This window comes from uncultured Mobiluncus sp. (assembly GCF_947087965.1).
In the GTDB taxonomy this organism is placed as follows: Bacteria; Actinomycetota; Actinomycetes; order Actinomycetales; family Actinomycetaceae; genus Mobiluncus.
This window is the reverse complement of the sequence record NZ_CAMUES010000001.1, coordinates 346,030-403,700: the sequence shown is the minus strand read 5'-3', so window position 1 is coordinate 403,700 and position 57,671 is coordinate 346,030. Positions and strand designations below refer to the sequence as shown.

The 57,671-nt window shown below is 58.3% G+C and carries 47 protein-coding genes (1 of these 47 running past the window's edge); 19 read left to right on the top strand and 28 right to left on the bottom strand.

Going from position 1 to position 57,671, the window contains the following annotated elements:
• Nucleotides 1-744, top strand: the end of a protein-coding gene (locus Q0V70_RS01760) for a DUF3488 domain-containing protein (protein WP_297587621.1). 1,170 nt of this gene lie to the left of the window's left edge; only the last 744 of its 1,914 coding nucleotides appear in the window; the start codon falls outside the window, past its left edge; the stop codon is at nucleotides 742-744.
• A gap of 12 nt (nucleotides 745-756) precedes the next feature.
• Complete coding sequence (locus Q0V70_RS01755; protein ID WP_297587620.1) at nucleotides 757-1,014, top strand: MFS transporter; 258 nt, start codon at nucleotides 757-759, stop codon at nucleotides 1,012-1,014.
• A gap of 10 nt (nucleotides 1,015-1,024) precedes the next feature.
• On the opposite strand, the gene Q0V70_RS01750 is transcribed toward Q0V70_RS01755, so the two are convergent.
• The 5 genes from Q0V70_RS01750 to Q0V70_RS01730 all read right to left on the bottom strand — a co-directional run bounded on the left by Q0V70_RS01750 (nucleotide 1,025) and on the right by Q0V70_RS01730 (nucleotide 8,038).
• Complete coding sequence (locus Q0V70_RS01750; RefSeq protein WP_297587619.1) at nucleotides 1,025-2,374, bottom strand: ATP-grasp domain-containing protein; 1,350 nt, start codon at nucleotides 2,372-2,374, stop codon at nucleotides 1,025-1,027.
• Between the two features lie 76 nt (nucleotides 2,375-2,450).
• A complete protein-coding gene (locus Q0V70_RS01745; RefSeq protein WP_297587617.1) occupies nucleotides 2,451-4,832 on the bottom strand; it encodes a polyribonucleotide nucleotidyltransferase in 2,382 nt (793 codons plus the stop codon).
• Nucleotides 4,833-5,041: 209 nt separating this feature from the next.
• A complete protein-coding gene (gene rpsO / locus Q0V70_RS01740) occupies nucleotides 5,042-5,311 on the bottom strand; it encodes a 30S ribosomal protein S15 (protein ID WP_297587615.1) in 270 nt (89 codons plus the stop codon).
• A 228-nt stretch (nucleotides 5,312-5,539) separates the two neighbouring features.
• Nucleotides 5,540-6,538, bottom strand: a complete 999-nt coding sequence (locus Q0V70_RS01735; RefSeq protein WP_297587614.1) for a zinc-binding dehydrogenase — start codon at nucleotides 6,536-6,538, stop codon at nucleotides 5,540-5,542.
• Nucleotides 6,539-6,625: 87 nt separating this feature from the next.
• Complete coding sequence (locus Q0V70_RS01730) at nucleotides 6,626-8,038, bottom strand: cell wall-binding repeat-containing protein (protein ID WP_297587612.1); 1,413 nt, start codon at nucleotides 8,036-8,038, stop codon at nucleotides 6,626-6,628.
• A 153-nt stretch (nucleotides 8,039-8,191) separates the two neighbouring features.
• Between Q0V70_RS01730 and Q0V70_RS01725 the strand changes: the two genes are divergently transcribed.
• Together Q0V70_RS01725 and Q0V70_RS01720 are read left to right on the top strand one after the other, a co-directional pair.
• Nucleotides 8,192-9,187, top strand: coding sequence for a bifunctional riboflavin kinase/FAD synthetase (locus Q0V70_RS01725; RefSeq protein ID WP_297587610.1), 996 nt, complete (start codon nucleotides 8,192-8,194; stop codon nucleotides 9,185-9,187).
• A gap of 40 nt (nucleotides 9,188-9,227) precedes the next feature.
• Nucleotides 9,228-10,499 carry a CapA family protein gene (locus tag Q0V70_RS01720; RefSeq protein ID WP_297346622.1) on the top strand — a complete coding sequence of 424 codons (1,272 nt, stop codon included), beginning with the start codon at nucleotides 9,228-9,230 and terminating at the stop codon, nucleotides 10,497-10,499.
• Between the two features lie 58 nt (nucleotides 10,500-10,557).
• Here the strand turns inward: Q0V70_RS01720 and Q0V70_RS01715 are convergent, their stop codons facing one another.
• The 8 genes from Q0V70_RS01715 to Q0V70_RS01680 all read right to left on the bottom strand — a co-directional run bounded on the left by Q0V70_RS01715 (nucleotide 10,558) and on the right by Q0V70_RS01680 (nucleotide 22,005).
• Entirely contained in the window at nucleotides 10,558-11,988 is a 1,431-nt protein-coding gene (locus Q0V70_RS01715; RefSeq protein ID WP_297346623.1) for a sodium:alanine symporter family protein, read from the bottom strand.
• A 135-nt stretch (nucleotides 11,989-12,123) separates the two neighbouring features.
• Entirely contained in the window at nucleotides 12,124-14,058 is a 1,935-nt protein-coding gene (locus tag Q0V70_RS01710; RefSeq protein WP_297587608.1) for a cell wall-binding repeat-containing protein, read from the bottom strand.
• A 31-nt stretch (nucleotides 14,059-14,089) separates the two neighbouring features.
• Nucleotides 14,090-15,172, bottom strand: coding sequence for a tRNA pseudouridine(55) synthase TruB (gene truB, locus Q0V70_RS01705; protein ID WP_297587606.1), 1,083 nt, complete (start codon nucleotides 15,170-15,172; stop codon nucleotides 14,090-14,092).
• A gap of 107 nt (nucleotides 15,173-15,279) precedes the next feature.
• Nucleotides 15,280-15,717, bottom strand: coding sequence for a 30S ribosome-binding factor RbfA (rbfA, locus tag Q0V70_RS01700; RefSeq protein ID WP_297587604.1), 438 nt, complete (start codon nucleotides 15,715-15,717; stop codon nucleotides 15,280-15,282).
• 96 nt (nucleotides 15,718-15,813) lie between these two features.
• A complete protein-coding gene (infB, locus tag Q0V70_RS01695; protein WP_297587802.1) occupies nucleotides 15,814-18,585 on the bottom strand; it encodes a translation initiation factor IF-2 in 2,772 nt (923 codons plus the stop codon).
• 359 nt (nucleotides 18,586-18,944) lie between these two features.
• Complete coding sequence (locus Q0V70_RS01690) at nucleotides 18,945-20,180, bottom strand: cell wall-binding repeat-containing protein (RefSeq protein ID WP_297346907.1); 1,236 nt, start codon at nucleotides 20,178-20,180, stop codon at nucleotides 18,945-18,947.
• Nucleotides 20,181-20,467: 287 nt separating this feature from the next.
• A complete protein-coding gene (nusA, locus tag Q0V70_RS01685; protein ID WP_297587602.1) occupies nucleotides 20,468-21,454 on the bottom strand; it encodes a transcription termination factor NusA in 987 nt (328 codons plus the stop codon).
• Between the two features lie 23 nt (nucleotides 21,455-21,477).
• Nucleotides 21,478-22,005: a ribosome maturation factor RimP gene (locus tag Q0V70_RS01680; RefSeq protein WP_297346909.1), complete on the bottom strand. Its 528-nt coding sequence runs from the start codon at nucleotides 22,003-22,005 to the stop codon at nucleotides 21,478-21,480.
• A gap of 73 nt (nucleotides 22,006-22,078) precedes the next feature.
• Here Q0V70_RS01680 and Q0V70_RS01675 point away from each other — a divergent pair, with 73 nt between their 5' ends.
• From Q0V70_RS01675 to Q0V70_RS01660, 4 genes are all read left to right on the top strand, one after another.
• The gene (locus Q0V70_RS01675) at nucleotides 22,079-23,104 is read left to right on the top strand and encodes a hypothetical protein (protein WP_295027434.1); all 1,026 of its coding nucleotides are present in this window, start codon (nucleotides 22,079-22,081) and stop codon (nucleotides 23,102-23,104) included.
• 186 nt (nucleotides 23,105-23,290) lie between these two features.
• A complete protein-coding gene (locus tag Q0V70_RS01670; RefSeq protein WP_297346876.1) occupies nucleotides 23,291-23,764 on the top strand; it encodes a MarR family winged helix-turn-helix transcriptional regulator in 474 nt (157 codons plus the stop codon).
• A 116-nt stretch (nucleotides 23,765-23,880) separates the two neighbouring features.
• Complete coding sequence (locus tag Q0V70_RS01665; RefSeq protein WP_297587600.1) at nucleotides 23,881-24,717, top strand: ABC transporter ATP-binding protein; 837 nt, start codon at nucleotides 23,881-23,883, stop codon at nucleotides 24,715-24,717.
• Between the two features lie 3 nt (nucleotides 24,718-24,720).
• Complete coding sequence (locus Q0V70_RS01660; RefSeq protein WP_297587598.1) at nucleotides 24,721-27,435, top strand: FtsX family ABC transporter permease; 2,715 nt, start codon at nucleotides 24,721-24,723, stop codon at nucleotides 27,433-27,435.
• A 12-nt stretch (nucleotides 27,436-27,447) separates the two neighbouring features.
• Here the strand turns inward: Q0V70_RS01660 and Q0V70_RS01655 are convergent, their stop codons facing one another.
• The 7 genes from Q0V70_RS01655 to Q0V70_RS01625 all read right to left on the bottom strand — a co-directional run bounded on the left by Q0V70_RS01655 (nucleotide 27,448) and on the right by Q0V70_RS01625 (nucleotide 31,938).
• Entirely contained in the window at nucleotides 27,448-27,963 is a 516-nt protein-coding gene (locus tag Q0V70_RS01655) for a pilus assembly protein TadG-related protein (protein WP_297587596.1), read from the bottom strand.
• A complete protein-coding gene (locus Q0V70_RS01650; RefSeq protein WP_297587594.1) occupies nucleotides 27,953-28,417 on the bottom strand; it encodes a pilus assembly protein TadE in 465 nt (154 codons plus the stop codon). Before Q0V70_RS01650 ends, Q0V70_RS01655 begins: the two co-directional genes overlap by 11 nt.
• Entirely contained in the window at nucleotides 28,414-28,770 is a 357-nt protein-coding gene (locus Q0V70_RS01645; protein WP_282921927.1) for a TadE/TadG family type IV pilus assembly protein, read from the bottom strand. Before Q0V70_RS01645 ends, Q0V70_RS01650 begins: the two co-directional genes overlap by 4 nt.
• A gap of 82 nt (nucleotides 28,771-28,852) precedes the next feature.
• Nucleotides 28,853-29,038 carry a hypothetical protein gene (locus Q0V70_RS01640; RefSeq protein ID WP_297346924.1) on the bottom strand — a complete coding sequence of 62 codons (186 nt, stop codon included), beginning with the start codon at nucleotides 29,036-29,038 and terminating at the stop codon, nucleotides 28,853-28,855.
• A 31-nt stretch (nucleotides 29,039-29,069) separates the two neighbouring features.
• A complete protein-coding gene (locus Q0V70_RS01635) occupies nucleotides 29,070-29,981 on the bottom strand; it encodes a type II secretion system F family protein (RefSeq protein ID WP_297346925.1) in 912 nt (303 codons plus the stop codon).
• A 3-nt stretch (nucleotides 29,982-29,984) separates the two neighbouring features.
• Nucleotides 29,985-30,872 (bottom strand): type II secretion system F family protein, encoded by an 888-nt coding sequence (locus Q0V70_RS01630; RefSeq protein ID WP_297346926.1) that lies wholly within the window; start codon nucleotides 30,870-30,872, stop codon nucleotides 29,985-29,987.
• A complete protein-coding gene (locus Q0V70_RS01625; protein ID WP_366126440.1) occupies nucleotides 30,865-31,938 on the bottom strand; it encodes an ATPase, T2SS/T4P/T4SS family in 1,074 nt (357 codons plus the stop codon). The genes Q0V70_RS01630 and Q0V70_RS01625 overlap by 8 nt, the downstream gene beginning before the upstream one ends.
• A 252-nt stretch (nucleotides 31,939-32,190) precedes the next feature.
• Here Q0V70_RS01625 and Q0V70_RS01620 point away from each other — a divergent pair, with 252 nt between their 5' ends.
• Nucleotides 32,191-33,261, top strand: coding sequence for a macrolide 2'-phosphotransferase (locus tag Q0V70_RS01620; protein ID WP_297587588.1), 1,071 nt, complete (start codon nucleotides 32,191-32,193; stop codon nucleotides 33,259-33,261).
• A 236-nt stretch (nucleotides 33,262-33,497) separates the two neighbouring features.
• On the opposite strand, the gene Q0V70_RS01615 is transcribed toward Q0V70_RS01620, so the two are convergent.
• On the bottom strand, nucleotides 33,498-37,073 hold the full coding sequence (locus Q0V70_RS01615; RefSeq protein ID WP_297587586.1) for an ATP-dependent DNA helicase: 3,576 nt from the start codon (nucleotides 37,071-37,073) through the stop codon (nucleotides 33,498-33,500).
• On the bottom strand, nucleotides 37,070-40,480 hold the full coding sequence (locus Q0V70_RS01610) for a PD-(D/E)XK nuclease family protein (protein ID WP_297587584.1): 3,411 nt from the start codon (nucleotides 40,478-40,480) through the stop codon (nucleotides 37,070-37,072). The genes Q0V70_RS01615 and Q0V70_RS01610 overlap by 4 nt, the downstream gene beginning before the upstream one ends.
• A gap of 129 nt (nucleotides 40,481-40,609) precedes the next feature.
• Here Q0V70_RS01610 and Q0V70_RS01605 point away from each other — a divergent pair, with 129 nt between their 5' ends.
• The gene (locus Q0V70_RS01605) at nucleotides 40,610-40,831 is read left to right on the top strand and encodes a DUF3107 domain-containing protein (protein ID WP_297587582.1); all 222 of its coding nucleotides are present in this window, start codon (nucleotides 40,610-40,612) and stop codon (nucleotides 40,829-40,831) included.
• A gap of 6 nt (nucleotides 40,832-40,837) precedes the next feature.
• Here the strand turns inward: Q0V70_RS01605 and Q0V70_RS01600 are convergent, their stop codons facing one another.
• On the bottom strand, nucleotides 40,838-41,461 hold the full coding sequence (locus Q0V70_RS01600) for a ferritin-like fold-containing protein (protein ID WP_297587580.1): 624 nt from the start codon (nucleotides 41,459-41,461) through the stop codon (nucleotides 40,838-40,840).
• A gap of 79 nt (nucleotides 41,462-41,540) precedes the next feature.
• Here Q0V70_RS01600 and Q0V70_RS01595 point away from each other — a divergent pair, with 79 nt between their 5' ends.
• From Q0V70_RS01595 to Q0V70_RS01575, 5 genes are all read left to right on the top strand, one after another.
• On the top strand, nucleotides 41,541-43,724 hold the full coding sequence (locus Q0V70_RS01595) for a cell wall-binding repeat-containing protein (RefSeq protein ID WP_297587578.1): 2,184 nt from the start codon (nucleotides 41,541-41,543) through the stop codon (nucleotides 43,722-43,724).
• 138 nt (nucleotides 43,725-43,862) lie between these two features.
• On the top strand, nucleotides 43,863-45,440 hold the full coding sequence (locus tag Q0V70_RS01590) for a DEAD/DEAH box helicase (RefSeq protein ID WP_297587799.1): 1,578 nt from the start codon (nucleotides 43,863-43,865) through the stop codon (nucleotides 45,438-45,440).
• The gene (locus Q0V70_RS01585) at nucleotides 45,440-45,946 is read left to right on the top strand and encodes a transglycosylase (protein ID WP_297587576.1); all 507 of its coding nucleotides are present in this window, start codon (nucleotides 45,440-45,442) and stop codon (nucleotides 45,944-45,946) included. The genes Q0V70_RS01590 and Q0V70_RS01585 overlap by 1 nt, the downstream gene beginning before the upstream one ends.
• Before the next feature lie 114 nt (nucleotides 45,947-46,060).
• Entirely contained in the window at nucleotides 46,061-47,575 is a 1,515-nt protein-coding gene (locus tag Q0V70_RS01580) for an aminopeptidase P family protein (protein WP_297587574.1), read from the top strand.
• A gap of 110 nt (nucleotides 47,576-47,685) precedes the next feature.
• Complete coding sequence (locus Q0V70_RS01575) at nucleotides 47,686-48,564, top strand: PHP domain-containing protein (protein ID WP_297587572.1); 879 nt, start codon at nucleotides 47,686-47,688, stop codon at nucleotides 48,562-48,564.
• Here Q0V70_RS01575 and Q0V70_RS01570 read toward each other — a convergent pair.
• On the bottom strand, nucleotides 48,561-50,687 hold the full coding sequence (locus Q0V70_RS01570; protein WP_297587570.1) for an acyltransferase family protein: 2,127 nt from the start codon (nucleotides 50,685-50,687) through the stop codon (nucleotides 48,561-48,563). The two genes, Q0V70_RS01575 and Q0V70_RS01570, sit on opposite strands and share 4 nt — an antisense overlap.
• Before the next feature lie 90 nt (nucleotides 50,688-50,777).
• Here Q0V70_RS01570 and Q0V70_RS01565 point away from each other — a divergent pair, with 90 nt between their 5' ends.
• Nucleotides 50,778-51,914, top strand: coding sequence for an Mrp/NBP35 family ATP-binding protein (locus tag Q0V70_RS01565; RefSeq protein WP_297587568.1), 1,137 nt, complete (start codon nucleotides 50,778-50,780; stop codon nucleotides 51,912-51,914).
• Between the two features lie 76 nt (nucleotides 51,915-51,990).
• On the opposite strand, the gene Q0V70_RS01560 is transcribed toward Q0V70_RS01565, so the two are convergent.
• From Q0V70_RS01560 to Q0V70_RS01545, 4 genes are all read right to left on the bottom strand, one after another.
• Nucleotides 51,991-52,650 (bottom strand): O-methyltransferase, encoded by a 660-nt coding sequence (locus tag Q0V70_RS01560; RefSeq protein WP_297587566.1) that lies wholly within the window; start codon nucleotides 52,648-52,650, stop codon nucleotides 51,991-51,993.
• The gene (locus Q0V70_RS01555) at nucleotides 52,650-52,817 is read right to left on the bottom strand and encodes a DUF3117 domain-containing protein (RefSeq protein WP_004008170.1); all 168 of its coding nucleotides are present in this window, start codon (nucleotides 52,815-52,817) and stop codon (nucleotides 52,650-52,652) included. The genes Q0V70_RS01560 and Q0V70_RS01555 overlap by 1 nt, the downstream gene beginning before the upstream one ends.
• A gap of 117 nt (nucleotides 52,818-52,934) precedes the next feature.
• A complete protein-coding gene (locus Q0V70_RS01550) occupies nucleotides 52,935-53,654 on the bottom strand; it encodes a TIGR00730 family Rossman fold protein (RefSeq protein WP_297587564.1) in 720 nt (239 codons plus the stop codon).
• An 81-nt stretch (nucleotides 53,655-53,735) separates the two neighbouring features.
• Nucleotides 53,736-54,812, bottom strand: a complete 1,077-nt coding sequence (locus Q0V70_RS01545) for a mannose-1-phosphate guanylyltransferase (protein ID WP_297587562.1) — start codon at nucleotides 54,810-54,812, stop codon at nucleotides 53,736-53,738.
• Nucleotides 54,813-54,874: 62 nt separating this feature from the next.
• Between Q0V70_RS01545 and Q0V70_RS01540 the strand changes: the two genes are divergently transcribed.
• The 3 genes from Q0V70_RS01540 to Q0V70_RS01530 are packed head-to-tail and all read left to right on the top strand — an operon-like array spanning nucleotide 54,875 to nucleotide 57,520.
• A complete protein-coding gene (locus Q0V70_RS01540; RefSeq protein WP_297587559.1) occupies nucleotides 54,875-55,456 on the top strand; it encodes a 2'-5' RNA ligase family protein in 582 nt (193 codons plus the stop codon).
• Between the two features lie 15 nt (nucleotides 55,457-55,471).
• Nucleotides 55,472-56,632, top strand: a complete 1,161-nt coding sequence (locus Q0V70_RS01535) for a YihY/virulence factor BrkB family protein (RefSeq protein ID WP_297587556.1) — start codon at nucleotides 55,472-55,474, stop codon at nucleotides 56,630-56,632.
• Nucleotides 56,633-56,635: 3 nt separating this feature from the next.
• Nucleotides 56,636-57,520 (top strand): exodeoxyribonuclease III, encoded by an 885-nt coding sequence (locus tag Q0V70_RS01530; RefSeq protein ID WP_297587554.1) that lies wholly within the window; start codon nucleotides 56,636-56,638, stop codon nucleotides 57,518-57,520.
• Nucleotides 57,521-57,671: the final 151 nt, after the last annotated feature.

The window sequence follows — 57,671 nt, the reverse complement described above, 5'->3', positions numbered from 1 at the left end:
CCGCAATATTTCACTATGGACGGCAATCAGCGCGTGGAGTTCGTGGATCGGACCAAGGAATATGAGGCCGCAAACATCAGTCTGGGCAGTTCGGATGTGACGAAACTAAAAATTCGCCACGATGTTCCGCTATCTGACGGCTCGCGAAACATCGAGACGAAACCCCAAACCATCGAGATCAACCTGGCACACGGAACCGTGTCGCTCTATGAACGTCCCCCTGTGGATTTATGGAACGGGGCGGTGCTACCTGACGGGCATTTCTTGGTCAACTATGTGTTGAATGGCCGGGATTTGATGACTGCCGATTTGGAAGAATACAACAGCACCGAGGTCGGCTCTGAAAACGAAAGTAGCACCGCACTCCGAGAGTTTCGCCGCCGTGCCGTGTCCGGGAACGGAACTATCGAGATTAATAAGCCCGACGGAATTGAGGGTGAGCCTATAGCACTGGGCGGACAAGACGTATCTGAACTGAACATAGACAACACATTAACCCTCGCTGACATTCATGCAGGCAAGGCCGGTCCGTGGAAGGACATCAACCAAGACGGGTTTAACGACCTGTTCCAGCCCGGTGGCAGCAAGTGGAAACCCGGCGATAACCTGTTTGACCCCGTAAACGGAACCCCGCGTTCCTCCGGAATGCCCAACGGGACACCGAGCATACCAGCCACGCCGATTCCTCCGGATACACCCACGGCACCTTCCCCGTACCAAGCCCCCAGCATTGAGAACAATTAACAGGTGACAACTATGGAAAACACAACAGAAACCATCTCCCTCTCCCCCAACTTGGAGCCAGAGAAAACACCGGAACCACCCTTGGAACCCCGCCGTGAACATCGCAGCCTGGCCGCCATCGCTTTCAGCGTGGTATTTATCCTGATTGGGTTGATTGTTTTCGGGTCCGCCCTGGGCGTCGTGGTGTCGCTGTGGGCGCTGATTTTGCTGATATTCGGGACCTCTGGAGTCGCCTTGCTCATCAGCGCCCTCGCGGAATACCGCCGCTAGAGAGCGGAGGTTAGCGTTGCGCGCGCAGCCCGGCGGTATCGAAAGAGTCGCGCCCGTCTGCCTGCAGCGCTTCCAGCGGATAGTTATGCTTGAACTTCGACCAATGCCGCTGGGTGGAAATCCACACATAGAGACGACGCCGCAGGTATCGCAGGGAAAACTGCCTTTCTGCCGGGGCCAGCAACGGATTAAAGACCTGGCCCGCCCGGTGCAGCGACTGGACTTGGCGGCGCACCTGACCCGTCGTGTATTTCAAAATCAGCCGTATCGGCAGCACGGTATAGAGAATCGTGTCAAAGTGTGTCGCCGGCTCCGTGGGCTGGCGGTAGATGAGGTCATTAATCAAAGCTGGTAGCGGATTGTTTCCGGCAGCAGTGTTGTAATACAGGTTCCGGCCGATACGGGGGTTGACCTCAAAGAAATAGGCCTCGCCGGTAGCACTGTCTACCTTGACATCAAAGTTTGCGAACCCGTGCCAGCCGATGCCGGTCAGGAAATCACTGGCTTGACGATACAAATCCGGGTAGCTTTCCGTAATCATCGCGGCAGGATTGCCCAGGGCGGTCGGGACATGGTCTTCCAGCAGCACATGAGCCGACCCCAGGAAACTAACCCGTTTGTCCGCGTCCACGTACACCGTAATGGACAGGTTGTGTGTGTCATTTCCGGATACCCGCGGCTGGGCCACGAATCGGCGCGCGTCCGGGTTCCCGGCAGTATGCGTTTCCAGTTCCTCTAGAATCGCTTGCGCCCGGCGCGGATTGTCAGCTGTATAAACCTTAGATTTGCCCGGCCAAGACAGCCGTTCGTAGCCGTAGGACTGGCACGGCTTGATAATCAGCGGGTATTTGTCCCCCAAGGTTTCGGTGATGGCATCCATCAGCGCGGTCGTTCCAGCATCAAGATTGAGCTCCAGAGTAGTGGGAACTCGCAGCCCGTGCTTTTCCGCAGCCTGCGCGAAATGCGCCTTGTCATTGGTCAGTTCGATGACATCCACGCTGGGGAAGGCAAAACGATAAAACGGAGACAAACGGGAGGCATTTTTCTGGATGTTTACCACGTGGGTATCTTGGTTCGCAACCAATACCAGCGGGGTGTCCGGGTAACGCGCCACCAGTTCGGGACCCATCTGAACGAGTTTTTCAATAAATGCGGCATGGTTCCGGTCCGCAGCGCTCTCGTCAACAGGAATGACCTTTAACAATCGGGAGTGACGAATCGGCCCCAGCACCATAGAAGTGACAACTAGGGGCTTTACGTGCCATTTCTCATAGAAAGAGCGTACGTAACCATACGTTCCAATGTCGCCGGAGAGGACAATTGGCAAAAACGGCGCGCCAGACGTGCCAGCTGGGTTCATTGATAATCTCCTTTAGCAGGTGACCCGGCGAGGGAATATCCCCCGCCGAGCCACCAGAGCTTTCAACAGCGGGACTCTAGGAGAAGTCGCGATCGTCCTCGCTGCGGGCACGATGCGTCCGACGCCGAGCCCGCTCCCGCGGACGGCGCGGTTCGCTGCTATCACGCGGATCGCGGCGTTCACGGTCGCGCGGGTCGGGCGTCTCAGAAGTTTCGCTTTGTTCAGATCCCGAATCCGCGGCAGTTTCGCCGTCCTCATCGTCCACCACCGCGTGCAGGGAGAGCTTGCCGCGCTGGTCGATTTCGGCTACCTCGACCTGAACCTGCTGGCCGACCTGGAGCACGTCCTCGACGTTTTCCACACGTTTGCCGCCGACCAGGCGACGAATCTGGGAGATATGGAGCAAACCGTCCTTGCCGGGGGTCAGGGAAATGAACGCCCCGAAGGTGGTGGTTTTCACCACGGTACCCACGAAACGTTCGCCGACCTCGGGCATCTGGGGGTTCGCAATCGAGTTCACGGCGTCACGAGCGGCTTCCGCGGCCGGACCGTTATCCGCCCCGATGTAGACGGTACCGTCGTCCTCAATGGTCAGTTCAGCGCCGGTATCCTCTTGAATCTGGTTAATCATCTTTCCTTTCGGGCCGATGACCTCACCAATCTTGTCCACCGGAATATTCACGGTGAGGATACGCGGAGCGGTCGGAGCCAGTTCATCAGGTCCGTCGATAGCGGCGTGCATCACGTCCAGAATCTTTAGGCGAGCGTCGCGGGCTTGACCCAGGGCACCCTTCAAAACGTCGGCGGGAATGCCGTCAAGTTTCGTGTCCAGCTGCAGGGCGGTAATGAAGTCCTTGGTGCCGGCGACCTTGAAGTCCATGTCACCGAAAGCGTCTTCCGCGCCCAAGATGTCAGTCAGGGTCGCAAACTGGGTGCCGTTTTCGCCCGGTTCGCTCATCAGACCCATCGCGATGCCGGCAATCGGGGCGCGCAGCGGCACGCCAGCGTTCAGCAGGGACAGCGTAGAGGCGCAAACTGAACCCATCGAGGACGAACCGTTCGATCCCATAATCTCGCTGACCTGGCGAATCGCGTAGGGGAACTCCTCGCGGGCCGGAATGACCGGCTCCAGGGCCATCTCCGCCAGGTGTCCGTGACCAATCTCGCGGCGCTTGGGGGAACCGACCCGACCGGTCTCACCGGTGCAGTAGGGCGGGAAGTTGTACTGGTGCATATAGCGTTTGTGCGTCAGCGGTGACAGATTGTCCAACTGCTGTTCCATGCGCAGCATATTCAGCGTGGTCACACCCAGAACCTGGGTCTCACCGCGCTGGAACAGAGCCGAGCCGTGAACCCGGGGTAGCACCTCGACCTCAGCGGATAGAGAGCGGATGTCCTTCAGCCCGCGTCCGTCGATACGTTTGCCTTCGTGCAGCACCCGGGCACGCACCAGCTTCTTTTCCAAAGCCTTAAAGGCGGCCTTCAGTTCCTTTTCCTGTTCCTCGAACTCGCCGCCTTCCACTGCGAGCTTCTCGATGGCGGTATCGCGGATTTCGGTCTCGCGGTCCTCCCGAGTCAGCTTGTCAGCAATCTGGATAGCCGCGGTCAAATCGGTTTCCACCTCGGCTTTCATCGCCTCAAAGTGGTTGTCCTCGTAGTCGGGGAACAGCGGATATTCTTGGGTTTCCTTGGCAGCCTTGGCGGCCACTTCGGATTGGGCACGGCACAGTTCCTTAATAAAAGGCTTGGCCGCGTCCAGCGCACTGGCCACAACATCCTCAGTTGGAGCCTGTTTGCCCTCTTGAATCAGATCCCAGGCGTACTCGCCACCGCCGGCTTCCACCATCATGATGGCCACGTCTTCTTCGGGAGTTCCCTCGTTGACGACACGACCGGCAATGACCATGTTGAACGTGGATTGTTCCATCTCGGGGTAGGTCGGGAACGCCACCCACTGCCCGTCAATCAGGGCCAGGCGGGTGCCGCCGATGGGTCCAGAGAAAGGCAGACCAGCCAGTTGGGTCGCCATCGAGGAGGCGTTAATCGCCACCACGTCATAAGCGTGGTCGGGGTGGATTGACAGGACGGTGTCGACAACCTGTACCTCGTTGCGCAGCCCTTTTACGAAGGCCGGACGCAGCGGGCGGTCAATTAGGCGAGCCGCCAGGATAGCCTCGGTACCGGGGCGGCCTTCCCGCCGGAAGAACGATCCGGGAATGCGTCCCGCAGCGTATTGCTTTTCCTCAACGTCTACGGTCAAGGGGAAAAAGTCGAATTGATCTTTCGGTTGCTTACCAACCGTGGTGGCTGCGAACACAACGGTTTCCCCATCCAGGGTGACCATTGCCGAACCGGCAGCCTGTTGAGCCAAAAGGCCCGTTTCAAAGCGCAGGACGCGCTTGCCAAATTTACCATTGTCGATGACGGCTTCCGCCGCCGTGATTTCGGGTCCCTCCAAGGGAGCCCCCTCTCTTTGTTCAGCGCGGCGGTCATCGATCGAGGCCCACTGGGCCGGTTCTCCGCAAACCTCACCGGACGAACCAGGACACTTGCGGCAGTCCAGGAGGCCACTACCGAGGACCGATTAGCGCTGGATTTCCTACATATACCAGCCGGAAAATACCGGCATGAAAAGAAAGCTGACCGGATATCCGGCCAGCTCAGTTGCTATTTACGCAAACCGAGGCGCTCTTTGAGGCTGCGGTAGCGTTCAATGTCGACGTCCTGCAAGTAGCCCAGCAGACGCTTGCGCTGGCCGACCAGCAGCATCAAACCACGACGGGAATGATGGTCATGTTCGTGAGTCTTAAAGTGCTCGGTCAGGTCCTTGATCCGCTTGGACAATAGGGCGATTTGCACTTCGGGGGAACCAGTGTCCCCGGGATGAGTCGCGTATTCGTTGATGATTGCTTGCTTTTCTTCCTTGGTCAGTGCCACAGGTTCTCCTTAGGTTAACTCGTTGCGCGCAGCGCCCAGGCTTTTCCTGGAGCATCGGTAGCGCGGCCGACATGACGGCTGTACAAGTTTAGCAAAAAGCAACAACTCCCGCGAATTCCACAGATTTTAGACGGACGCCGCTGTCAGCGCTTTACAGATTCATAAGATATGTCCGCATCACTCGGAGTCTAACCCCGGGGCGGCATCGGTTTATGGACAAGCGCGTTTTCACGCGTCGGTGCTCAGCACTATTTTTCCCAAGGGTCGGGCGGTGCTTTTTGCCAGGTACTTATGGGCGCGTTTTGCCTTGGAAAACGCCAGCGTATAGGCGATAACTGGACGAATCCGCTGCTCCTGGACTAGGGGCCACACGTGTTCCCCTACGGCACTCACCAACCGGGCTTTGGCCTCAACATCAAGACCGCGAATGGCGGAACCTTGAATCCGCGCCGATTTGGTTAAGACCTGGCCCAAATCCAGCTGGGCATGACGCCCCTTCTGCAAGCCGATAATGTTGAGGATTCCATGTTTGGCAAGTAGCTCCAGGTTCCTTTCCAATCCCCCGGCTCCGGATACGTCCAGAATCAGGTCAAAGCCGTGGCCATCGGTGAGTTCCTGTTTCATCCCCAGCAATTCGTCGGGATTGTGATAGTCCGCGGCAGCGTCCGCACCCAAAAGCGTCAATTTGTGGCACCTGTCGAGTTCCCCAGCGGTAGTTCCCACCGTGGCCCCCAAAGCCTTGGCCAACTGCACCGCCACGGTACCCACCGCCCCCGAACCGCCTTGAATCAACACGAAACGTCCTGCCCAGGAGTCGCTCGGGAATCCCAAGTCCACCAGGTTGTGCCAGGCCGTTACCGCTGCTTCCAGGAGGGCAGCCCCCGCGATGTAGCCATTGAGACGCCCCGCTATAGGCAACGGCAAAGCTAAATCCACGTTGGCGGCACAGAACTGCGCTTGTGCGCCGCCCTCCACCAGAGCCACCGCGGCGCGACCCAGCCAAGCTGAGTCAACGCCTGGCCCCACCTCCACGACCGTCCCGGCAGCCTCCAGCCCGAGCGTCTGCGGTGCCCCGGCAGGGGGCGGATAATGGCCCGCCACCTGCAGCAAGTCCGCCCGGTTCACTCCCGCGGCCGACACTTCAATGAGAATCTGGCCGGCACCGACCTGGGGACGATCTGCCTCGACCAGAACCGGCACGCCGTCAACGCCCTGAATTGCCCACATGAAAACCCCCTTGCCTCAGAGTCTAAGTCTAAGGCAAGGGGGTGGTGATGAAGTTATCCGCTGAGAGAATGCGAAAGAGTCCCGAGTCTAGAGGTTGTAGCCGATATAGGCTGCCGTAGCGTGGGGACTAGTGGTGGGCAAGCTCACATCGGTAGGCCAATACAGGCTATGACCTGCAAATGTCACCGTGGTCTCACCTCCATCGTGGAGACGCCACGGATTCAAATCAGCTCCCGAAGTACTGTCCAGAATGCCAACGATTTTGGCTTCGCGAGCGTCAGTGGGTGTGCCGACTTCCAGCTCAGAGGCATGGGGGATATCAAATACCGCCGGTTCATCCAGAATCATGACCACATACTCCGTTCCTGAAAAGATCTTCTCCAATTCCGGCACATCTTTGCCCTGTTCCAGCCTGATTAGTTCTTTGGCGGAGAGAACCCGAATGACACCGGTTAAGACACTGGCTTCAGAATTGTTGACAATCTGGGGATCCCCCGGACCGTCCGCACCTAAACCAACACCGGCTGCCATAACCACAGTGCTCTGCGGCAACACACCTTCTCCTCCAATAAACACAATCTTGTTAGCGCCCATAGACACGATTTGCTGGAAAGTACCTGCACCACCGGGAGGTGTCAGCAGGATAAAACCGTCCTTCGCCGCACCCGCCACCATCGCGTCCTTCAGTGCGATTCCGGAAGCTACGTAGGCGACCGTTCGGGCGAGATCAGTTGCGGCAAACTTGGCGATTTCAAAAGCGGTCGCATAACGGTTTGCTCCCGCAAAACGTTGGGTTGCCGCACCGTTCGCAACTGTTTGGAGTACCGCGTCAGGAACCGCGCCCGGCCCACCCAAAGCCACCAGTTCCGCGCCAGCCGGCTGGTCCGCCGGCATCCGCATCGCAACGAACTGCTGTGCGGCACTGATGCTGGCTTCGTTCGTGTAGGTGATGATGGGACCGTCACGCAGCACCGAACCGGCGACCGCATCAGGGGAACCGGAACCGGCGTTTTTGGTCAGATACATGCGGTTGGTGGGGCCGTTTACCTGTATCCAGCGGTCAGCGATAGCCCGGGCGGTCGCATTGCGGTCAGAGCCAGCCAGGCGTTCTACATTTTCTGCGCCGCAGGTTTGCCGGGCTTGCTGGGCAATGCTTTCAGGAACTGCGCCCGGTCCACCCAAGATTACGATGTGGCCGGGTTTGACCCCGCCGAGGTTCAGCTGTTTCCCATCGGTGAGTACCACCGGTCCGTCCCCGATAGTCGCCGCCGGTAGGGCATCCACCGGGTTACGGTTCGCGGCCACATAGACCACCGGCCAGTTCGTCCCCCAAGTGTGCTTGGCTACCGCCAGGGAGGTTTCCACCCCGCTGGGCCCCGCCAGACGTTCATAGTTCAACCCTTCTGCCTGGGACTCGCTGACGGCAACCAGGGTCATCATCGCTAAAGTCAAGGCTCCCACGGTGCCGGAAATGGATCCGCGCTTTACCCATGTCTGCATGTCTGTACCTTTCCGTTGAAACAGTCGTGACCCACTCAGCCTATTGAGGCACTTTTGGTAACTGAACACCCAAAAGGGTTAAAGCCCCGCCCCTTACCCGGTTGGCGCGCAGCGCCGAGGTCGGAGCGGATAGCGTCATGCTAAGGTTGAGGAGTGCAAATACTTCGTGACAAACCGTCAAGTTTCGGCCCGAGTATCGTGACCATAGGTACTTTTGACGGCGTTCACACCGGACATAAACGAATCATCGAGAAAGTCGTGGCGCTGGCTCACGAGCGCGAGGCGACCTCTGTTGTGTTGACGTTCGACCCGTTGCCTCGCCAGGTTCACCACCCCGACCCCAAGAATAAGTTGATTTGTTCCCTGCCGGACCGACTGACCCGCATCGAACAGCTGGGGGTGGAGACGACCTGGGTCCAACAGTATGACCTCGATTTTGCCGCCCAGTCCCCCACCGAGTTCGTCCGCGACTACCTGGTCAACCCCCTGCATCCCCTGGTGGTCGTCATTGGGGAAGATATGCATTTCGGATCCAATAACAGCGGAGACGCTCAGACTCTGCGGGAATTGGGGAGAGAATACGGGTTTGCAGTCGAGACAATCCCCAACATTGTCGACCCGATTTTTGGACGCCGCTGGTCCTCGTCTTGGGTGCGCGAACTGCTGGCTCAAGGCCGGGTTGACCAGGCCGCTTATGTGTTGGGGCGAGCCCATTCGGTGCGCGGCACAGTCATTCACGGCAAGCGGCGCGGGCGCAAACTGGGATTTCCCACCGCTAACCTGGACGCACAGTTCGTGGAGGCGATTCCCGCCGATGGTGTTTACGCGGGTTGGCTGCGGATGCCTTACCCACCCCACTCGGAGAGTCCGACTTCCCTAGAGGTGGTGCCCGCCGCTATTTCGGTGGGAACTTCCCCGCATTTTGGCGACGTGGGGCGTACCGTGGAAGCCCACGTTTTAGGGCGCGCAGACTTGGATTTGTACGGGGAAGAAGTCGTGGTCGAATTCGTGCATCGGATTCGCGACAACCTGGCTTTTCATTCATTGGACGCACTGTTGGAGCGTATGGATTGCGACCTGCTGGAGACGGCCGTGGTCTTGGGGGTTCCCAAAGCTCAACGCATCACTCCCGGAGCAGTCACAGCCTGAGTGTGGCGGAATCATCAGGTTGATTTGGTATAAATGTTTCATGGAGCACAGAGACGTCACCCGCAGAATCAGCCAGATTGTCGCCGCATCCCTGCTGGTGATGGGCGGAACCTGGGGGCTGTCGGGTTGTGAGGGTGCCTCCGGAAAATCCGCTGCCACGGAAATTCCCACCAAACCATCCCTTTTGAACGTCAAACCACAACCGACCACAACGCAGCCGCCGGACATCACCTTTACCGTTGCGGCCACGGGCGATGCTCTGACCCACGATGCCCTCATGCCCGATGTGTCTCGTGATGCCGCGGGAAACACGCACTTTACGAATCTGATGGCTGGCATCAAACCGTTTCTCGAGGGGGCTGACCTGGCGATTTGCCATCAAGAGATTGCTTTTGCCCAGGACGGCGCCCCTTACCAGGGGTTTCCCAATTTTGCTATGCCTACAGGCTGGGCTCAGGATATGAAAGATTTGGGCTACGACGGCTGTTCCACCGCTTCCAACCACACCACTGACCAGGGCATCGAGGGCGTCTACCAGACGCTCAATGTGCTGGAAAAAGCCGGCATGGGAGCCACCGGTTCCCGGCGCAGCGCGGAGGAAAAACCTTATCAGATGTACAGTTTGACCAAAGACGGTCGCACCATCAAGATTGCTCACCTGTCCCTGGCTTGGGGAAAGCTGGGCGGAATGCCCTACATCAATGAAAAACCGTGGCTGGTCAACGTTGACAATATGAGTGAAATCCTCACCTGGGCGGCCCAGGCTCGCCAGGAGGGCGCCAATGTAGTCATTTTGTCCGGCCATAACGGGCTGGAATATGAGTTGCAGCCCTCCGGCTGGGCGCGCCAATGGGCACAGGAAGCCGCCGCAAGTGGGCTGATTGACCTCTATATCGGTCATCATCCGCACGTTCCCCAGGGCATTGAGAAGCTGCCCGGCGGCGTGGACGGCAAAGGTATGTGGACGTATTGGAGCGTGGGGAATGTCATCTCGGATATGCGCCCCCTGACCACGATGCACACGGATTCGGAACAAATCGCCTGGGCCACGATTAGGGTTCCAGCTCAGGGCAATGCCGAAGTTATCTCTACCCAGTGGGTAGCAATCGGGCTGGAACCAGATTCGCATATGGTGGTACCGCTAGCTGCGGCGGCGCAGGGGCAAATTCCCCCCGGCAGCGCCATGAGTGCGAGCAAGGCCGCACAGTACCGGGGGTTTTTGCAATCCCTGGTGGGTCCCGAAACTCCTGAACTTACCGAGCCGCCCGCAGGGCCCTCCCCTGCCAAAGTTGAAGCACTACCTAAGCAATAGGTGTCTCGATTGCTTCTGCATAGCTTTTCGGCTTTGGCACGAGGCCGGTGCGGAAGGGTTACTGGGATTCTTGCAGTTTCGGGTCGCGCTTCAGGTATGCCCTGGTTTCACGGGCAATCAGACCGGAAGCCAGGATGAGCCCAATCAAGTTAGGCAGAGCCATCAAGCCGTTCGTGACATCAGCCAGTGTCCACGCGACTTTCAGTTCCGTGATACAGCCCACGAAAACAACTATGGCGAATAGCAAGCGGTAGACGGTGACGGCTTTTAGGCCGAACAAACGTTGCACACAGCGTTCCCCGTAGTATGCCCAGCCCAGCACGGTAGAAAACGCAAAGAACACCAGGGAAACTGCCACCACAAAGTGACCCTGACCGCCGGGGAAACCGATGTTGAAAGCCTGCGCGGTGAGAGGCGAACCATCCAGCGTTTGACCGTCGGCATCGGTCACTGTCCACGCTCCCGTAACAACGATGACCAGGGCCGTCATGGACACCACGATGATGGTGTCGATGAAGGTTTGGGTCATGGAGACGAGTCCTTGCCGGACCGGTTCGCGAGTACGCGCGGCAGCCGCCGCAATTGCCGCGGACCCCATCCCGGACTCGTTAGAGAAAATCCCGCGTGCTACCCCGTACTGGAGCACCATCATGAACGTGGAGCCTACGAAACCACCCGTCGCGGCAGTCCCGGTAAAGGCATCGTGAAAAATCAGGGCTAGAGCGGCGGGAATTTTGGTGACGTACAGACCCAGCACAATCAGCGAGGCTCCCACGTAGAGAATGATCATTATGGGGACAAAAGCCGAGGTCACCCGGCCGATGGATTTCACTCCTCCCAGCAGCACGATGCCGGTCAGAGCCGCCATGAACAGGCCGGTCATCCACGGGTTTACCCCGAAAGAGGCCTCTAACTGGGTCGCGACCGAGTTTGCTTGGGTCAGGTTGCCGATACCGAACGAGGCAATAATCGCAAAGATCGCAAAGGCGATAGCCAAAGTCCGCCCCAGCCACTTCACTTTCGTGACGTGTTCCAGGTAGTACTGCGGGCCGCCGCTCATCTCGCCTTTTGCGTCTTTGGTGCGGAAACGCACCGCCAGGAAAGCCTCGGAATACTTAGAAGCCATACCAACTAAACCGGTAACCCACATCCAGAACACTGCTCCGGGTCCGCCAATGTGGATAGCGGTCGCGACACCGGCAATGTTTCCGACCCCGACGGTAGCGGCCAGGGCGGTGGTCAGTGCTTGGTAGTGAGAAATATCGCCCTCGATAGTGTCATCGAGCGGTTGTTTCCCCTCGACGCTTTCCCCGGCGCCCTCATCACGTTTCAGCAGGGCCAGGTGCAGCGCGGGACCGAGTTTACGAAACTGGATTCCCGTCAGGCGAATGGTCAGCCACAGCCCGGTTCCTAGCAGCAGGGGGATTAGGAAAAACGGCCCCCAGACGAAAGCATCAACCGCGTTGAGAACCTCAAAAAACTTGTCCATAGTGTATTGCCTCAGTATTTTCGGATACAAACTTGTGGCAAGTTTAGCGAGTGAGCCCGGTTATCCATAATTCGGCACTACTGTCCACTATTTGAGACGAGCGATAAGGTCTGTGAGCGCGGCGTTTCCGGTCGATTAACGCGCCGTCAGTAGGGCGCCAATTTGGTTCGCCACACCTCGTGACACCGCCCCGGTCCCACCGGCGATGGTGTAAGCAGCTTGCGGATGGGCTTGCACGAAACTCTGCAGGTTCGCGTCCAGAGAGGCCGGGCGACTGAGCACAATGGCCTGGTTATTGGCGTGTGCGTAGCCTGAGCCAGCCAAACCGTCAGCAAACACGTTGCCGGAAGCCACCAGGTATCCCGGGGCATTGGGGAAGAAGTTTTGGGCCAACTGGGTAGAAGTCTGGAAACGATCTATACCCACGATGGTCTTTACCTCGCTCACGGCACTGCTCCAGTCCATGTCCGCATTGGCGGCGTTGGTGGTAACGGCTGTAGCCGCCCTGCCGCCTATCCCCCACACGCGCAGCTTGCCCCCTTGCTTTGCCGCCGTGTTCGCCAGGGTGGAAATCGCTTGGAGAGTGGTGGGTGGGATGCTGTTCGAGCGGGTAAAGAGGATGACACCGTGGGCATTGGCCACGGCGGGACCGGCAGCAATAGCATCGGGAATGTTAGGGTCACTGGTGGCATCTACCAGGAACACGTCAAGGAGTTTCGTGTTGGCGCTGACCGAAGCGTTTTCCTGGGCCGCGAGGGCCGCGACCCGACCCGCCGTGTCGAAACGATCTTGACCCACCAGGTCGGTGATGGAGATTCCGGCTTGCTGCAGTTCAGCGCGTTGAGCAGGCGAGAGTTTCACTCCCCCGCCGACCACGTAGAGGGTCTTGCGCGGGGAAGCCTTAATGGCAGAAATCACAGCCGGTTCCACCGGATTGGACACCGTGAGCAAAACCGTGGCTCCTCGCGCCCCCACCAAAGCCGCGGAGCTCAAAGCGTCAGGGGCGAGCCGCCCGGTGGTCAGCACAATCGCGTCCCCATTGGTCCCACTCGCTGAGTGCAACGCTAGAGCTGTCGAGACCCGATCGGCTCCGGCAATCCGACTCAGTCGAGATTCATAGGGATATTCCGTCGTATTCCCCGAAGCTGCCCCCAAGGTCACCCCGGTGATGTCTTTCAGCCACGAAGCTAGGGGAATCACGGAACCAAAGTAAGCTCCCTGATCATTGCCCCCAATCAAAGTCCCTATAACCTGATTGGATACCAGCAGAGGTCCACCGGAATCACCGTGCTCGGTCATCACTCCCGGCCACGAGGTCTTGTAACTGAGCTGACCAGGAGCGACAGTCCCGCCGCAGTTAGCCGTAAACTCACCCTGCGTTGGCCCTTGCACCACCGTGTAGCAGGTCGCCGCGATTCTTTGCGGAGTGGACAACAGCGTATTCGATGCCCCACCCCAGCCGTATTCCAAAGCCACGGTTCCCGCCGGGGCTTGACCGGCCGCCAAAACTGCCGGGGTTATCCCGGACATCGGAGTTTGCAGGTGCAGCAGAGAAGCGTCATATTGCGGATGAACTTTGTAATCATCCACCTGAGCGGATAGCTCCCTGGTCAAGCCGAACTTAACAGAAACGTAGCGGGGCTTGTTCGCCATGCAGTGACCCGCGGTCAACACCCAGGAAGGATGGACTAATATCCCGGTACAGATTGAGCCGGTCCCGTTCCAATTGGTAATGGCGATATAGCCAATCCAGCTCACGTCCTGAGCACCTACGGGAGCGCCCCCGCCAATCATCAACTCACCTACCTCCCGGTCGGTGTGGGGGGTGAAATCCTCGGGCAATGTTTCAGTGAGGGCGGAAAGTCTCTGTGGAAGGGCCGGGACCACATTCCGCGTGGCCTCAGCGTGAGGAACACTGGCTGCTGCTGTCGTTGAGACAGTTGGGGTCTGGCCGGGGAACTCGGGAGAGTTCAGACTAATGCCGCCGGGTCCGGAAAGCAGACCCAACACGCCCAGCATGCCCAGCACTGCAAGGGGCCACCAAGATTTCAGATACGTTTTTCGAGTCATGATTCTCCTGTGTTCCTAAACCCGACCTACATTAAGTGTATGTCCCAGACGTTCCAGATTTTGCAGGTCTCAACACCCAAATCGGTTTCAGCCGCTCATTTTCCAGCTGGGCCAGCGCGATGACACGTTTTTCACCCGCGTCTGAGTCGGTCGTCGCTTCGGTGACGGCCAGCAGCGAACCTGCGGACGCAGTTGGGTTCGAATTTGCCGCCTGCAGAAGGGCGGTGGCCTCGCGGGTCGAACCGGCCAGTTGTAGGGCTTGTCCGAAAGACAGCGCCCGCACCTGGGTTTCGTCACCGGGCAATTCGGGAAAGATTCCCAAAATCGCCGCGTCAAGCCCTAACGGACGCAGCATCCCGAGACTCTCGACTTCGGCCCCCAGCTCGGACAGGCTTCGCGCCTGTTCCAGCCCGTATGACCCGACCGAAATGCGTCGTAACGCCGTCAAATGCGCCCCCACCCCCAGGTCTGCTCCGAGGTCTCGAGCCAGGGCGCGCACGTAGGTTCCCGCCGAACACTCCACCAAAAGTTCCGCATCGGTAACTCTCACCGGAGGGTTCGAGTTGTCTCCCGCTACCGTTTCGATGACGGGAGCGCCTCTCAGCTCGAGCCGGTGAATGGTCACCGGACGAGGCTGGATTTCCACGTTTTTCCCGGCACGTGCCAGGTCGTAGGCACGTTTGCCGCCAATCTTAATGGCGGAAAACTTGGCGGGGATTTGGTTAACCGGACCCCGCCACGGCACCAGAGCCGCCGCGATGTCCTCCGGGGTCAACACAGCGCCTAAACAGGCCGTGACCTGGCCCAGGGCATCGTCAGTATCCGTAGAGATACCAAACCGCACCCGGGCGGTATAGACCTTGTCATGAGCTGTCAAGTATTGCAAGAGGCGCGTGGCTTTGCCGATAGCGCAAATGAGGATTCCCGTGGCCAGCGGATCTAGAGTGCCGGCATAACCGACTTTCTTTTGTCCTGCCAACCGGCGAATCCGTGAGGCCACCGCGTTGGAACTCAACCCCCGCGGCTTATCCACAATGACCAGTCCGGGCGGACAGGTTTCACCCCGAGGCAAATCCTCGGGACAGTCGGGCAAGAAGTCCGGCGCGTCAAACATTGCAACCCGCCCGGGGAACCTTGTGAACCAACCACCCCGCCCCGTCGATAACCCCCGGAACGCCCCCGATGAGGGTCCACTCGCAATCAGGCGTCAGACCGGCGGCGTTAGGATTCCTGGCCATCTTCGGACTCACGGGGAGTTTTGTAGGGATTGGCTTCCCCGGCATACTGGGTGCCTTTGCGGGCGGCCAGCTCGGCATCGGCCGCGCGGGCCTCTGCCAGCGCCGATTCCAAAGCCGCAGCTTGCTGGGGCACCGGATCGGCCACGAATTCCAAGGTCGGAGTCAGTCGTGTGCCCAAATTTTTGCCCACGTGGGAGCGAATCAGTCCTTTGGCGGACTCCAAAGCCGCGCCGGAAGCGGTTCGCTCCGTGTCGCTACCATAGGCCGTGTAATAAACTTTGGCATGCTGCAAATCCCCCGTGACCTCGACCGAAGTAATGGTGACGAAACCTAATCTGGGGTCTTTAATCTTGCCAGCCAGCATGCTGGCCACCGTGGTCAAAATGTTCGCGGCGACTTTTTCCCGCCGGGTGTCATCCATAGTTTCTCCCTTCTTCGTGTGTTGTCCCGGCGCCCCGGCCACGCCTGGCGGTAAACCGCCGCAGGCCGGCCAGGGACCCCGGGTTGGTTAGGGATATTAATCGCGCGGAATCTCGCGCATTTCCCAAGTTTCGATGCGGTCGCCCACCTGGATGTCCTTGAACTCCAGACCGATACCGCATTCGAAACCTTCGCGAACCTCGGTGACATCGTCCTTTTCGCGGCGCAAGGAATGAATCTCCAGTTCTCCGTTGACGACCACACCATCGCGAACCAAACGAGCCTTAGAGCCGCGCTTGATGGTGCCCGACTTAATCAAGCAGCCCGCGATGTTGCCGAACTTGGAGGACTTAAAGACCTGGCGAATCTCGGCGGAACCGAGTTCGTGTTCCTCATAAATCGGCTTTAGCATACCCTTCAAGGAGTTCTCAACGTCCTCAATGACCTGGTAGATGACGGAATAGAACTTCATCTCCACGCCTTCACTATCGGCCAGTTCCGCCACACGTTCGGCAGGACGGACGTTGAAACCGATAATGATGGCGTTGTCCACGGTCGCCAAGTTGACATCGTTTTGGGTAATCGCGCCGACACCGCGGTGGATGATGCGCAGACCAACTTCCTCGCCCACGTCAATCTTGAGCAGGGAGTCCTCCAGAGCTTCGACCGAGCCGGACACGTCGCCCTTGATAATCAGGTTCATCATGTCGACCTTGCCGGCCTTCAGGGCTTCATCGAAGGATTCCAGGGTGACGCGCTTGCGGCGCTTGGCCAGCAACGCAGCGCGTTCCGCAGCCGCACGTTTGTCTGCAATCTGGCGGGCCGTCCGGTCGTCTTCGGCGACCAGGAAGTTATCGCCGGCTCGCGGCACCGAGGTCAGACCCAGCACCTGCACCGGAGTGGAGGGGGTGGCCTCCTCCACGTTTTGGCCACGCTCGTTGAACATGGCGCGTACCCTGCCGTAGGCAGTTCCCGCCACGATAGCGTCGCCGACACGCAGAGTACCGCGCTGTACCAGCACGGTAGCGACCGTGCCGCGTCCCTTGTCCAGGTTCGCTTCAATGGCAACGCCGCGGGCGGGAGCGTGTGGATTGGCCTGCAGATCCAGCACCGCGTCAGCTGTCAGCAACACTGCATCCAACAAATCCTCAATACCCATCCGCTGTTTAGCCGAAATCGGCACAAACATGGTGTCGCCGCCGTATTCTTCGGGTAGCACGCCGTATTCGGACATCTGGGCTTTGACCTTGTCCGGATTCGCGGTAGGTTTATCAATCTTGTTGACTGCCACCACAATCGGCACGTTTGCGGCCTTGGCATGGTTGATGGCCTCCACGGTCTGGGGCATCACCCCATCATCAGCGGCGACCACGATAATCGCAATGTCGGTGACCTGGGCGCCACGGGCACGCATAGCGGTGAAGGCTTCGTGACCCGGCGTATCGATGAAGGTAAGTTTGCGGCCTTTATCAGCCTTTTTCAGCGTGACCATATAGGCGCCGATGTGCTGGGTAATTCCGCCATACTCGGTATCAATGACGTCAGTATTACGGATAGCGTCCAGCAACTTGGTTTTACCATGATCGACGTGGCCCATCACCGTCACGACCGGAGGTCGGGGTTCCATAGCCTCGATGTCATCGAGTTCTTCGGCTTCCAAATCAATATCGAAGGATTCCAGCAGCTCGCGGTCCTCGTCCTCCGGTGAAACCACCGTAATTTCGTAACCGAGTTCTGCCCCCAGCAGCTTGAAAGTGTCCTCGTCTAGGGACTGATTAGCTGTGGCCATCTCACCCATGTGGAACAGCACGGTCACCAACGCGGCAGGATTGACGTTAATCTTTTCTGCGAAATCGGCGACAGATGCTCCGGAACGAATCCGAATCTCTTGGCCATTGCCTTTCGGAACGGTGACCCCGCCAATCACGGGCGCATTTTGCTCCTCGATTTCCTGACGCTTAGCCCGGCGGCTCTTGCCTTTCCGGGATTTGCCGTGACCGAAAGCACCCTGGGTAAAGCCGCGCCCGCCGCGACCGCGAGGCGGCGAAGGCGGACCGCCGAATGCGGGAGCGCCGCCAAAGCCGCCGGCTGCCAACGCATCAGGGCTCGTGCGAGAACCACGACTGCCCCGTCCACCGCGTCCTGCGGAACCGGAGTCACCGCGGGGCGAGCCCAAGCGGTCTCCTGGCTTGGGACGCGAACCGCCGCCCTGCCCCGGACGGGGAATCCCCTGGCTCATGCCTTGGGCGGAAGCGAACGGGTTGTTGCCCAGTCGTCCCCGGCGCGGACCCGGCTTCGCTTTGATTCCACTGGTGCCGCCGGGACGCGGCATTCCCTGAGCGGAAGCGAACGGATTGTTGCCCGGACGCGCACCCGGCTTAGGAATTGAGGCTCCGGGTTTGGGAATATCGGGGTGAGCACTGGGTTTCGCCTGCGGCTTGGCAGGGCTGGGACTCGGTGCTGATTTCTCTGATTTTGGCTGAGGAGCAGCAGGAGTGGAATCCGCCGGTGCGGGAGTCTCTGCGTCCGAAGTGTCCGGTGCGGGCGCAGTCTCCGGGGTCGGCGACTCCGCGGCGCTGTCTGGCGGTGTAGATTCCGCTGCAACAGTCTCCGCGGCCGACTTTTGACTTTTCGCGGTTGTCTTGGCAGCCGGCTTCTTCGCTTTCGCAGCCGCTTTTTCGGCTTTCTTGGCGGCTTCCGGGCTAAACTTGCCCAGCTTTTCCTCTTCAAAGCGTTCCATCATCCGCTTCACAACCGGGCTTTCCACCACGGAGGATGCAGACTTTACGAACTCGCCGGCATCTTTCAGATACGCCAGCATTTCTTTGGATTCAATACCGAGCTCTTTCGCAAGCTCGTGCACGCGCATTCGTGCCACTTTTCTCCTGTCCTTCGCCACCCCACCCGGCGAAGGGTGAGAATGGATTAATCGTTGGTACTCATCGGGTACTCATCGGGTGCCCAACATCTTCCAACCCGCTCCTAGGTCATTGCGAACACAGTGCCGCGGGATTAATGAGATCCACCAGCCGCAAAGTATCCTCAGCTAATAAGTTCATGTGCTAGAACGCGGCTGTTGGAGCCGCGAGAAGCACCGCCTTTGATTATACCCGACTTTTCTCTATGCATTTGAATCGGGGTCTCCGGCCGGGCAAACCATCAGCCAAAACATTGGGGTGGAACCGTCCGTGACGGCTCCACCCCTAAGTTATTGGCAGGTCCCCAAAATCAATACCAGCCACGGGCACAGAAATTCGCCCAGGCGGCCGCCGGACTGCCGTAGCGGCCCTTGATGTAGCTCAATCCCCAGCGGATTTGAGTGGCCGGGTTCGTCGCCCAGTCTGCACCGGCAGAAGCCATTTTGCGGCCGGGATTAGCCTGTGGAATCCCGTAGGGACCACCGGGGCGTCCGGCATTCGTACGCCATCCAGATTCGCGGGCCCACAGCTTGAACAGGGGTTGCATCTGATCCGGTCCCCAACCGAACTGACCCAGCATGTCGTAAGCGATGCCCTGCGCAGTGCCGGCTCCCCACGGATTAGCCGCCCGCGCCGCGGCTTCCTGGGCTGCCTTCTCAGCTGCGGCCTTTGCAGCTGTCTCGGCCGCCTGCTGCTCACAGGTTTTCGCCGCGAAATTGTCGGCAATAGCGCTGGTGCCACCGATAGCGGTGAGATGTTTTCCACCCAGGTCTCCCAGCACCGCTTGGGGCGCACAGGAAGTCTGGACCAACACTACCGAAGCATTATTTTTCTTTGCCAAAGGAGCCAAGGTCAGGGCATCGACCGGGTTCTTGCCATTGACCAACAGATAGTTTTGTGAGCCGATAGCTTGCGCGGCGGCCAGAGCGGTGGTGTAACGGTCAGCTCCGGCAATCCGAGAAACCTTTTTCCCGGTCAGTTCTTCAATCTGAGCTTTAGTTTCCTCACTCACGACCGCGGTGCCACCAATGATTGTGATGCTTTGAGGATTCAACTCAGCAATAGCTTGAGAGCCGTATTTGCCTAGCTGATCCGGCTCCGCCAACAAGAGGTTCGCTTCCAGATTGGCGGCGTAGGACGTGGCGGCCAGAATGTCTACCTCCGAGTTGCCGTTGGCGATAACCACGGGAGCATCCGCTTCGCCTTCCAAAGCGACTTTCGCGGCCGACTCGTAACGGTTAGTTCCTCCCAAGGAGGGAGCATCCGGGCTCATGACGGCGGATTTGTCATCGTTGGCTGCCTGCAGCGAACCAATGAGGCCATCAGGCGACTTATCGCTGACCAACACTGAACTCATATCAGTTGCTTCAGACACCGCTTTTGATGTCTCATAACGGTCGACACCAGCCAAACGAACGTTGGCACTGACAGTTTGATTTGTAATGACTGCGGAACCCCCATCTTCCGCATTGGCAATCGGGGCAACCCCCGCTACTCCGATTCCAGCAATTGCAAATGAACTTGCCATCAGTTTAGAAATATTCATGATTGACCTATTCGACCGGCTCATTTGACCCAGCCAAATGCCCTCCTCATTTATTGAACGTTTCGCGACCCCACGCCGCGACGATTGATTATAACGTTTTGGTAACAACCATGTCCATTTTGGCGGTTTTAAAGGCTCTCAACTGCTTATATGCCTTCACAAGGGCGGTCCCCAACGTTGCCGCGCCTCCCCCGGAAACACCGGCGCGACCCTTGGGCACAGAAAATTCAGCCCTCCGGGAAGAACCTCGGAGGACTGAATGCGAAACCCCTCGCGGGGTTGAAAATTTAGGCCGGTGCGCCACCATTTTCGGTGTCGGAATGGATGTCAATCCCCCAACCTGTCAGGCGCGAAGCCAGGCGGGCATTTTGGCCTTCTTTGCCGATAGCCAGGGACTGTTGAAAGTCCGGGACTACCACTCGCGCCAGCCGCTTGGCCTCATCGATGACCCGTACCGAAATGACTTTGGCCGGGCTCAAAGCATTGGCCACATAAACCGTAGGATCTTCGGCCCAATCCACGATGTCGATTTTTTCTCCGTTGAGCTCGTTCATAACCGCCCGGACGCGCGAACCGTTCGGGCCGATGCACGCCCCCTTGGCGTTGAGACCTTTTTCGGTCGCCCGCACGGCAATCTTGGTGCGGTGTCCCGGCTCGCGAGCCACGGATTCGATGACGACTTCTTCCTTGTCGATTTCGGGCACTTCGCGTTTAAACAGGCCCTGCACCAAGCCGGGATGGGTTCGAGACAGTTCGATGTGCGGCCCTTTCAAGCCCCGCGACGCCGCCAAAACGTATACGCTCAGCCGCACTCCGTTCTGGTATTTTTCGCCGGGAACCTGTTCGGCCGGCGGAATAATGCCATCCACATCTCCCAGATTCACGGTAACCAGCTTCGGGTCGCGCCCGGAGGTCACCACACCGGAAACGACTTGACCGACGCGATCCTTGAAATCGCCCAGAACAGCTTTGTCTTCTTCTTCCTGGAAACGTTGAATAATCACGGATTTCACCGTGGCCGCGGCGGTACGTCCAAAATCTTCAGGAGTAATCTCGGACTCGCCCAGCTCGTTGCCATCCTCGTCCAGCTCCTTCACCAAAACTCGCACCTCACCGGTCTTGCGATCAACCTCAACCCGTGAATGATCTTTCTCAGCACCCGGCTGATTGCGGTATGCCTTCAAAAGCGCTTGCTCGACCGTGTCGATAAGCGAGTTCATATCCATGCCCTTTTCGGCTTCCACCAGGCGCAATGCAGACATGTCAATTTGCATGATTCCTCCGTATTGATTTGTCGCTATTTATTTTTTCGCCCGTTGCGTTGGGACCCCCGAGGCTTCCCAAACAAAATAACGGTACGTACCGATTCTATGTCCTCAAAGGGATAAACCGTAACGTCTCCATCGTCATTTACACTCAGCCCGGTTTGCGTAACATCGGTCAAAATACCGGTGCGGACCTGCCCGCCGATACGCACTTCTACATCCTTACCGAGAGCCCGGCGCGCCAGCCGCAGATTCGTCAGCGCGTGTTCGGCGCCAAGCGTGGAAATCTCAAGGGTATAGGCACCTGGCACCGGATCGTTTGCGTCCAAAGCGGCACCGATGGCGCGGCTCGCTTCCTCCAGCTGCGCACTACCCAAATCGGCTTGCCCATCGGGTAAATCCAAACCAATCGCCACGACCCGCTGATGCTTAGGGCCGGTGAGGGCAATTTTTTCCAAATACAATCCAGCTGCGTCTATGACCGGGCTGATGACCTGAATAATCGCGGCGACACTAGGGTCTGCCGAGGTATGCGGCTGAGCTTCTGTCTTTATCTGCAATAGTCTCCCCTTTTTTCATTCCCTCAGAGTTGCCTGAGCGGGTGGATGGGGCGGGGTATGAAACAATGGGTCTATGTTTTTATCCCCGTCCCGTTTCCTGAAACTAAGTCTATGGCTTGTGGCGGGGTTTGCGCTGACTGGATGTGGACTGCGCCTGGACACTCCCCCCGATGCCTTGCCGGAACTGGATGCCGGCCAAGCCGGGATTTCCGCCGCCTCTCGCGCGGAAGCGGCTATCAACGCCGGTAGTGAAAAGATGGCCGAAGATGCCTCGCTAACCCCCGGGGTCCGCGAAGCGATTGGGACGGTCCGCGACCTATCCGCGACCCGTTTAGCGGCCTTGGGCGGGGTCTGGCAACCGTGGCCGCAGGGGACCCCGGAGGGCGCCGACCCCGGACCGCAGCCTTCCCCGGCTCCGGGCAACGTGGAGGACCTGATACAGCTCCTGGTAGATGCGGCCGCAACGTCCTGCCAGGCGGGGGCACGCGCCCCCCACGCTAACGACGCACAGCTCCTCACGGCCTTGTGCGCCGCCCAGCAGCTGGACGCCTCGCACGTGGCGGGAATCGCAGGACGCAAACTTCCCGAACCAACGATGCCGGTAGACTCACCGGCAGGGACGAACCCCGAAGGTTCCACTGAACCAATAGCCGACCGGAAAAACCTGCAAAACCTTATAAAAGAGCAGACCGCTCTGGATTTTGCCCGTTTCCGTATGGAAGTGGCGGCGGCTCACCTCAGCGGGAATGACCGGCAGTGGGCTTTGCAAAGGGCGGATTCCCTGGCTTGGGACGTGCAGTCGCTGGTAGACGGAGGCGTGGAGGACGTGCGTGCCGGCCAGTACGCTTTGGATTTTCCCCAGATCAAAACAACCCCGGACGCGATTCGCCTCATCAATCAGGCTGATGCCGACGCTTTCGCGGCTCACCTTAAGATTATCGAGCTCATTTCACCAACCGGTGCGGCCTCGAAAAAATCACCAGACCAGGCCCTGTCAGCGTTGCGTCAACCCTGGATTAGCGCCGCCAAAGGCGACGTGACTTCGCAAAATCGTTTCGGCGTTCCCCCTTCCCAAATTTTTGTGCAACTATGGCCATAACCTGTGCAAACGTCAGTTCCAGTCAGAATGCCCACCCGGAAGGGCACGACACATTCACAACTGGCTATCCTAAAGAAAGATTAAATTATTAGTAATATAATTAATCAAAAGATTGGAAAACTGCACGGTTTATAGCACAATAACAAAACAACCATTAGGATTACCGAGTTCCGAGAGGCCTTCACGTTGGTTCGCACCGATTCTCCAGACACACCGGACGCTACGCCCGAAGAAATCTGGGAAGATTTTTTTAAGTTTTCCCAAATGCTCAATCTAGAGATTGACTATGCTCTCAAGGAACAATGCGGCTTCGACCTGCCTCAATATTCCATCTTAACGGCTTTGGCTAACGCTCCGGAAAAGAAACTGCAGCTCGGTGAACTTGCCAGGCAAACGGTATTTTCGCCCTCTCGATTGAACTATCGACTCGGTGAGATGGAGAAAAAGGGCTGGCTGAATCGGCTGTGCCAAGGTTCGGATAAGCGCACCCGCAATGCATGCCTGTCAACCAAAGGGTTGAACGCTTACGAAGCCGCGGCGCAAGTTCAGATGAAAGTGGTACGTGAACTGTTTGCTGGCCGGGTTTCGCAATCAGATTTAAACGCGATGCGCCGCGTGCTGTCCAGTATGCGCAGCCACCTGGAAAAAACGGAACTCTAGAGACCTCAACCGACTCAGGGACGCATCGGGGTTTTTTCAGGGTAAACCCCCATAGCCTATTAGTTTTGGCCTAGCTACGCTGGATTTCAGTTAAGAACTCTAGCGAAAGGTTGATTATGTCCTCCCCGAATAGCCCCGCCGACACCCCGTTTACCCCGGTGACGCCCCCCACCCCACCGGCCTCTGCCGCCTCCGGCATGTCCCCCTCCCCCCTTGTGACCAATGCAGAGACGGACCTACCGACTGTCCCGGTCGCCGTGCTACGAGATGTCACCAAGGTTTACGGCGAAAAAGGCACGCGAGTCGAGGCGTTGCGCGGGATCAACGTAGATATTAACGCCCGCGAATTCACGGTCATCATGGGCCCCTCCGGTTCCGGAAAATCCACGCTGCTGCACGTCCTAGCCGGTTTGGACGCGGTCACTTCCGGTTCCATCACGGTCAACCGCGTGGACATCACCAAGCTAAAAGACAAGCCCCTGACCCTGTGGCGCCGCGACAACTTAGGGTTCGTGTTCCAGTCGTTTAACCTGGTTCCGACCTTGAGCGCGGGGGCCAATATCGAACTGCCGCTGCGCCTGGCGAATAAGCCGATAGACCGGCACTGGTTCGACCAAATCGTCACCGGATTGGACCTCACCACCCGACTGAACCACAAGCCTTACGAGCTGTCCGGCGGCCAGGTACAGCGCGTCGCAGTCGCGCGAGCCCTGCTGTCCCGCCCCGCCATGCTGGTCGCTGACGAGCCGACCGGAAACCTGGACACGGCGTCTTCTGCTGAAGTCCTGAACCTACTGCGCGCGGCGGTCGATAACTTCGGGCAAACTGTGGTGATGGTCACCCACGACCAGCACGCCGCCACGACCGGGGACCGGGTCTTGATTGTCCGTGACGGAATGATTGTGCACGATTTGCATCACCCCGAACCCGCAGACATCGCAAAGGTGGCGTGAGAGATGAAAGGAATTCTGCGCGCAGATTTGCGCAAGAACGTGAAAAGCTACACCGCCACCGCCTTGGCGATAGCCCTGGCCGTAGCGTTCCTGTTGACCTGCCTAGGGTTGACCGAGGGGCTCAAGATGACTTTGGCTCGCAACCTTACGGAGGAAGCTGCCGGCGCTGACCTGATTGTTTCGACTCCCAACGGAGTTCCCTACGACGGTGAGGATCCCGAACCGGACTACCTGCAAAAGGTCGCGGACCAAGCCCATAAGGCCCACCCGGAGTGGAAAATCCTGACCCGGTCCGCCATGAACGTGGAACTGTCCGCGAATCGCAAAACCGTGTCTGCCTCGGTATTGGGGCTGGGCAATCCCGTGTTCGACCCCAGCTCGGTCGTGGAGGGAAAGCGGCCCAGCTCTGAAACTGAAATCGGTATCGAACAGTCCAATGCCAAGACTCTCGGGGTTAAAGTCGGGGATACCCTCAACGCAGGAATCTACGATTCTGCCACCGATGACACCAAGACGGTGCCGCTCAAGGTCAGCGGTATCTATAAAGCCCGTCCCGGCGCGTTCCCCACCAGCTACGTTACCGATTCCCTGGTGAAGGCTTGGGCTGGGGACGATTATTTGGCTGATATTGTGCTGATTTCGGGAGTCGATGCCACACACCTGGATGCAGCCAAATCCGAACTGAAAGAGTTGATCTCCCACATTCCTGACGCAGATTACTATGAGGTGTTCACCGCGGATCAATACTTGGATCGTGCCGTGGATACCATGATGGGCGGGGAAGATGTCCTGCTCGTGTTGGCCTTGGTGTTCCCGCTCATAGCTGGTGTTACCGCCATTATTGTCGTGTCAGTAACCTACAACGTGCTGTTTGCCCGCCGGCGGCGCCAACTGGCTCTGCTGCGAGCGGTCGGTGCCACCTCCGGTCAGCTCCGTTCCCTGGTGGCCCGTGAGACGTTACTGGTAGGCGCCGTTTCTGCGATGATTGGGGTATTGGCAGGTGTGATTTTTTCGGCCATAGCGTGCCGAATTGCCAACCTCGCCGACACTTGGGGTCAGGCATTCACCGTTTTGAACTGGCAAAGCCTGCTGGCGGGATTCCTCTGCGGTACCGTGATTTCTTTCCTGGCCGGGTTTGCCCCGTCCCGCCGGGTCGCCCAGGTCACCCCGATTGAGGCTCTGGCGACGGAAGACAAGCTCAGCCGGCGGCGCAAGCACCGGACGGTTCGCGCCATTTTTGGTTCCATTCTGTTCTTTGGCGGCACCGCCACCATGGTCTACGCCACCCTGAAGAACCATCAGTTGATGACGAGCGTCTCGGAGCAGGGAGACATGGATACCTACACCTCCAACTTCTTCCTGACCGCGATGTTTGCCGGAATGATTTCTTTCCTGGGGCTGGTCGTGCTGACTTCCATCGTTTTGCCCTACGTGACTTCCGCTTTGGGTGTTTTCAGTTCCCCCGCGGCGGTGACGTGGCGTTTAGCGGCGGAAAATACGGGTCGTAACCCGCGGCGTACCGGAGCTACCGGCGCGGCCTTGACCTTAGGTATTACCTTGATGGTACTGCTGCTGGTCGGGGCGGCCTCGGTAGACGCTACCGGCAAAAAAATCATCGACGAACATACTCCGGTAGACCTGCAACTCGTTTCGGAGGGCGAACCGCTGAGCCAATCCACCATCGCCAACGTGAAAGCCACTTCCGGTTTGGAACACACCATCGCCGTAAATGGGCTGCTGGGCAGCGCTGTTCCCTGGGACGAGTACGAAAAAACCCAGCAATTATTGTCTCAGCCGGAAAAGCTGACCCAAGACGAAAACGGCGGCTGTATCGTTGCCGCAACGAACGAGCCTTGTGACCCCGACGCGGATACTCAGGAAATGCTGTTGGAATCTAAGGATTTCTCGACCATATCCCACAGCCGCATTCCCGTGATTGCACCCGGCCACGTAGGAATTCCAATGTTGAGCGATGAGGAAGTAGGCAAGCCTTATGCCGTCCGCAGCGGCGATAAAGTGCTGAAACTCACGGCTGAGAAAACTCCCCTGGATTTCGTGTCCGTGAACCCCCAGGATTTGGCTGGCCTGGCCAGTTCCACCCAGGTGGTTCGTCCGGCACAAACCGACGCCGACCAGGAGCTTGAGCGTAATGCCACGGTGCTGGCGCCTCGAGTTCTGCTGATGCGGATTTCTCCGGATTGCAGCTTTTCTGACATTGAGCAGCTCGCTTCGGATATTCCGGCCGCCTCCGAGCAGGACGCCTACATCAACGGTTCCGCGCCCGACCGAGCCATGTTTACCCAGATAACACAAGGGTTGATGTGGGGCGCTTTCGCGATGCTCGGGGTATCAGTCCTGGTAGCGCTAGTTGGAGTGGCGAACACTTTGGCTCTCTCGGTGATGGAACGCCGGCGAGAAAATGGGATGCTGCGCGCCTTGGGCATGACGAAGGGACGTTTGCAAGAAATGCTCGCTATCGAAGCGCTGTTGACGGCCCTCGGGGCGCTGGTCGTAGGCGTATTAGCCGGTTTGGGTTACGCAATAGCCGGCATCAACGCCCTGCCGGTGACGGAACTGGCCTCCGCACAAGTTATTGTGGTACCTCCGCTAGCTATCGCGGCCGCGGCGCTGACCATCGTGGTGGCGCTGTTGGCTTCGATTGGTCCGGCGCGGGCAGCAGCACGGGTCACGCCGGTCGAGGCGCTGGCTCACGACTGAGTGGGCGGGCGGCTAGCCGAAGCTGGCCTTTAGCGAAGCCGCCCCGGTAGCTGTGAGTTCGACCTGGGTCAGGGAACTGATGAGCGGAACCACCAGCGGAATTTTGCCGGTGGCCTGCAAAGTTACCTGTACCCGGGTCGAAGCCACATCTACGTCAACCAGGTCAATTCCCTGCAAGCCAGAGTTCGTGCCTATTGCCGCCCCTGAGAGGTATTCGGCAGCGCGTTCCGAGGCGTGATTCGGTTCGATTTCCAGGGGGACGCCGTCAACAATTCCATTTTGATAGTAGGCAGCATCCGCGATGTTGGAAGCTGCCATCGATGCGGTCTGGTCTGCCAAACGCTGCAAGCGCCGCTGTTCCAGATAAACCCCGGACAGCGCCATGCTCATCAGGATAATCACACAGAGCAGCACGCAAGCAGCCAACCCCAACAGCATGACGCGGCCGTCCTCACCACCGAGACGGTCGAACCGGGCGGAAAGCCGATGCAGCACCGCACCGTCCTTGTGCCATTTCCTAAGCCCCATGCTCGCCCCACTGAATCGGATGCTCCGCGCCCAGCGGCAAGGAAGCGGGAAAGGAACCCTGTAGCATCGTTCCCACCAGCGGCAGGGGGACTTCCACACTAACGTGGACGATACCGCGCGAACCCGCGGCAGGGCACGGTCCAGTCACACAGTCCAGAGTGTAGTGGGCCTGTCCCGCCGGTAATCCCTGGTCAGCGGCCGCCATCTGCACCGCCAAGTTGGCCGAACCGACCCCTGTTTCGGGATGCAGCGTGAGGATACGCGCCGCTCCGGCTGCCCCGGCCTCGGCCGCGTACAGACCAGATTGAATCTGAAAGAAAGCCAAAATCAGGTACACCAGCGGTATCAGGAGCATCATGGTGATGCCCACAAACTCTAAGGTAGCCTCGCCGGATTCCTCACGAACCAGCCGCTGCACCAACCTCGATGCTTTTCGATGATGCCCGCGCCTCACGGCCCCTCCTCTATTACCGCGTGCCCCACCGCGGTCAAGTCCCCCGCTCCGAACAGGCCAATAACCGGCATAGGAGCCTTCACCCGTACCTCCATTACTTCCAGGTCTGAGGTGGAGTAGGGGCCGCTGAGCGTCGTCAGAGTCACGCGCTCGGCGCTGACCGTATGCACGTAGTCGGGACCCAAAGTCGAGGCCAGGACACTGCGCACGGTGTCATCGGCGGCGCTCGCGGGGGCACCCGACAGCGCTGCCGCGTGCGCCCCCGCCCCGGCCGCATCAATCAAAGTCGTGTGCACCCACAGGGCCAAAGCCAGCTGCATCAACCCCAGCACCAGAATCAGTACCAGCGGCATGACGAGAGCGAAACTGGCCGGCTCTGAACCGGACTCTCCCCGCCAACACGGCCACAAGTGCCGACTGCGGGATACTCGACACTCAGAGAGCCGAGACATGGGCTATGGCATCGTTAAACAGATTCGTTAAAGCGGGCAAGGCTACCGCCGACAGGGCCACCACCAGCCCCGCGGTCATCAGGGTCACCATCACCCAGCCGGGAACGTCGCCGTCTTCAGCCTGCAGGCGGGTGTATACGAAGTTTCGCAAGGCGCGGAGTTTTGGCATGTTTTTTCCTTTCGATTGTTATTTTGACTATTTACAGCTGTAGAGCTACCAACCCGGGATAGAGAGCGAAAACCACGGTGAGCGGCAAAATTAAGAACACGACCGGCACCATCATTAGGACTTCTTTCTTTCCACCCTCCGTGAGCAACTGGGTTCGCGCCACCGCTCGTGAATCCGCCACTTGGGAACGCAGCACGCCCGCCAAGGGAGAACCGCGTTCCAACGCAGAAACAATTGCATCAATGAGGTGCGCGAGGATTTCGGAATCGTTGCGGGCTCGAGCTGCGGTCAAACTGGGAGCCAAAGAGTCTCCGTTATCAGCCGCGGCCAAGATTTTTTCCAACTCCTGACCGGCGACATCGGTGCAGCGGGCGGATACCCGGTGCAAAGCTCCATAGAGAGGTTCTCCGGCTCCCACCGCCAGCGCCAACATCTCGATGACATCGGGCAGTTCTTGATTCAAATGCAGTTGGCGACGCCGCGCCGCGCCCGTAAGCCGATAATCGGGAATCAGCAATCCCGCCAACACAAAACAGGTCAACATCACGAAAGCCCCTAAAATCGGCAAGGTTTTCCCCAAAAATCCCAGGAGACTGACAATAACCGCCAGACCTCCCAGAGACAGGGCCCATCGCAGCTGGGAGCGACGAAATCCGCGCACGTCCCTAGGCAAACCCGCCAGTTGCAGTCTGCGCTCGACAGAATCTTTGGAGGGACTGATAAACGTGAGAAACCTGGTCAAGCCGTTATGGAGGAAAGAGTCATCCGGCAATCCATCACCGCGAGAAGCCGCCATCACAGTCAGGTCGGCCTGAACATAAGGAGTGATTCGCCAAGTCGGAAAGGAGCCTTGACGAATCCAGGGTCCCAGACACACCCCGATAAGCCCACTCCCGGCAATGATAGCGAGGCTGCCGACAATCCAGGTCAACGGGTTCTCCACGGTCTACTCCCGCATCGTGCGCGGACTGACTTCCAGGCGTCCCAGCCGCAGCATCAAAATGTACGCCAGCGCCGAAACCAACGCCCCCACCAGCAAAATCATGGAGCCGACCGATGTGGAATACACCTCTAACGTACCCGGACGGCTCAACAGCAGTGCCAAGATAATCCACGGGGAAGCGGCGGCCAGCCGCGCCCCGGTCACGGTCCAAGATTGGCGTGCCAGCACTTCCCCACGAGTTCGTTCCTCCGCACGGAGCATCGCACCCAAATCCTCCAACAGAACCACCAAGTCGTTGCCCCCCACTTGTGCAGCTAAACGCAGTGCTTCGACGATACGATCCCCCACCGGATCAGCCAGTTCATGCTTCAAGATTTTTAGGGAGGCATCGAGGTTGCCGCCCGCTCGATAATCGGCCGCGAAATGGGCAAAAGGCACTCGCAGCGACTTTGGGGCTCGGGCGGCAACTTCCAGGAGCGTTTCACCCAAACTCAGCCCGGCCCGCACCCCGGAAACCAGATTATCCACCAGGTTCGGCCAGGCTTTGCCGCGCTGACTCTGCACGGAATGCAGTTTGCTCTGCAGTCCCAAAAATGGCAGATACGCGGCTAGCAGCCCGGCCAACCACCCAACCATCACCAGCCCGGTGACCAGGGTGAGGCAAATCCCTGCCGACACTCCTGCCAGGAGGGACAGCGCCAGGAACTGTTCCAACCCAATGCGTGTTCCGCTCACCGCGGTGATGTCGTTGAAGCGGGTACGGCGCTGCGCCCAATAGCGTTTCAGAAAGCTCTCTCGGTGCGCCGAATGCCGTCTCGGCGCGAACGTCACCAGGAAAATCCCGAAAACCGCACTGAGGACTGCCGCCAGAGTCAATAGGGAGCTAGTCATGGGGTGTCTCCCGCCAGATAGCCGCCAACTGACTGGCTCGAGAACCGAAGGCGGAAAGAAAATCAAAATCCGCGGAGTTCTTGACTGGCTGAGCACCATCGGGTGGCGCACTGTATAGCGGGTGCGCCGCGACCTGGCCACCGTGAAGGGTCCCGTCTAATGCCAATACTTCCGTCACCGCACGGCTGCCTTGCCAGGTTCCGCGCAGCTGCACCACCAGGTCTATGGCTCCCGCTACGGTCGGCACCACGAATGCTGCGGTCACGTTTTCTCCGGCCAGTAGCGGCAGGGTCGACAGTTTCGTAATCGCCTGGCGGGCGGTGTTGGCGTGAATCGTGGACATACCGGGGATTCCGCAGTTCAGAGCGATGAGCATATCCAGGCTTTCGGCGCCGCGGACCTCCCCGATAATGAGTCGGTCGGGGCGCATCCGCAGGGTTTCCCGAACCAAATCCCGCAGAGTAATCTCACCTTGGCCTTCTATCGAGGCGTTGCGGGTTTGCATCGCCACCGCGTCCGGGGCTTTCAAATTGAGCTCCAGCACTTCCTCACAAGTGATGATGCGCTGGTCAGGAGGAATCTCACCACACAGGGCGCGAACCGTGGTGGTTTTCCCCGATTGGGTCGGCCCGGCCACCACGATATTCAGGCCGATACGCACCGCTTCGGCCAGGAAACGAGCCATCCACGCGGGCATCATGTTGAGCCGAACCAGGTCCCGCACCCGCACCGCTTTCGCGCTGTGCTTGCGGATATTGATGGACCAGGTAGCCGTCACGGGCGGAATGACGACGTGCAAGCGTTCTCCGGTTTCCAAGGTGGCGTCCACGCAGGGGTTGACAAAGTCCAGATGCCGCCCCGAAGCTCTCAGCATCCTCTCCACCAGGGCTTCTACCTCGTCTTCAGCCAGCAACAGGTTGGTCAGGTGGGCTTGTCCGTCGCGGGAACAAAACACCTGGGAAGGACTGTTCAACCAGATTTCTTCCACCGCTGGATCATCCATCAGCGGCTGCAATTTCCCGTAACTTAAGCCCAAGTCGACAACTCCCTCGCGCCTGAGAGCCAATACAATTACGGTCAGTTTAAACGCTTTTTTTACTGCTACAGTGCAAGGGTTCCCGTCCAAAACGGTAAATTCTCATCTTACATTCATGTAATCTTCAGGTTTTTCTGAGGTTTGCCATAGTTTTGCCAAAAATCGATGTAGGTTTCCCGGCTGGTCACGCACCCCGCCCCAGGCGGGGCTTTAAATGGCCAGATTTCCGGCTTTCCGGAGCGGTCTGACGGTTTGTCCCCCAGGGTGACATAAAATTGAGAGATGAGCGATACCGATTTTCTGACCTTGGCGGCTTTGGCCACCGTGGCAGTTCCAGACCTTGAGGTTGAGTCCCTGTGCCCGCCGCTGGGCGAAGACACTGATTTTCGCTGGGTCGGCGTCCTCGATAATCACTCAGCCCGGTGGAGTATCGTCGGCGCTAAGCATGTGGATGCAGAGGCGGCCCTGGACAAGCAGCAAAAGATTTTAACCATGCTGGCCAATTACCGCGATGCGCACCGACTTCCTTTTGATGTTCCCCGTATCGAAGGTAGCGCCACCTCGAAAGACGGGACCTCTATCTTTGTTTATCGCCAGTTGCCGGGCAATCCCTTGGAGTTCAACGAGCTGGCAGAGGATCCGGACCTGCTGCGTGCCTTGGGCAAAGCCATCGCGGCGCTACACGAGATTCCCGCCAACCTGGTTGCTCATGTGGGCTTCCCCACCCCCAGCGTAGATGATATCCGTGCGGACCTGCGCAAAAACCTCTCCCGAGCGGTCGCGACCGGTTTGGTTCCCCCAGTTCTGCAGGCTCGTTGGGAACAAGCCCTTGACGAAGATGCCTGGTGGCATTTCCATCCCACATTTGTCCACGGCTCCCTGGAGCCCCAGCATGTCCTGGTCGCGGATTCCCGAATTTTGGGGATTTCCGGGTTTGCCGAGGTCAGCGTGGGCGACCCCTCGCAGGATTTGTCCTGGGTAGCTTCTGAGCTGACGGATGAGGCCGTGGACCTAGTCTTTGATGCCTACCATTTGGGACGCGCGGAGGGGTCAGACCCGTTCTTGCGTCAACGTACCGACCTGTGTATTGAGCTGGCTCTGGTCAATTGGCTCAATTGGGGGGTCGACCAGGGAGATGCCTCGATAATTGCCGATGCCCAAGACCTGTTGAACGAGCAGCTGGAGCGGCTGGAGGGAGATTTGTCACTAACGGGCCGCCCTCTCTACGAGGACCAGACCTCCAGCATTCCTGACCGTAGCTCGGAAGGGAGTGAAGCCCCCTCCGAGAGTACCGCGGAGATTGCCGCGGAGTCAGATACCCAGGTTTCCTCACTGCCCCCGGATAAAGCCTAAGACCGGGTAGATTCGGTCCGCAACACCGGGACGAACTACCCCGGACACCGTCCTGACCAGCCTTTCTCTACCGTTCCTCAACGGCACGAGACCGGGACAGACTTCGTCCCTTCCTCATTCTCAGGTGGCGTTATCTTCGGAGTGCCACAAGACCGGGGCGGCCCCCTCGCCCTTCTGCCGTCCCCTCCTCCGCGAAGCCGGGGACGGTACGCGTCTAGGGCAATCCGGCAGCGGCCTCAATATCCAAACTTTTCTAAAACTTCGTCGGCCTCCTTTCCACGGTCCGTCAAGTTACTAATCAAGAGATTCTGACTGTAGTCGGTTATCCCCAGCTCGTCGAGGATGTCCTGTAGGGTGAGCAATTGGCGCTCCGGGTCGTCCTCATTGAGAAACACGTAGGCACACACGATGTCCTCCGCGGGGGTCAAGGGATGGGCCTGTAACCAGTAAAGGCGATAGATTCCCAGCTGGTGCAGCCACTGAGAATAGTCCTTCGGGGTCGGGCGCCGGCCGGTCTTCCAGTCGAGAATCCAGATTTTCCCGGTTTGTGCCTCCTCAAACTGTGCGTCGATGCGCAGCGGAATCACGGCACCAACCCCTTCCCCAACATAGAGTTCACCGTCAAATTCGACTTGTGGACGGCGCAGGCGGCGCAGCAGTTCCAGGTCAGCGTAATGCTGTTGCCATTTGTGCAGCAGCTTGCGCTGGTCTGAGGTGAACCCGTCTTCCATCCCGGCATCAAAAATGAGCGCGTCTTCATTTTCGAGCTGGCTGGCAATCCACGCGTGCATATAGGTTCCCAAACGAGCCGCCGCACTGGGCTCCTGCGGCAGGGGACGCAGACGTTGGAGCAGGTAACCCTCGCTGTCTTGCGCCAAACGCGCCATCCCGGTAGCAGAAATTCGTCCCAGCAAATCGCCCGTTCCCAGGCGCGTTTGCGGCTGGTGCAGCAGTTGACTCAAGCGGCGCTCGGTTTCTTCAGTGGCGTCCTGACTGACTCCGTCAGCAAATTTGCCGCTAGCCAAAGCATCCTCGGTAACTTGATACGCATGAGCCAAGTCCTGGCGAGTCTGGGTCCACGGCAGGGCCGGCCAAACGCCTCCCTCGAATCGGTCCTGATTCGGATTTTCGGTTTTTTCAGGGATGGACGTGACTTCGGTTTCAGGCCATTCGACGCTGGGGAGCGCAATTCCCAATCGGGTGGCCTCCTGTGCAAACGTCTCAGCGTTGAACGGAGTCAGCAGGTTTTGGGCTTCAGCTGTGCTTTCCCCCGAGGTCTGCACGCTCGGCGCAGCGGATGGGTCTTGTCGGATGACGTCCGGCCCGTCCGCCCCACCCGCGACATCAGCATCGGTGAAGATGCGTTGGTGCGGGTCTTGTTGCACCAGGAAAAACTTGCTGGGCAAACGTTCTGTCTTGGTTTGCCGCTCAAACCAGCAGTGTCCCAGCAGCAGCCGTGATTTGGCACGGGTGAAAGCCACGTAGGCCAACCGAGACTCTTCTCGCAGGGTGTATTGGCCAGCCTCTTCCCGATATGACTCCAGCAGACCTTTTTTCGATGACACTTTTCCTTTCGCGGTCAGAACCGTTTGGGTTTTCAGTTCCAGCTCGGGCAGATGAGCCCGGTCGCTGCGCAGTGGATAGGGCAGAACGTCGCGTCGCATCGCCCATATTTCGCCTTTGCCGGAGGGGAAAGTGTTTTTGTTCAGGTTTGGGACGGCCACCCAATCCCATTCGAGGCCCTTCGCGGCGTGCATGGTGATAATCTGAACCGCCGCATTATCAACCTCGAAGTCCAGGTCAGCGAAGCTGGCTTCCTCTTGTTCACCGGCACTCAGCCAGTTAAGAAATCCACTCAACGTTGCCCCGGGAATCCGCCCAAAATCACGAACCAGGTTTAAGAACTCGACATAAGCCCCAGCTTGGCACGGGGAGCCAGGCAGCTGTTGCTCAATATCCAAATCGAGCAGTCGATGCGCCAAACGCGTCAACACTAAGGGGGTTGCGAACGCGGCGTTCTCCTTGAGTTCCGTGAGAATTCCACGCAGTTTTTCCAATCGCATGGCAGCCTCAACGGAGACTTCAGCACCGCCCTCCATCACAATCTGGTAAGGAGTGAAACGGTGCGGATTTCGCCCCACTGCCTGTATATCGCTCAATCCCAATCGATATCTATCAAGCAAAATTAGCAGGCTGGCACCTTTTTCCGGGTCATCAGTGACTTCCAAAGCGGCCCGCACCAAGCGCACCCCCGGATCTTCCAAGACACCTTGCATACCCCTGGTTTGATAAGGAATTCCAGCTCGGCGCAGTGCCTCAGCCAAGTTAGGAATAGCGTTTTTCGCACGGCACAGTATGGCAGCAGTCGGCAACTTTTCGGCGGGTATCCCCTCACTTTGCAGCTTGACTCGCTGGGCTTGCCATAATCGGAAAAAGTTCACCACCGCTTGACTTTGCTCAATGTCGGTCAATGTCTGGATTCCGTAGACGATGCCGGGGCTCGCTCCCGGTCGGGCCCGCAGAGGTTTACTGGCGGAGGGCTGGAGACTCTGATTCCGGCGGGCTTTCCCACTCGCGCCCGGGGAAGGGGCCGTGGTCAGTTCGGCCGAGATTCGGTTAGCGACTTTGAGGATGACTTCGTCGTTACGCCACGAAGTCGACAAGGTTCGGGTGAGTAGTAGGTGAGGATCCGTGCAGAATATGTCGCCAAAGTCCTCCATCGAAGCTGCGGAAGCCCCTCGCCAACCGTAAATGGCTTGATTCGGATCACCCACCGCGGTAACCGCGCAATCGCGAAAAATTCCCGAGAGAAAACGCATCTGAGCCACCGAGGTGTCTTGGAATTCGTCCAGGAACACCAGCTGGAATCTCTCCCGCTGACTTTCCCCGACGACCGGCAGTTGCTCGACCAAACGAACCGTTTCCCGAGTTTGGTCAGAAAAGTCTGCCATCATGAGTTCCTGTTTGCGTTCGTTGAAAGCCTGGATGACTCCTGTGGCGTTACGTCCGAATTCCATAGTATTGAGGATGGTATTCAAATGGCGCAATGCTGTCCCGTTGAGTTCTGAACCTTCGGAATCACGCAGGTGCTGGGCGGCAGATAGATAGGAACGGTAGGTCTGTTTCATCTCAGCCAAATCTACGAGATGCGAATTCGTATCGTTAGCCAGGGACAGCAGATTTTTTATCAGATGTTCAGTGTTTTCACCTTCGCGTTTCACCCCCAGCGCGCCCGTCCAGCTTTGCACTACGTCAGTCATGATTTGGTACCTGGCGGCATCAGTGATGGTGGTGAAACCCGATTCACGCCCGACTAACGTGCCGAATTCGGTCAGGAGGGTTCCCGCATAGGAATCGTATGTCGAGACACTGACGGGGTGGCGCAGCAGTTCCGGGGTCATGCCCCGCTGAGCGAGAGTATCGAAACGTTGGCGCAGTTGGTCAAGGTCAAAGTCTGCGGCTTTTAACACCGCGGTAACCTTCGCAGTTTGCTGCCGATTTTGCACTGACTCCATGAGACTCGCGAAGCGTTCCAGACGCAACGCGAAACGGGCCGCCATTTCCCCCGCTGCCTTGCGAGTAAAGGTTAAACCGAGGATGGATTCAGGAACAATACCAGCGTTGATGACCCAGTAAACCAGCCGGTTCGCGATGGTTTCCGTCTTCCCGCTACCGGCCCCGGCTACCACCAGGAGTTGTCCCCGCGGAGCCGTAATTACCGCGGATTGTTCCTCGGTCGGCGGATTAGCCCCCGTCAAAGCAGCCAGGTCAGCCGCTGAGAACAGTTCTTTCACTTGTTTGGACGTAGTCATCGTTTTCTCACTTCCACTCCGAGGGGATCCCCTTCGCCCCAAGCATCGAGGAATTCAACTCGTGACAAATTCGGTCCGCTGAACGCCTCCACCGCTAAGTCCACACGGTCTTGTAAATAGTCCCGCAACGGCATGGTTTCCGGATCGGGCGCTCCCGGAGCTTCACCACGTAGCCAGGCCAGCGGATTGAGCAGAATCTGGCGCTGTTCAGCGGAGAATCGCTTGGGGAGGGTAATCGTTTCCGTTCCTGGCACCAGGCCTTTTTGTACCCAAATTTTGGGGTCTCGCGGCTCTTCGATGACTTGGGAGTTCAGTGGCTCGTCCGAGTCCGGCGGCACAAGGAGTGCCACAATTTCCGCCAGGTCGCAGGGCTGTTGCTGACCTAACGCAGAGGCATTATAGGCCGCCTGGTAGAGAGCTAACTGCAGATTAGCCGCCACTTTTGCAGCACTGAATTGAGAAAGAGCTCCGGTCTTATAGTCGATTAAGATGACTTGCCCATGCGCAAACATCACCCGGTCGATACGGGCGTTGTACACCAGGGCGCCGGCCCCGGAACTGGCTGGCAACCGACCGGGATAACGCACCTCAAAAAGAGACGGATACTGATGATTGACCAAGAAAGTCGCCAGGGGCACCAGGCAGGTTTCGACTCGGCGACGGAAGTTCCATTCCATCCAGGTGTCTCCGGTCAGGGGTCCCAGCAGACGACGCGTCTCCTCGCGCAGTTCGGTCAGGACCTGGTCATACTCCAGGTCATCCCGTGGGCCGTGGTCCTTCCACCAGTATCTGCGCCCTAGGATTTCTGCGGCTTCGTGAACAATATTTCCAACTTTATTAGGCGCGTAAGGGTCATCGTCATCGTTAGAATAGCCGGACCAACTCAACACGTAATCCAACGGATTCTCCAAAGCGCGTTCCAAGCCTGAGGCATAGATGTGAACTTCGGTGGATTCCGGAGTGGTTACGCTGACCGGCAAGACACCCAGCCAATTGTCCGGGTGAGCGGCAGGACAGTCACCCGCTGCCAATTTCGCCAATAGCCCCGCAGCGGCAGGGGCATCAATAGTGGGAGTTCCCCAACTGGTTTCCCCACCCAAGCAGGCAGCGCGCAGGTAAGCCACAAAGTCACGCAGGTTCGTGGGCAGATGTCGATGCTGTTTCGGCTCCAACTGCAAAGTTTGTACCAGCGGCGTGAGGAAGGTGGAACGTCCTACTCCGTCTTGAACGGTGGTGCCCAAAATTAAACGTTCAGTGCAACGTGTCAGGGCGGTAAAGAAATGCCGGTATTCGTTTTGCCAGTTCCACAGGTAACCGGCACTGCTGGAGCTTGCAGGATTGTCGCGATTTTCCAGCTCGAACATGGAAGTACCCAAGATTGAACCCGGCCAACGCATCGTCGGCCAGCTTCCGTCAGTCAGTCCCGCTACTGCCACCAGGGGCCAATGCTGTGAGACAGCGGCTGCGGCTGACACGACAGTGACCGCGTCTCGCACCAGATGATGAGGGGCAACGGTGCCGGTCGGAAGATTGCGAGCCAACATCCCCCGTGCGAAATCTGCCGCGGTTTGGCCCGGATTTCGAGCCTCGAACCAGTCCGCCGCTTTGAACAAATCCATCACCAAATCCAGGTCAATTTGCAGGGTGGAACGCACCATGGGCATCAAACCGGGCTGCAGGGCTCGAGCCTGGAGGATTTCGGCGCGTCCCAGACCATCCCAGAGTTTCCACAGCAGCAACTGCACCGATCCCGGATCGGCTTTCCATTGCTGCCATCCCGCTTGGAGCGCTTGCCCCAGGTCAATGAGCTGGTTCGCGTCAGCAGATTCGGAGGTAATCTCAGCCAGGGTGCGCCCCGCGAAATCCTGGCCGGAAATCACCGTACACAAAAACTGACGGATGTAGGGCAGGATTCCAACTGTGTCGGACTCGCTTTGCTCATCATCAGCGGCATTTCCGGATTCCAGGGCGGAGAGGGAAGGCTTCTCGCCGTCCCCGACTTCCCCCGGAGGCAACAATGTCAGGTCATGCAGGAAAGAGTCGAGTCGCCGCATTCGCCACACGTCCCAGCCTACGAGGGCAGAAGAAAGCAATCCGACCAAATCCAGGTCCGAAAGCTCTACCTGGTCAGGGGTTTCCACACAAACTGCCTGTATCATCTGAAGCAGACAGCGGGTTAGACGCCCTTCGTTGAGCTGGGCTCCGGCCCCCGGAACTACCACCGGTATGTCCATGTTTTCCAAGACTTCAGCAACTTGGCGGGCTTCCAGGGAAGACCGGGTCAAAACTGCCATCTGAGAATATTTCAGGTGGTGGGCAGAGAAGATATGGGCATCTTGCAGGAGCGTCCCGATTTCTCGGTATTGGGCCGTGTCGGTGGGCTTTTCCACCAAGAAAACGTGGTCTTGACAGCCCGAAACGCAGGTTGAATCTGGCTGTGCCGAGTCCGGGGAGGACTCCCCCACAGCGTTCCACAAGCGTGCGCTGATGCCGTGTACTCCCAAGCGATTCACGGCTGTACGCCACACTCGGCGCAACGGTGCAGGGACGTGTTCCCGGTTCAGCAGAATCTCGGTGACGGTTTTGCCGGGGATGTTCTCTAACTGTTGCCACAGTCTCTCGCACAAGTGCGGACTGGCCCCGCGATAGGTGTTCACACAGGTTTCCGGCAGGGTACAGGCCACGAGGGCGGTTCCATGCGTCGCCCAAAGAGACAGGATGTCAATCATCAGCCCGTTGAAGTTTTGCAGATCATCGACTCCCACCAGTTCCGGAACCGGGGCTCCCGCCTTCACCGCCAAGAGGTATTCCTCAAAAAGTGAAGCCGTGTCCAAGGGCCAAGCAGATTGGCGAGCCTGCAGCCGTTGAGCCTCCCGGTCGGTGTGCATGGCCTGAATGAGCCGGGTCACTAGCGGATGAACCGCCGGTGGTGCGGGGTCTGATGAGGCGCCGCCAGCAAAAGCCCGGACACGGAAAATCCCGTCCACCAAATCACGGCGGAAACCTTGGGTTTCCAGGGCTGAACGCAGCTCCTCTTCGAGGGGCATTTCAGCCAGAAAATCCTGGATTTGGACCATCACCTCAGCATCGGTGGCCAGTCTAACCTCAGGCAGTCCTCCCTCTCTGCGCCATTGATTGAAACGTGCAAAGATTTCCGCCACGAAACCTTTGCTGGCACCCATGGGACAGTGCGGATCCTCAGATTGCGCCCGAATCTCCAAGGCTCGCTCGCTCAACCGGCGGGCGGCACCCGCGTTCTGACTCAACACCAACATCCGGGGATTATCCACTAGCAGTTGGGCTAAAAGCGTGGTTTTCCCGCTAGCCGGAACGCCTGCCACAAGCACAGATTCACCGTCATTAAGCGAGTGGCGAACTCGGCGCGATAAGTCATCGAAAATCTCCATACCCTGAGAGTATCAGCACCCCCGAAGGCGAAAATTGGAGACTATTAAACTCGCTCTCTCTTCGAGCGCATAATTCCCGCTCACCGGGCAAAACCCCTAGAATGAAAGGACAGTCGGAAAGGAAAATTAATGGAAATCAAAATCGGAATGAAGTCCGTAGCCCGCGAAATCGCCCTCGATATTGACAAATCCCCCGAGGAACTGCAAAAACTGCTCAAAGATGCCATCTCCACAGGAGAAATCATTGATTTGGTGGACAAGCGCGAGTCGCACACCCTCATCAATGCGGGCAGCATCGCCTATGTCGAGTTTGCTCCGGAGCGTCAAAACCGGATTGGCTTCGCCATCTGATTTCCTTTAGAAAGTTAAACCTAAGTCTTCCATCCTGCGGGAATGCTGCTTTTGGATTTCTTCCACCTTGTCGTTAACAGCTATGCCTGCGGGCAGGAGCAGTGGGTAAGCATCCAGGATAGCTCTGACCCCGGCTACGGCCTCTCCCGCAACGCGACGCCCCCACATGGATAGGCGCGACTCTACCGTCGGGTCAGCCGCGATTCCGTCACGCAGCCGAGCCCGCACCCACTGGGTCAGTCCAGCAGACCCGGAAACCCCCAGAATTTCAATCATGTCAGCCCCGACGAACTGTGCTGCCAAATCCTCCATATCCGCTAAAATTCCCACAAAAATGTAGCTTTTCACCATGCGTTCCCACCAGTCACGCGGGCGGGTTCGCCGCTCCATATCGTCAAAAAAGCCCACGTACGGCTGGGTCAAATCCGCCAAATCTAAGCCCCGCCGGTTAGCAAACGCTTCCAAATCATCGATGGCGGTCACAAACGAAACCCCCATCCGCGCCAACGCCAACTGATCAGCAAAATCGGTGGTCTGGGACACATCCCGAGCCAGCCTCGCGTACGCCGTAATTCGCGTGAAAGCCACCAAACCCAGCATGTGCGCCGTGCGTTCTTCCGAAATTTCCATAGGTTCATTCTAGGCGCTGCGTTGCGGTAGGACATACGAAACTCAAGACACTGCCTGGAAAAGTTGTCAAAATGGGGGGATGGGGATTTCTTTTTTTCTGAACTTGGAACCAGCCGGGGCTCGTCATCGGTCTGCCGCTCGCTTTTGGGGCGATAGCCGCCTGCGGCGGCGGGCCGGCGTGACGCTGGCAGTTGTGGGACTGGCTGCGACCGGGCTGGTAGCGGGTAGCCCCGAAGCAACTTTTGTGCCGGGCCAGCCTGCCGCAGCACAAGCGGCACCGGGGAACAGTGAGACGGTGGCTCGCGCCGAGTTTGAGGCCTTGTGGGACTTAGCAGACAAGGTCACCCCCTTTTCTTCCGGAACGGTTATCTCTTCGTGTACCCCCGGCACTGCACAGCCTGAGGCTGTCCAAAAAATGCTCTCGACCTGGAACTATTTCCGCTCGCTCAATCGCCTCGCGCCGGTCAGTTTGCCTGCCCACTACGCTCCACAAGGTCCGGCACAAGCAGCAGCCCTCACCGCTGCGGCAGGCCCAATCGCGTCAGGAGCCCCCGACTCTGTTCCGGGCGCGGTGTGCCTCAACGATAACGTGAAACTCGCCTCGCGTTCGGGTGTCATTGCCCGGTTGGACGGTATCGTCACCCCGGCCACGGAAGTCTTGCGATATATCACCGAAGCCTCGACCGCGAACACCAATGACAACCTGGGTCATCGGCTCCAGATGTTTTCGCCCGTCCAGGCAAACGCTGCTATCGGGGCGGTTTCTATCGGAACCTCCGGCCCTACCGCCACTTCTATCCAGCTTTTCGACACGACTTATGAGGCCGCCGGAAGGCCCGTCCACCCCAGTTTTTGGGATTCCACGAATCACCAGCCGCCGAGCATCGCGTGGCCAGCGGCGGGGTATTTCCCTTCCCGTATCCTGCCTACTGGAGCGGGCGAAAACGTGTCCCGCTGGTCTTACTCGGGCCAGTGTGCCGATTTGCGGGCTGCCGAGGTCCGTGTGACCGGCCCCGCGGGAGATATTCCACTGCAGGTCATTCACCGTTCGGAACCCGGGGTCGACCCCAATCTAACACCGTGGGAATACGGCGGATATGACACGGTTTTATTCAAAGTTCCCCTGAATCAGCTGATTATTCCCGACTTTTACAATGTGGCACCCTATACCGTCAGTATCTCTAACATCCGCACCGCTCCAAACTGTCAACCGGTCCCGACCTCAACCAGCTACCAGATAAACCTGTTTAACTCGGATTGGCCCTCCGACCCCAACGGCGACGCAGATCAAGACGGGGTGATTAACTCGCTGGATTCCCGTCCACACATCCCTGACCTGCACGCTGACCGGATTGGCGGTGCAGATCGATTCGGAACTTCCGCTGCCATCGCCAAATTATCAAACTCACGACCTGCGGTGGTTTACCTGGCTCGGTCCGATGTTTTTGCTGATGCCCTGGTTGGCGGAGTTCTCAAGGATGGTCCGGTACTGTTGGTCCCTCCCGACACCTCTCCCGTGTCCCCGGTCATTTCCGAGACCCTGCGTGCGCTGGGACCCAAGCAAGTGGCGGCTTTGGGGGGAACCGGCGCTATTTCGGACGCTCGGCTCTATGAACTCGCCGGGGGGCACGCCGCTTTGCGGATTGGTGGAGCCAATCGAGTCGATACTTCCGTGATGATTGCCCGCCGAGCCTTTTCAAAAGCAAATTCTCTCTATGTTGCCAACGCCTACGGACCTGGTGGCAGTGTCTCACCGGACGCACTGACCGGAGCCGCCTTGGGAGACGGACCTATCGTCCTGGTTGATTCGTCCTCCCCCGCTATCGCCACCATCCGTCAACTGGCGACAGACCTGCAGGTAGACCGGGTAGTCGCCCTGGGCGGGCCAGCGGCCGTGTCGGACGCGGTATTGCAAAGCATAGCCAATGGCAAAGCGACAACCCGTCTGGGAGGCCAGAACCGCTACGAAACCTCGCGAGAAATCGCTTTGGAATCCGCGCGTCTACAGCCCTCAACCCACGCCTACCTAGCTCGCGGTGACGTGTTTGCGGACGCAGTTTCGGGGGGCCACCTGCGTAACGGGCCAATTTTGCTGGTGCCACGCGGATGCGGAGCCCTGGACAAAAATACCATGCACACCTTAGCAAAACTCAACGCCTTCCAAGTAACTGCCCTGGGCGGATACGCCGCTATTTGTGAAGAAACCTTACGCAGCGCGCTGGAATGGCCAGACTACGTCAACCACAACGTCACCGAGTTCTAGGCTTTTGCCTGCGAAATGGTGAACCAGGCAGGAAAACCACATCCTCCAGCCGGCTCGGTTTACAATGAAAGATATAGGCAAACGACTTTTGAGCACTGACAACGATAAGGAAGATACACATTGAGGAGCGAAAATACCTTGGAAACCGCGGGAACTGATGAGGAAGCCACGGCGGACATCACCGGTATTAATGACTTGGAAGCGAACCAAGACAAAACTTTCGCTGATTTTGATGTGGAACCCGAAATCGTTGCGGCCTTGCGCGATCAAGGCATCATTCATCCGTTTCCGATTCAAGCCCTGACCTTGCCGGTCGCGTTGAACCGCCAGGACATTATCGGTCAGGCCAAAACCGGCACCGGTAAGACTCTCGGATTCGCCATTCCGATTCTGCACGACATTATCGGTCCCGGCGATGAAGGCTGGGACGAGATTCCGGATTCTGGCGCCCCGCAAGCCTTAGTGGTCCTGCCCACCCGCGAACTGGCGAAGCAAGTCGCGGCGGAGATTCGGGCAGCAGCGGCCCATCGAGTTGCCCGAATCCTCGAGATTTACGGTGGGGTCGGATTCGATTCCCAGGTCGACGCGCTGCGCCAGGGCGTCGAGGTGGTAGTGGGCACTCCGGGACGTCTGATTGACCTGATGAATCAGGGCACCTTGAAACTGGGGCGGGTGCGGACCTTGGTTTTAGACGAGGCCGACGAAATGTTGGACATGGGTTTCCTGCCTGACGTGGAAAAACTCATCTCCCAGATTCCCTCGCGTCGCCACACCATGCTGTTTTCTGCCACTATGCCCGGCCCGGTGGTGGCTCTGGCGCGGCGTTACATGTTCCAGCCAACGCATATCCGTGCCGCCGATCCGACTGATTCTTCACAGACTGTACGGCAGGTCAAACAAGTCGTGTACCGGGTGCATTCCTTGAACAAGACAGAAGTCGTCGCCCGGATTTTGCAAGCTCGAGGTCGCGGCTTGACGATTATCTTTACCCGCACGAAACGAATTTGCCAACGATTGGCTGACGATCTCTCCGAACGGGGTTTCGCCACCGGCGCGATTCACGGTGACTTGGGTCAAAATGCACGAGAGCGGGCTTTGCGGGCTTTCCGTCACGGCAAGGTGGACGTGCTGGTTGCCACTGACGTAGCGGCGCGAGGCATAGACGTGGATGACGTGACTCACGTGATTAACTATGAATGCCCCGAAGACGATAAGACCTATATTCACCGCATTGGGCGCACCGCTCGCGCCGGCAACAAAGGCAGCGCCATCACCTTCGTGGACTGGGAGGACCTGACTCGGTGGCGAGTCATTAATCGGACGCTCGACTTGGATTTTTCCGACCCGCGAGAGACCTATCATACCTCTGCGCATCTCTATTCCGACCTGGACATTCCCACTGACGCTACCGCAAACTTGCCGCGGTCCCGACGGGTTCGCGCCGGTTTGGAAGCCGAAGAACTGGAGGACTTGGGTGGACGCGACCCGGGCAGTTTTGGGTCGCGCCGCGGCGGGAAGGGTTCCGGCTCAGGGCGCCGGAAATCTGAGAAGGGCCACGGTCCGCACAAGAACAACAAAAAGAAGCACGGCCTCAAGGAAGGCGGAAAACCCGCAGAACGCGAGGCTGCCGAGGAATCTTCGAAGAAGGAACGTCAACGTAAACGCACTCGTCGTCATAAGTCCGACAAGGCTGGAAAAGGTAAGGGGGCTCGCTGATGATTGATCACCTTTCTCCCTATGAAGGTGTCGTTTTTGGCGCTTTAATAGGATTGGGCATCCTCTCGATGCTCTCGGCTGAAGAAAATACCCAGATGGTAGGTGCTTGCCTATTGGCAGCCGGTTTTTGGGGCGGAGTCATTGCCCTGGTGCGCGCTCTGGTGCATCGCGAACCCGGCGGCTTGTATGTCATCTCCTTTGTCGCAGCACTGATTGCCGGCTTGATGAAGTTCTTTGTGTTTTCCGACATGGGCAAGAATGGCGGAAACCGGGTCATTTGGACTTTCATAATCGGCATCGGCCTCGCCGGGTTAGTCGGCACAGCTCTGAACGCTTTGATTCGCAAGCCCCCAGAAGACCCGGAAACGGCAGCGAAGCAGGCCTCCCCCGATTTTGACGAATCCGAGGAAGCCGCTCCCCTGCACGGAATGGATGAAGCCGCGGAAGATTCCGCCACGGCGACTGACGAAGTTCCCCCTGAGGATTCCGCCCCGGACTTGTCATAATCCGCGCCACACACCTGTGGCCCGCCCGGCCCAGGATGACTCCGGAACAGGGATATCAGTCTTGGTGAATGGGAAACCGCCGCGGGTTGCCACCGAGCGCGTAGACTTGAGGACATGAGTGATCAAAAAGAAACCCGCGGCAAGAACCGCTCCCGTCAGCCCCAGTCCAAAGAGTTTAAGAAGTTTATCGGCGAGAACTGGGGTCCGCGTCCCACCGATGGCTACGAACGGTCTAGTGCTGCTCCCTACGCGCTGCGCCGCCGCGTGAAGTTGGGGGAAAAGTTTAAAGGAGTGCGACTGGTCGTCCCTGCTGGCGCTCTAGTGGTGCGCAACAATGACTGTGACTACCGATTCCGGCCGCACTCCGCGTTTTCCCACCTGACCGGCTTGGGAACTGACTTGATTCCCGATGCCGTATTGGTTTTGAACCCGGTTCGGGAAGGTGAAACCGGTGAAGGCGAAGGAACCCACACCGCCACCGTCTTTTTCCGTCCTCGCGCGTCACGCGCTTCTGAGGAGTTTTACGCAGATTCGCGTTACGGCGAGTTGTGGGTTGGGGTGCGTCCCTCGCTGGAGGAATTCGAGCGCATGTGTGGGATTCCCTGTGCCCACCTGGAGACACTGCCCGATTTATTAGCTAAAGATGCTGGTCAGGTCCAGATTGCGATGATTTCTACCTCCGATTCCCAGGCCGCGGCAGTGGTGAATCAGGTTCGCGAGCAAGCTGGGATTGACCCCGATGCCGCCAAGAAACTGGACAATTCGCTGGAGGAAGCAACTTCTGAACTGCGCCTCATTAAGGACGATTGGGAAATCGAGGAGATGCGCAAGGCTGTCGCTGCTACCAAAGAGGGCTTTGAAGAGGCGATTCGATCTTTCCCGCGGGCGGTGAAACATTTCCGCGGCGAGCGCGTGGTAGAAGGTGCATTCGGAGCGCGTGCTCGGGAAGTCGGTAATGGCCTGGGCTATGACACGATTGCGGCTTCCGGGGAGCACGCCGCGACCCTGCACTGGATTAACAACGATGGTGTGGTGCGGGAGGGCGACCTCATCTTGATTGATGCCGGAGTGGAGCTCGATTCGCTTTACACCGCGGACATCACCCGAACCCTGCCGATTAATGGTCATTTCAACGAGGTGCAGCGTCGCGTTTATCAAGCGGTTCTGGACGCTGCCGACGCGGCTTTTGACCAGGCGAATCAGCCGGGATGTATTTTCTCTGATGTCCACAGCGCCGCCATGCGCGTCATCGCACAGAGGCTTGACGAGTGGGGTCTGCTACCGGTTTCCTGGGAGGAATCACTGCAGGAGGATGGTCAGTATCATCGCCGGTGGATGGTGCATGGCACTTCACACCACCTGGGCATTGACGTTCATGATTGCGCCCAGGCGCGCCGCGAAATGTACAACGGAGCCAGGCTGGAACCCGGCATGATTTTCACCATCGAGCCCGGACTGTACTTCCGAAAAGACGACTTGGCAGTTCCCCCGGAGTATCGGGGCATTTCCGTGCGTATCGAGGACGACATTTTGGTGGGACCCGGCGGCAAATGCGAGCGTATCTCACAGAATATCCCCCGTACCGTGGCTGACGTGGAAGCCTGGATTGCCCGCGTACAGGCAGAATAGCGCCGCGACTGCCCCGAGTTCGGAAGGCTCCGGCTCTGTCTGACATTCACGAGATTCCCCGTGACCCGCATGTCAGGCCGGCCCCACCGGCGAATCATTAGGATGTGGATATGGCCTTGAAAATCGACCCCCACGTGCATTCCGCGCTCTCCGATGGCACGGATGTTCCGCGTGAATTGCTAAAAAAGGCACGTGTTGCCGGGTTGGATGTAATCGGGGCAGTCGATCACGATACGTTCGAGCACTGGGAGCCATTTCGCGCCGCCTATGCCGAGTTAACGGCCGAAGGGGCTCGTCCGCCCGCGATTATTTTAGGTACGGAAATCTCCACGAGCGTGGACCGCTGCCCTATCCACCTGCTGAATTATCTGCCGAATCCCCACCGCGGCAGCGTCCGAGCAATATTAAAAAATGCCCACCACGATCGCTTGGAACGCATGCGGCGCATGGTCACGAAAATCAACCAGGATTATCCGCTGACGTGGTCAGACGTGCAGGCAGAGATTACCGGATTGACCCCGGGGCGACCGCATATCGGTGATGCCCTGGTGCGGAAAGGCTACTTTCAGACCCGCTCCGAAGCGTTCAAAAAGGTCCTCAATCCCGGCTCCCCCTATTACGTTTCGCGCCCCATTGTTGACAGTTTCGCCGTCCTGGAGGCTATCCGCGCCGATGGCGGGGTTCCTGTGCTGGCTCACCCGTTTTCGTTGACGCGCAGCAAACGGAGGCTGGACCCCGCCATAGTTCGGAAACTCGCTCAAAACGGCCTGCGGGGTATTGAAGTCAACCACCGCGAACATGATGCCCCAGCCCGCCAATTGGCCGCAGGGTTGGCCCGGGAGCTCGATTTGTTTGTCTCCGGGGCTTCGGATTACCACGGGGCGGGCAAACCTAATCAGCTGGGTGAAAACACCATGCCCGAAGCCAGCCTGCGCCAGATTCTCGCCGCGGGTGCCAGCCCACTTCTCGGCGAGCTACCGCCGAGTTAGGAACCGCTACCGGCCTTGGATTGAAACTGTTGCAGTGCTGCTTGAACGGTCGCGGCATAGATATCTTGCCCGGCGGGGCCGGGATGAACCTCGTCACTGGCCAAAAGGTCCGTATGACCGGCGATAGCACTGTCCCAGCTGGCGACTTTCACCCGGTCAGGGTGGGCGCCAGCCAGGGCATACATGGTCTGGTTAGAGATTTGAATCCACTCCTGGGAAGCCCGGCCGTGACCGGTCACGAACACAAATCTTGTCTGCGGGAACTCGGCGAGCAGAGCTTCGCCATCTTGAACTCGAAACGTCGAATTCGTGGCGAGAGCAAAGACTACGTAGGGACGTAGCGTGCCTTGGGCTTGACGAGCCCGCATGATGCCCACACCTGCCGCTGAGCTGCGTGATACCGCCGCGTCTATGGTGGCACCGGGCAGAGTTTGGACGAGTTTCGGTGCCGCAGCCAGAGTCACCGAGTCCCCAATAATGTCGACTTGGTCCCCGGAGATTGGCTCACTAACCTCAGAAGGCTTGGTTGACGTGGTTGGCTTAGTTTGGGGAGTTGGCTCGGATGGTTTTTCCTCCGCACCAGTTTTCGAGTGGTGGCTGTCCTCCGGCTTTTCGTTATGAATAAAGTTCGCCCCGGCTTCAACAAGTTGTTCGGCAGCGGTTTTTTCTGGAGCTATGGCGATAGAGATGACCAGCGGCAGCACCGCGACCACAGCCGCCATCCAAACCAGGGAGCGCCGCCACCACGACACCCGCAACCGGGAGGAAACCGCCGGGCTCACGGCCTTTTGCGAACGCGGCGCAAACCAACGTTTCCAGGTGACGATTAAACCGTTGTGCCGCATGGGTCTCTCGACATATTTGTAACTCACAGATGCCGCCAATATCGATATCACGGCAATAATCACCAGCGCCGCCCACTGCGGCAATCCCCGCCAGAGGCTGTTGACCAGCATGAACACTGGCCAATGCCACAGGTACAGGGAATAGGAGCGCACACCTAGCCATTGCAGGGGAGGCCACGACAAAAATTCGACCAGGACCTGACCCGGTCCGCTCACGCCGGAGACTTCCTCCAAACAAGCCTGAATAATCCCGATGGTCAGCACACTAACCGCCAACACTCCCCACGGATAGGTGAAGGGATCGCTGTCACGCAGCATCAGGAAACTGACGAACACCCCAACCATGCCTACCCAAGCCGCCAAACCGCGCAACCGGACTGTGGAACAATCCAGGTAATGCGGGGTGTTTTCCAACGCCAAGGGGAACAGCAAAGCCAAAGTCGCCCCCAACATCAGCCCGAAAGCGTGCGTATCGGTACCTTCGTAGATGCGGGTTAGATTCCCTCCCCCGGCTTTTAACACCGCCATTTCGCTCACAGAGGCCAAAGCCAGCAGTGCGGGCACCAACCACCGATGCCGGGTGGGAATCAGGAAAGCCAGCAACAAAATCAGGGGCCACACCAGGTAAAATTGCTGCTCCACCGCCAAAGTCCACATATTCGCGAGGAACTGTGGGTTGGTCCGGTCAAAATAGGAGCCCCCAAAAGCCACATTGACCCAGTTATAGGTGTAGGTCAGGGTTCCCAGGACTTGATACCAGATGCCCACTAGGAAATCCCGGTTCACCAAAGCTGCCAGCGGCACGGTCACCAGTACGGTCAAGGTTACGGCGGGAACCAGTCTCCGGAAGCGCCGCAGCCAAAACGCACGGACATCGATGCGCCCGGTGAGGCGCTGTTCACGCGCCAACAGGGCTGTGATCAGGAATCCAGACAGCACAAAAAATACGTCTACCCCCAGGAACCCTCCCGGCAGCCAGTTCGGAGCTACGTGGTAAACCAGCACCGCCAAAGCTGCCAATGCTCGGATCCCGTCCAAGCCGCGCAGCTGGTAGCGCGGCATTTTTGGGTCTGGTGAGGATTGCAAAGCTGTCTCGGCCTGGGGGGATGCGGCGCTGCGCGGGGACACACGGGGCTTTTCCTCGCTGGTTCCAGAGACGCTAACGCGGCTTTCTCCCGATGCTGCCGGTTGCTTCAGGCGAGGTCCTTGCCGTGGAGGAGGCGGTGCGGCGGGGTGGAGATGCCCACTGGACTGGGACTTGCCGAATCCGAAAATCACCTTACCCCCTCATCACTGCCGCGTATATAACAAGGGTTAAGCCTAGCGCCCTAGTGTGAAAAAACCCAGCGCTGGCATTAGCATGAAGGTATGACATTACCCACTACAGATGAATTGATGAAAGCCCTGGAGAAAGTCATTGACCCTGAGATTCGCCGGTCAATCACCGATTTGGATATGGTCCAGGAACTGAAAATTGACGACTCGGGCCACGTTTTTGCCCGCATCGCCCTGACTATCGCGGGATGTCCCCTGCAGGCTCAGATTGAGCAAGATGCCAAGGCGCGCCTGGCGGAAGTTCCCGGCGTGACCTCCGTGGAAGTGGAAATGGGTGTCATGAGTCGCGAGGAACTGGACCGGGTCAAGGAAAAGCTGCTGGGAGCCAGGCCGGTAATCCCCTTTACTCAACCGGACTCCCTGACCCGTGTCTACGCCATTACTTCTGGAAAAGGCGGGGTCGGCAAGTCCTCGGTCACCGCTAACCTAGCGGCCGCGATGGCGGACTCTGGCCTGAAAGTGGCGGTTTTGGACTGCGATATTTACGGATTCTCGATTCCGCGCATGCTCGGGTTAGAGGACGCGGCCCCCACCCCGGTGGGAGACATGATGATGCCACCCACTGCTCACGGGGTAAAAGTTATTTCGATGGGCATGTTCGTTCCTGACGGACAGCCGGTGGTATGGCGCGGGCCGATGCTGCACCGGGCTTTGGAACAGTTCCTGTCCGAGACTTTCTGGGGAGATTTGGATGTGCTGCTCCTAGACCTGCCCCCCGGTACCGGCGACGTGGCGATTTCGGTGGCACAGCTGCTGCCGAACTCGGAAATCGTCGTCGTGACCACCCCGCAACTCGCGGCGGCCGAAGTCGCCGAACGTGCCGGTTCGATAGCTTCGGGCACGAACCAAAAGGTCGTAGGGGTGATTGAGAATATGAGTTACCTGACCGGCCCGGACGGCTCTCGTATCGAGGTCTTTGGAACGGGAGGCGGCGAGCAGGTGGCCTCTCGGCTGTCTCAGATCTTGGGTTACGAAGTTCCACTTTTGGCACAGATTCCTCTGGAAGTCGCCTATCGGGAAGCCTCCGATGGCGGTGAGCCCCTCTCCACCAGCGAGGCTGCCAAGAACGGACAATCCGTCGCCGGGGCGGCCTTGCGTTCCGCAGCCGCTACTTTGAGCAAGCGGGCACGCAGCCTGAAGGGTCATCGTCTGAACGTCACCGTGAAATAGCGGCAACATCGGGTCTGCGGGGCGGGTCTGGAATGGTCGATTCCTGGCCCGCCGTATGGGCGCTACCGAAGGATAATTAACGGTTTTTAATTGCTACCAGCAGCCCGTCTCCGACTGGCAGCAGGTTTGCAGTCCATTCTTCGGATTCCTGAATGTGACGCAGCACTTCGCGCATCGCTACAGTGTCCGGTTCACGCCGAGCAGGGTCAGCCACCGAATCATTGCACATGGCGTGGACTATGACCAGTAGCCCTCCGGGGCGCAGAGCTGGGTTTAACAGTTCTACATAGGCTTGGGTTTCGCCAGGATCCCCGTCTACCACAGCCATGTCGTAGGCTCCCCGACTGAGGCGCGTGAGGACTTGCAGGGCGCGTCCCGTAATCATGCGTACTCGTGTGAGCGAGATACCCGCTCTCGTCAGGATTTCCTTGGCGACCGCGTGAAGTTTCGGGTCGACATCAATAGTGGTCAATACCCCATCCGCGGGCATTCCGGCCAGTGTCCACAGGGAGGACACCCCGGTTCCGGTACCGATTTCCAGTACGGACCGAGCTCCAGAAGCCCCGGCCAACATTCGTAGTGTCGCCCCTGCTCCAGGGGATATCGGCACGGAACCGAGCTCTCTGCCTCGCTGCCTGGCGATGGCTATAGTTTCAGACTCCGGTAAAAATTCTTCCGCATACGACCAGCTTGAGGTCTTATCGATGGAAATTTTAGACTCGTTAAAACGCGGCACTATTTCAAAAACTTCTCTAGTTCCTTAGCTAAGGTAGCGACTTCCTCATCGTTGAGTTCAATAACCAAACGACCGCCCCCGTCTGCAGGAATACGCATCACGTTACAACGCGGTTCTTTAGTGACTTCCAGGGGTCCGTCCCCGGTGCGGGGTTTCATGGCTGCCATTTGTTCCTCTTTTCAAAAACGGCTTTACCTCTCTATTATACGGGAAGTTCCGGCATTGATTGGGAATTATTTTCAGACAGGTATTGCAAATGCGCCGTTTCGCGGGCTCAGCTTCGGTCAATGTGTTTTCGGCAAAGTGTTCTTTACCATATAGAGAGCTTCTTCGGCGGTGTCAACCACCTGAATAATGGAGGCGTCCGCGACACTAGCCATACCTTCCTCAACCAGGCACTTACGAACCCATTTCATCAACCCGTCCCAATATTCGTGCCCGACCAACACTATCGGGTATTGCTGAATTTTGCTGGTTTGACGCAGCGTGACGCATTCAAAAAGTTCATCCAGAGTCCCGAAACCGCCGGGCAGAACCACGAAGGCTTGGGCATATTTCACGAACATGGTCTTGCGTACGAAAAAGTACCGAAAGTCAATCCCCAAATCAACGTATTCGTTGATTCCTTGCTCATGAGGTAACTCGATTCCCAGACCAATGGTCATTCCATCGTTGCGGCGGGCCCCTTTGCTGACCGCCTCCATCAGCCCCGGACCGCCCCCGGTGATGATGGAGAACCCGGCTTGGGCAAAAACTTTGCCGATATCTTCGCCGAGCCGATAGTAGTGCGTGCCGGGTTCGACTCGGGCAGAGCCGAACACCGTGACGGCTTTTCCGACATCCGCCAGAGACTCGAAACCGTCAACGAACTCCCCCATGATTCTAAGGACTCGCCACGGATCCTCCTCGGTCCACTTCGGATCGACTCTCGAGCGCAGCAAAGCCTGATCCGCCAGTTCCCGCTGCATCCCGCCCCGGGAACGCCGGTTAAAAAAAGTCTTCATACCCAGTCCTTATTTCGGTTCTTTCGCCCGCGGCACCTGGCCCTGGCTATCCTGCCGAATTGTCCTTGCTTGGCAACCGTATCACCAATTATCAGCAGCGCCGGACGCAACTTTAACGTTTTGGGCAAACTCTTGGGTTGTCACCAACAGCTGACCTGCGGATTCCACCACCACCGCGCCGGGGATTCCGATAATCGCGACGCCTCTCAGGTTTTCTGCCCTCACCAGGGCGGCGGGGGCGGCATCGGTATAGACCGGGATTTCCGGGCTCAGATTCGCCAGTTCAGAGGCGTTACTGACGACACGGCGCACCGCTTCCCAATCGCCCACATCTGACCATCCCAAGTCCGGGCGCGCCGGCACCACCGCAACCCGTCCGTCTCGTGCCAACGGTTCAGCCAACACGGTATCTATCGGCGCCGCAACGACACCCTCCCACAATGCGGTTTTCGCGTCCGGGCTCAACGTTTCCCATCCTGCAGCCAGTTTTCGCACCGCCGCGCCTGACCCCGGCACTCGCACCTCCAGAGCATCGAGCAGCACATCACTGCGCACCACAAACATACCCGCGTTCCACAGGTAGTTCCCGGTCGCCAGCCAAGCGCTGGCAGTGGTTGCATCCGGTTTTTCCGTGAAGGACTGCGCCCGATGAACCCCGCTGAGTTCTCCGTCCAGGGCGGGCCCCACCTCGATATAACCGAACCCGGTCGCCGGTTCGGTCGGCACAATTCCGATGGTCGTAAGCCATCCGGCTTTGGCAGTCGGGACAGCCTGGGCGAGGGCTTCACAAAACGCCGCGGGGTTTGCGATGAGATGATCCGCCGCGAAAGACCCGACCACGCAGGTTCCGTAACGCTGCTCTATCAGAGCAGCTCCCAAAGCTATGGCCGCCATAGAATCGCGCGGGCTAGGTTCCGCCACGCAACGCACCGGAACCGACAAGTCCAGAGCAGTGACTTGTGCGGCTAAAGCCTCTTGGTGAGGTGCGCCGGTTACGAAAGTCAAGGATTGACAAATCGGCGCCAAACGTGCCGCGGTTTGCTGCACCAGGCTTTGCGTCCCGTTGATGTTGAGCAGGAACTTTGGCTTCGCAGCTGTCGACCAGGGCCACAGCCGCCGCCCGTACCCCCCAGCAGGCACTATCGCATGAATTTCCACAAAACAAATCCTACCGGAGGCTAGGCGTGAGTTTTTGTGTTGAACAGAGTAGGCTTGGCCTCGTGTATTTACCTCCTCGTAAAGAAGGCCAGGTTTATTTGGGCATGATTATTCCCGTGCCCGAACCCTATGCTGGCGAGCTGCAAAAAGTCACGAAAACTGACGGCGTACCCCCGCACGTCACCATAGTGGAACCGCGCGCGGTGGATCGTGCACAAGTCCCTGATATTCAGGCGCAGGCTGCCGAAATCTGCCGGTCCTTTTCACCGTTCGTCATCAGCTTCGGTAACATCGGAGATTTCCGGCCCGTGTCCCCGGTCGTCTATATCGAGGTGCAGCGCGGACACGAGGCCTGCAAAGAACTGGCCAAACGACTTCGCTTCGGCCCCCTAGACACCGAGTCACGCTTTCCCTACTATCCACACATCACCTTGGGAACCAACGTCACCGATGAGGACCTGGATCGGGTAGCGGCCCTGTCGAAGCGTTCCCACGGCTTTTTCATGGTTGACGGCGTTGACTGTTCCCTGCTTGAGCCGAACCATGTCGAACAGTTAGCCATCCTCCCGCTGGGCTCGGGAATACCCGAAAGCGTCACCGGTGAACTGCCCAAAATTTTCGCCCATCCTCAGTTACACACTTGAAAGTGCGGAGGCCCCGTGACGAAGCAACTTGATTCCCCGCCAGCCGAGCCCGCTGCCCCCGCAGGAGTGATAGAACTCCTGAAGGCCTTCCTGGAGTGGCTCAATACCACGCGAATTATGCGGGCGTACCTGCGTTATCAAAACGCTTCGTCGAACCTGTTGGCTGGCGGCATCGCCTATACCGCCCTGTTTTCTATGGCGGGGATAGTGACCCTGATTATCATGACCGCGCAAGTCATGATTTTTGCGTTCCCTCTAACCAGCCACACTATTTTTCAGGATGTCAATCAATGGATTCCCGGAGCTATTCGGATTGATGGACAACCGGGCTTGATCGACCCCGCTGCGATTGCGACACCCAGCTTTACCTGGGGAACTTTGGTGGTTTTGGTCGTGTCCGTCATGGCGGGAATCCGGGTAGTCGCGGCTTTGCGCGTCAGTATCCAAACTGTTTTCGGACTGCCGCAGCGCCCCGGGGCAGGGTGGAAAAATGCGCTGCGAGATGTGTGTATGTTTCTGGTTTTGTTCCTCGGGGGGATTTTGGCTTCGGTTTTAGGTTCGGGTTCCATCGTTGCGGTCCGAGCCTTGCAGCGCCGGTTGCCGTTGGCGCTGCCGGCTCCCTCCGGGCTAATCAATGCCGGGGCCCTCCTCCTGACCGGCGTCCTGACAACTTTGATTCTGGCTTTCACGCTGCGCTACCTAGCTTTGGTGCGTGCTCCGCGCCGCGATTTGTGGATTGGGACGGGAACGTTAGGATTTTTGTCCACGGCTCTGCAGATGTCAGGAGCCTACCTGGCCTCCAACGTGCCTCCCGCCTACGCCCCGTTTACTCTAATTTTGACGATTGTTCTGTGGGTCAATGTCTTGTGCCGCCTGTTCCTGTATATGTCGTGCTGGATTGCGAACCCGCCGGCGGCTCCCGCTCCGGAGAGGGACTTTCCGCAATTTTCCGAGCGTCCGAACTTCGTGACGGTTTCGGCTCCCGCCAGTTTGTCCTGGCCCCACGATCCTCTTTCTGGCCGGATTTGGTCCCCCGCACAGGAAGAAGCCGCTTGGCGTTTGTCTCAGCAAGTCATTTGGGGTAGCAAAAACCGCCGGGAAACCGCGGCCGACAAACACCTGTCGGGACATCCGGTGGCCCCCGGCACTGCGTCCCGGAAACTGAATCGGAGGTAATACATGAAAGTAACCACTGTCAATGTCAACGGTGTCCGGGCGGCGTTCCGCAAAGGGTTTGGGGACTGGCTGGATAATGACGATTCGGATTTGCTGTGTCTGCAAGAGGTGCGGGCCACTCCACAAGACACCGCAGACTTGTTCGGTCCAGCTTGGGACGTACGAGTGTGGCCCTGTCGGGTGAAAGGCCGCGCTGGGGTCGCGTTGGGAGTACGGCGCGATTCCGGCTGGGAGATTGGTTCAATCACCGAGGGACTGCCCCCGGAGTGTTATGCGGAGATTGGCGAGGAACCGGACGTAGATTCCGGGCGTTGGCTGGAGGGTGAGGTTCACGGACCCAGCGGGGCGACGTTTACCATGGTCAGTGCCTATCTGCATTCCGGAGAGCTGCACACGGAAAAGCAGGAGCAAAAGATGGCTTACCTCAATCGAGTCGGCAAGCGGGTGGACCAGCTGGGGGCGCACGCGATGGCGGGAGCGGGGTCCGATACTCCGCAGGAAGCCCTGATTTGCGGGGATTTCAACATTGTGCGCACCGCCCGCGACATTAAGAATTGGAAACCTAATCACAATAAGACCTCCGGGGTTATGGATGAAGAGATTGCGTTCTTGGACGCATGGATGGCCGACACGCTGTCCGGCATGAAGGGGCTACCCTGCGTAGACGTGGGACGGGCCTTGGCAGGAGACACGGACGGCCCCTATACCTGGTGGTCGTGGCGCGGTAAGGCTTATGACAATAACGCCGGCTGGCGCCTGGATTATCACATGGCTACCCCCGGACTGGCCGGGAAAGCCCAATCGGCCGCGGTGTATCGCACACCGGCTTACGATGCCCGTTTCACAGACCATGCCCCCCTCACGGTAGCTTACGATTTCCCGGTGTAAACCCACACATTCAGCTGTTTTTAAGAAATATTCGGTTATTTCTTAAAAATTTCTAAGAATGCGGTCTATTCGACGATATAATGAGAGAAAGTGGTGTGAATCGTCTGGTAAATGTCTGAATCGGCCCAGGCGAGCTAAGAAAGAGAAAATT

What these genes read in the sequence shown, in the direction of transcription:
- Q0V70_RS01755 (WP_297587620.1), top strand. Translation starts at nt 757, where the DNA reads ATGGAAAACACAACAGAAACCATCTCCCTCTCCCCCAACTTGGAGCCA.
- Q0V70_RS01750 (WP_297587619.1), bottom strand. Translation starts at nt 2,374, where the DNA reads ATGAACCCAGCTGGCACGTCTGGCGCGCCGTTTTTGCCAATTGTCCTC.
- Q0V70_RS01735 (WP_297587614.1), bottom strand. Translation starts at nt 6,538, where the DNA reads ATGTGGGCAATTCAGGGCGTTGACGGCGTGCCGGTTCTGGTCGAGGCA.
- Q0V70_RS01730 (WP_297587612.1), bottom strand. Translation starts at nt 8,038, where the DNA reads ATGCAGACATGGGTAAAGCGCGGATCCATTTCCGGCACCGTGGGAGCC.
- Q0V70_RS01720 (WP_297346622.1), top strand. Translation starts at nt 9,228, where the DNA reads ATGGAGCACAGAGACGTCACCCGCAGAATCAGCCAGATTGTCGCCGCA.
- Q0V70_RS01715 (WP_297346623.1), bottom strand. Translation starts at nt 11,988, where the DNA reads ATGGACAAGTTTTTTGAGGTTCTCAACGCGGTTGATGCTTTCGTCTGG.
- Q0V70_RS01710 (WP_297587608.1), bottom strand. Translation starts at nt 14,058, where the DNA reads ATGACTCGAAAAACGTATCTGAAATCTTGGTGGCCCCTTGCAGTGCTG.
- truB (WP_297587606.1), bottom strand. Translation starts at nt 15,172, where the DNA reads ATGTTTGACGCGCCGGACTTCTTGCCCGACTGTCCCGAGGATTTGCCT.
- rbfA (WP_297587604.1), bottom strand. Translation starts at nt 15,717, where the DNA reads ATGGATGACACCCGGCGGGAAAAAGTCGCCGCGAACATTTTGACCACG.
- infB (WP_297587802.1), bottom strand. Translation starts at nt 18,585, where the DNA reads ATGCGCGTGCACGAGCTTGCGAAAGAGCTCGGTATTGAATCCAAAGAA.
- Q0V70_RS01690 (WP_297346907.1), bottom strand. Translation starts at nt 20,180, where the DNA reads ATGAATATTTCTAAACTGATGGCAAGTTCATTTGCAATTGCTGGAATC.
- nusA (WP_297587602.1), bottom strand. Translation starts at nt 21,454, where the DNA reads ATGCAAATTGACATGTCTGCATTGCGCCTGGTGGAAGCCGAAAAGGGC.
- Q0V70_RS01675 (WP_295027434.1), top strand. Translation starts at nt 22,079, where the DNA reads ATGTTTTTATCCCCGTCCCGTTTCCTGAAACTAAGTCTATGGCTTGTG.
- Q0V70_RS01665 (WP_297587600.1), top strand. Translation starts at nt 23,881, where the DNA reads ATGTCCTCCCCGAATAGCCCCGCCGACACCCCGTTTACCCCGGTGACG.
- Q0V70_RS01660 (WP_297587598.1), top strand. Translation starts at nt 24,721, where the DNA reads ATGAAAGGAATTCTGCGCGCAGATTTGCGCAAGAACGTGAAAAGCTAC.
- Q0V70_RS01655 (WP_297587596.1), bottom strand. Translation starts at nt 27,963, where the DNA reads ATGGGGCTTAGGAAATGGCACAAGGACGGTGCGGTGCTGCATCGGCTT.
- Q0V70_RS01645 (WP_282921927.1), bottom strand. Translation starts at nt 28,770, where the DNA reads ATGCCGCTGGTACTGATTCTGGTGCTGGGGTTGATGCAGCTGGCTTTG.
- Q0V70_RS01640 (WP_297346924.1), bottom strand. Translation starts at nt 29,038, where the DNA reads ATGCCAAAACTCCGCGCCTTGCGAAACTTCGTATACACCCGCCTGCAG.
- Q0V70_RS01630 (WP_297346926.1), bottom strand. Translation starts at nt 30,872, where the DNA reads ATGACTAGCTCCCTATTGACTCTGGCGGCAGTCCTCAGTGCGGTTTTC.
- Q0V70_RS01620 (WP_297587588.1), top strand. Translation starts at nt 32,191, where the DNA reads ATGAGCGATACCGATTTTCTGACCTTGGCGGCTTTGGCCACCGTGGCA.
- Q0V70_RS01615 (WP_297587586.1), bottom strand. Translation starts at nt 37,073, where the DNA reads ATGACTACGTCCAAACAAGTGAAAGAACTGTTCTCAGCGGCTGACCTG.
- Q0V70_RS01610 (WP_297587584.1), bottom strand. Translation starts at nt 40,480, where the DNA reads ATGGAGATTTTCGATGACTTATCGCGCCGAGTTCGCCACTCGCTTAAT.
- Q0V70_RS01605 (WP_297587582.1), top strand. Translation starts at nt 40,610, where the DNA reads ATGGAAATCAAAATCGGAATGAAGTCCGTAGCCCGCGAAATCGCCCTC.
- Q0V70_RS01600 (WP_297587580.1), bottom strand. Translation starts at nt 41,461, where the DNA reads ATGGAAATTTCGGAAGAACGCACGGCGCACATGCTGGGTTTGGTGGCT.
- Q0V70_RS01595 (WP_297587578.1), top strand. Translation starts at nt 41,541, where the DNA reads ATGGGGATTTCTTTTTTTCTGAACTTGGAACCAGCCGGGGCTCGTCAT.
- Q0V70_RS01585 (WP_297587576.1), top strand. Translation starts at nt 45,440, where the DNA reads ATGATTGATCACCTTTCTCCCTATGAAGGTGTCGTTTTTGGCGCTTTA.
- Q0V70_RS01580 (WP_297587574.1), top strand. Translation starts at nt 46,061, where the DNA reads ATGAGTGATCAAAAAGAAACCCGCGGCAAGAACCGCTCCCGTCAGCCC.
- Q0V70_RS01575 (WP_297587572.1), top strand. Translation starts at nt 47,686, where the DNA reads ATGGCCTTGAAAATCGACCCCCACGTGCATTCCGCGCTCTCCGATGGC.
- Q0V70_RS01565 (WP_297587568.1), top strand. Translation starts at nt 50,778, where the DNA reads ATGACATTACCCACTACAGATGAATTGATGAAAGCCCTGGAGAAAGTC.
- Q0V70_RS01555 (WP_004008170.1), bottom strand. Translation starts at nt 52,817, where the DNA reads ATGGCAGCCATGAAACCCCGCACCGGGGACGGACCCCTGGAAGTCACT.
- Q0V70_RS01550 (WP_297587564.1), bottom strand. Translation starts at nt 53,654, where the DNA reads ATGAAGACTTTTTTTAACCGGCGTTCCCGGGGCGGGATGCAGCGGGAA.
- Q0V70_RS01530 (WP_297587554.1), top strand. Translation starts at nt 56,636, where the DNA reads ATGAAAGTAACCACTGTCAATGTCAACGGTGTCCGGGCGGCGTTCCGC.